General features: G+C 61.1%; 50 protein-coding genes and 4 tRNA genes (1 of these 54 running past the window's edge). 7 read left to right on the forward strand and 47 right to left on the reverse strand.

Features of this window, described 5'->3' with window-relative positions:
* The 8 genes from I2E45_RS04530 to I2E45_RS04565 form a co-directional block, all read right to left on the reverse strand.
* Window positions 1–113, reverse strand: a 113-nt coding sequence (locus I2E45_RS04530) for a sugar phosphate nucleotidyltransferase (protein WP_267472630.1), incomplete at its 3' end; no start/stop codon positions are given.
* 12 nt (window positions 114–125) lie between these two features.
* A complete protein-coding gene (locus I2E45_RS04535) occupies window positions 126–920 on the reverse strand; it encodes a glycosyltransferase (protein ID WP_195444524.1) in 795 nt (264 codons plus the stop codon).
* Window positions 917–1,630: a glycosyltransferase gene (locus I2E45_RS04540; protein WP_195444525.1), complete on the reverse strand. Its 714-nt coding sequence runs from the start codon at window positions 1,628–1,630 to the stop codon at window positions 917–919. The genes I2E45_RS04535 and I2E45_RS04540 overlap by 4 nt, the downstream gene beginning before the upstream one ends.
* A gap of 2 nt (window positions 1,631–1,632) precedes the next feature.
* Window positions 1,633–2,211 (reverse strand): DapH/DapD/GlmU-related protein, encoded by a 579-nt coding sequence (locus I2E45_RS10540; RefSeq protein WP_271742157.1) that lies wholly within the window; start codon window positions 2,209–2,211, stop codon window positions 1,633–1,635.
* A complete protein-coding gene (locus tag I2E45_RS04550; protein ID WP_195444529.1) occupies window positions 2,204–3,040 on the reverse strand; it encodes an NAD-dependent epimerase/dehydratase family protein in 837 nt (278 codons plus the stop codon). The genes I2E45_RS10540 and I2E45_RS04550 overlap by 8 nt, the downstream gene beginning before the upstream one ends.
* Complete coding sequence (locus tag I2E45_RS04555) at window positions 3,037–4,053, reverse strand: hypothetical protein (RefSeq protein WP_195444531.1); 1,017 nt, start codon at window positions 4,051–4,053, stop codon at window positions 3,037–3,039. The genes I2E45_RS04550 and I2E45_RS04555 overlap by 4 nt, the downstream gene beginning before the upstream one ends.
* The gene (locus I2E45_RS04560; RefSeq protein ID WP_271742160.1) at window positions 4,054–4,719 is read right to left on the reverse strand and encodes a sugar transferase; all 666 of its coding nucleotides are present in this window, start codon (window positions 4,717–4,719) and stop codon (window positions 4,054–4,056) included.
* A 122-nt stretch (window positions 4,720–4,841) separates the two neighbouring features.
* The gene (locus I2E45_RS04565) at window positions 4,842–5,432 is read right to left on the reverse strand and encodes a hypothetical protein (protein WP_195444533.1); all 591 of its coding nucleotides are present in this window, start codon (window positions 5,430–5,432) and stop codon (window positions 4,842–4,844) included.
* Window positions 5,433–5,470: 38 nt separating this feature from the next.
* Between I2E45_RS04565 and I2E45_RS10380 the strand changes: the two genes are divergently transcribed.
* Window positions 5,471–5,749, forward strand: coding sequence for a hypothetical protein (locus I2E45_RS10380; protein ID WP_229058828.1), 279 nt, complete (start codon window positions 5,471–5,473; stop codon window positions 5,747–5,749).
* A 10-nt stretch (window positions 5,750–5,759) separates the two neighbouring features.
* Here I2E45_RS10380 and thrS read toward each other — a convergent pair whose 3' ends face one another.
* Together thrS and I2E45_RS04575 are read right to left on the reverse strand one after the other, a co-directional pair.
* Window positions 5,760–7,523: a threonine--tRNA ligase gene (gene thrS, locus I2E45_RS04570; protein WP_195444535.1), complete on the reverse strand. Its 1,764-nt coding sequence runs from the start codon at window positions 7,521–7,523 to the stop codon at window positions 5,760–5,762.
* Window positions 7,524–7,758: 235 nt separating this feature from the next.
* Complete coding sequence (locus I2E45_RS04575; protein WP_055251579.1) at window positions 7,759–8,190, reverse strand: double zinc ribbon domain-containing protein; 432 nt, start codon at window positions 8,188–8,190, stop codon at window positions 7,759–7,761.
* A gap of 787 nt (window positions 8,191–8,977) precedes the next feature.
* Here I2E45_RS04575 and I2E45_RS04580 point away from each other — a divergent pair.
* The 4 genes from I2E45_RS04580 to I2E45_RS04595 all read left to right on the forward strand — a co-directional run bounded on the left by I2E45_RS04580 (window position 8,978) and on the right by I2E45_RS04595 (window position 13,784).
* Window positions 8,978–10,441, forward strand: a complete 1,464-nt coding sequence (locus I2E45_RS04580; protein WP_195444537.1) for an NAD(P)/FAD-dependent oxidoreductase — start codon at window positions 8,978–8,980, stop codon at window positions 10,439–10,441.
* A gap of 1 nt (window position 10,442) precedes the next feature.
* Window positions 10,443–11,810 (forward strand): NAD(P)/FAD-dependent oxidoreductase, encoded by a 1,368-nt coding sequence (locus I2E45_RS04585; protein WP_195444539.1) that lies wholly within the window; start codon window positions 10,443–10,445, stop codon window positions 11,808–11,810.
* A 4-nt stretch (window positions 11,811–11,814) separates the two neighbouring features.
* The gene (locus I2E45_RS04590) at window positions 11,815–12,213 is read left to right on the forward strand and encodes a DUF1667 domain-containing protein (protein ID WP_195444541.1); all 399 of its coding nucleotides are present in this window, start codon (window positions 11,815–11,817) and stop codon (window positions 12,211–12,213) included.
* 482 nt (window positions 12,214–12,695) lie between these two features.
* Window positions 12,696–13,784: a M24 family metallopeptidase gene (locus tag I2E45_RS04595; RefSeq protein WP_195444543.1), complete on the forward strand. Its 1,089-nt coding sequence runs from the start codon at window positions 12,696–12,698 to the stop codon at window positions 13,782–13,784.
* Window positions 13,785–14,109: 325 nt separating this feature from the next.
* Here I2E45_RS04595 and I2E45_RS04600 read toward each other — a convergent pair whose 3' ends face one another.
* The 29 genes from I2E45_RS04600 to I2E45_RS04740 all read right to left on the reverse strand — a co-directional run bounded on the left by I2E45_RS04600 (window position 14,110) and on the right by I2E45_RS04740 (window position 50,842).
* On the reverse strand, window positions 14,110–15,453 hold the full coding sequence (locus tag I2E45_RS04600; protein ID WP_195444545.1) for a bifunctional folylpolyglutamate synthase/dihydrofolate synthase: 1,344 nt from the start codon (window positions 15,451–15,453) through the stop codon (window positions 14,110–14,112).
* A 280-nt stretch (window positions 15,454–15,733) separates the two neighbouring features.
* A complete protein-coding gene (locus tag I2E45_RS04605; protein ID WP_195444555.1) occupies window positions 15,734–18,430 on the reverse strand; it encodes a valine--tRNA ligase in 2,697 nt (898 codons plus the stop codon).
* A gap of 286 nt (window positions 18,431–18,716) precedes the next feature.
* Window positions 18,717–20,129, reverse strand: coding sequence for an ATP-dependent Clp protease ATP-binding subunit ClpX (gene clpX, locus I2E45_RS04610; RefSeq protein WP_195444557.1), 1,413 nt, complete (start codon window positions 20,127–20,129; stop codon window positions 18,717–18,719).
* A gap of 1 nt (window position 20,130) precedes the next feature.
* Window positions 20,131–20,751 carry an ATP-dependent Clp protease proteolytic subunit gene (locus I2E45_RS04615; protein ID WP_022095182.1) on the reverse strand — a complete coding sequence of 207 codons (621 nt, stop codon included), beginning with the start codon at window positions 20,749–20,751 and terminating at the stop codon, window positions 20,131–20,133.
* 162 nt (window positions 20,752–20,913) lie between these two features.
* Window positions 20,914–22,215, reverse strand: coding sequence for a trigger factor (gene tig / locus I2E45_RS04620; RefSeq protein ID WP_271742167.1), 1,302 nt, complete (start codon window positions 22,213–22,215; stop codon window positions 20,914–20,916).
* Between the two features lie 88 nt (window positions 22,216–22,303).
* Window positions 22,304–22,387, reverse strand: a tRNA-Leu gene (locus I2E45_RS04625).
* A gap of 413 nt (window positions 22,388–22,800) precedes the next feature.
* Window positions 22,801–25,632: a molybdopterin-dependent oxidoreductase gene (locus I2E45_RS04630; RefSeq protein ID WP_195444561.1), complete on the reverse strand. Its 2,832-nt coding sequence runs from the start codon at window positions 25,630–25,632 to the stop codon at window positions 22,801–22,803.
* The gene (locus tag I2E45_RS04635) at window positions 25,632–26,546 is read right to left on the reverse strand and encodes an FAD binding domain-containing protein (protein ID WP_195444564.1); all 915 of its coding nucleotides are present in this window, start codon (window positions 26,544–26,546) and stop codon (window positions 25,632–25,634) included. The genes I2E45_RS04630 and I2E45_RS04635 overlap by 1 nt, the downstream gene beginning before the upstream one ends.
* A 229-nt stretch (window positions 26,547–26,775) precedes the next feature.
* Window positions 26,776–28,131: an NADP-specific glutamate dehydrogenase gene (gene gdhA / locus I2E45_RS04640; protein WP_022095186.1), complete on the reverse strand. Its 1,356-nt coding sequence runs from the start codon at window positions 28,129–28,131 to the stop codon at window positions 26,776–26,778.
* Window positions 28,132–28,388: 257 nt separating this feature from the next.
* On the reverse strand, window positions 28,389–28,784 hold the full coding sequence (locus tag I2E45_RS04645) for a DUF3343 domain-containing protein (protein ID WP_195444565.1): 396 nt from the start codon (window positions 28,782–28,784) through the stop codon (window positions 28,389–28,391).
* Window positions 28,785–28,799: 15 nt separating this feature from the next.
* Window positions 28,800–29,432 carry a molybdenum cofactor guanylyltransferase gene (gene mobA, locus I2E45_RS04650; protein ID WP_195444567.1) on the reverse strand — a complete coding sequence of 211 codons (633 nt, stop codon included), beginning with the start codon at window positions 29,430–29,432 and terminating at the stop codon, window positions 28,800–28,802.
* Window positions 29,433–29,587: 155 nt separating this feature from the next.
* Window positions 29,588–29,684 (reverse strand) — tRNA-Sec (locus tag I2E45_RS04655).
* A 36-nt stretch (window positions 29,685–29,720) separates the two neighbouring features.
* Complete coding sequence (gene selB, locus I2E45_RS04660; protein WP_195444569.1) at window positions 29,721–31,688, reverse strand: selenocysteine-specific translation elongation factor; 1,968 nt, start codon at window positions 31,686–31,688, stop codon at window positions 29,721–29,723.
* Entirely contained in the window at window positions 31,685–33,142 is a 1,458-nt protein-coding gene (selA, locus tag I2E45_RS04665; RefSeq protein WP_229058829.1) for an L-seryl-tRNA(Sec) selenium transferase, read from the reverse strand. Before selA ends, selB begins: the two co-directional genes overlap by 4 nt.
* Before the next feature lie 52 nt (window positions 33,143–33,194).
* On the reverse strand, window positions 33,195–35,312 hold the full coding sequence (locus I2E45_RS04670; protein WP_195444571.1) for a molybdopterin-containing oxidoreductase family protein: 2,118 nt from the start codon (window positions 35,310–35,312) through the stop codon (window positions 33,195–33,197).
* A gap of 122 nt (window positions 35,313–35,434) precedes the next feature.
* Window positions 35,435–36,274 (reverse strand): formate/nitrite transporter family protein, encoded by an 840-nt coding sequence (locus I2E45_RS04675; protein WP_195444574.1) that lies wholly within the window; start codon window positions 36,272–36,274, stop codon window positions 35,435–35,437.
* Between the two features lie 39 nt (window positions 36,275–36,313).
* Window positions 36,314–36,817 (reverse strand): hydrogenase maturation peptidase HycI, encoded by a 504-nt coding sequence (gene hycI, locus I2E45_RS04680; RefSeq protein WP_195444576.1) that lies wholly within the window; start codon window positions 36,815–36,817, stop codon window positions 36,314–36,316.
* Complete coding sequence (locus I2E45_RS04685; protein WP_195444578.1) at window positions 36,817–37,398, reverse strand: formate hydrogenlyase maturation HycH family protein; 582 nt, start codon at window positions 37,396–37,398, stop codon at window positions 36,817–36,819. The genes hycI and I2E45_RS04685 overlap by 1 nt, the downstream gene beginning before the upstream one ends.
* Window positions 37,399–38,181: an NADH-quinone oxidoreductase subunit B family protein gene (locus I2E45_RS04690; protein WP_022095195.1), complete on the reverse strand. Its 783-nt coding sequence runs from the start codon at window positions 38,179–38,181 to the stop codon at window positions 37,399–37,401.
* A gap of 2 nt (window positions 38,182–38,183) precedes the next feature.
* A complete protein-coding gene (locus I2E45_RS04695; RefSeq protein ID WP_195444580.1) occupies window positions 38,184–38,900 on the reverse strand; it encodes a formate hydrogenlyase complex iron-sulfur subunit in 717 nt (238 codons plus the stop codon).
* 1 nt (window position 38,901) lies between these two features.
* On the reverse strand, window positions 38,902–40,674 hold the full coding sequence (locus I2E45_RS04700; RefSeq protein ID WP_195444582.1) for a hydrogenase large subunit: 1,773 nt from the start codon (window positions 40,672–40,674) through the stop codon (window positions 38,902–38,904).
* A gap of 3 nt (window positions 40,675–40,677) precedes the next feature.
* Window positions 40,678–42,237 carry a hydrogenase 4 subunit F gene (locus I2E45_RS04705; protein WP_195444584.1) on the reverse strand — a complete coding sequence of 520 codons (1,560 nt, stop codon included), beginning with the start codon at window positions 42,235–42,237 and terminating at the stop codon, window positions 40,678–40,680.
* Window positions 42,238–42,240: 3 nt separating this feature from the next.
* A complete protein-coding gene (gene hyfE, locus I2E45_RS04710; protein ID WP_118237867.1) occupies window positions 42,241–42,894 on the reverse strand; it encodes a hydrogenase 4 membrane subunit in 654 nt (217 codons plus the stop codon).
* Between the two features lie 13 nt (window positions 42,895–42,907).
* Entirely contained in the window at window positions 42,908–44,365 is a 1,458-nt protein-coding gene (locus I2E45_RS04715) for a hydrogenase 4 subunit D (RefSeq protein ID WP_195444586.1), read from the reverse strand.
* Window positions 44,366–44,380: 15 nt separating this feature from the next.
* Window positions 44,381–45,307, reverse strand: coding sequence for a respiratory chain complex I subunit 1 family protein (locus I2E45_RS04720; protein ID WP_195444588.1), 927 nt, complete (start codon window positions 45,305–45,307; stop codon window positions 44,381–44,383).
* A 12-nt stretch (window positions 45,308–45,319) separates the two neighbouring features.
* Window positions 45,320–47,338 (reverse strand): hydrogenase 4 subunit B, encoded by a 2,019-nt coding sequence (gene hyfB / locus I2E45_RS04725; RefSeq protein WP_195444590.1) that lies wholly within the window; start codon window positions 47,336–47,338, stop codon window positions 45,320–45,322.
* A complete protein-coding gene (locus I2E45_RS04730) occupies window positions 47,331–47,948 on the reverse strand; it encodes a 4Fe-4S dicluster domain-containing protein (RefSeq protein ID WP_117746396.1) in 618 nt (205 codons plus the stop codon). The genes hyfB and I2E45_RS04730 overlap by 8 nt, the downstream gene beginning before the upstream one ends.
* A gap of 78 nt (window positions 47,949–48,026) precedes the next feature.
* Window positions 48,027–50,249 (reverse strand): formate dehydrogenase subunit alpha, encoded by a 2,223-nt coding sequence (gene fdhF, locus I2E45_RS04735; protein ID WP_195444593.1) that lies wholly within the window; start codon window positions 50,247–50,249, stop codon window positions 48,027–48,029.
* A gap of 74 nt (window positions 50,250–50,323) precedes the next feature.
* Window positions 50,324–50,842 carry a 4Fe-4S dicluster domain-containing protein gene (locus I2E45_RS04740; protein ID WP_022095206.1) on the reverse strand — a complete coding sequence of 173 codons (519 nt, stop codon included), beginning with the start codon at window positions 50,840–50,842 and terminating at the stop codon, window positions 50,324–50,326.
* A 429-nt stretch (window positions 50,843–51,271) separates the two neighbouring features.
* Between I2E45_RS04740 and I2E45_RS04745 the strand changes: the two genes are divergently transcribed.
* Both I2E45_RS04745 and I2E45_RS04750 read left to right on the forward strand, forming a co-directional pair.
* A complete protein-coding gene (locus tag I2E45_RS04745; RefSeq protein WP_195444595.1) occupies window positions 51,272–51,580 on the forward strand; it encodes a type II toxin-antitoxin system RelB/DinJ family antitoxin in 309 nt (102 codons plus the stop codon).
* Window positions 51,581–51,586: 6 nt separating this feature from the next.
* Window positions 51,587–52,084: a PIN domain-containing protein gene (locus I2E45_RS04750; RefSeq protein ID WP_195444597.1), complete on the forward strand. Its 498-nt coding sequence runs from the start codon at window positions 51,587–51,589 to the stop codon at window positions 52,082–52,084.
* 115 nt (window positions 52,085–52,199) lie between these two features.
* Here the strand turns inward: I2E45_RS04750 and I2E45_RS04755 are convergent, their stop codons facing one another.
* The 8 genes from I2E45_RS04755 to selD form a co-directional block, all read right to left on the reverse strand.
* On the reverse strand, window positions 52,200–53,219 hold the full coding sequence (locus tag I2E45_RS04755; protein WP_229058830.1) for a hypothetical protein: 1,020 nt from the start codon (window positions 53,217–53,219) through the stop codon (window positions 52,200–52,202).
* A gap of 327 nt (window positions 53,220–53,546) precedes the next feature.
* A tRNA-Gly gene (locus I2E45_RS04760) sits at window positions 53,547–53,620 on the reverse strand.
* A gap of 6 nt (window positions 53,621–53,626) precedes the next feature.
* Window positions 53,627–53,703 (reverse strand) — tRNA-Pro (locus I2E45_RS04765).
* Window positions 53,704–53,794: 91 nt separating this feature from the next.
* Window positions 53,795–55,153: a branched-chain amino acid transport system II carrier protein gene (gene brnQ / locus I2E45_RS04770; protein WP_195444602.1), complete on the reverse strand. Its 1,359-nt coding sequence runs from the start codon at window positions 55,151–55,153 to the stop codon at window positions 53,795–53,797.
* 68 nt (window positions 55,154–55,221) lie between these two features.
* Window positions 55,222–56,361 (reverse strand): aminotransferase class V-fold PLP-dependent enzyme, encoded by a 1,140-nt coding sequence (locus tag I2E45_RS04775; protein ID WP_195444605.1) that lies wholly within the window; start codon window positions 56,359–56,361, stop codon window positions 55,222–55,224.
* Window positions 56,358–56,609, reverse strand: a complete 252-nt coding sequence (locus tag I2E45_RS04780) for a DUF3343 domain-containing protein (RefSeq protein ID WP_195444607.1) — start codon at window positions 56,607–56,609, stop codon at window positions 56,358–56,360. Before I2E45_RS04780 ends, I2E45_RS04775 begins: the two co-directional genes overlap by 4 nt.
* A 19-nt stretch (window positions 56,610–56,628) precedes the next feature.
* Complete coding sequence (yedF, locus tag I2E45_RS04785; RefSeq protein WP_195444610.1) at window positions 56,629–57,255, reverse strand: sulfurtransferase-like selenium metabolism protein YedF; 627 nt, start codon at window positions 57,253–57,255, stop codon at window positions 56,629–56,631.
* A 61-nt stretch (window positions 57,256–57,316) separates the two neighbouring features.
* On the reverse strand, window positions 57,317–57,671 hold the 3' portion of the coding sequence (gene selD, locus I2E45_RS04790) for a selenide, water dikinase SelD (RefSeq protein ID WP_195444612.1). Its footprint extends 695 nt past the window's final position; only the last 355 of its 1,050 coding nucleotides appear in the window; the start codon falls outside the window, past its right edge — the gene reads right to left on this strand; it ends in the stop codon at window positions 57,317–57,319.

Below are 57,671 nucleotides of genomic sequence, written 5' to 3' on the forward strand. Positions count from 1 at the left end.
AGCGGGTAGTAGATCATGGGCTTGTCGTAGACCGGCAGCAGCTGCTTGGAGGTAACGAGCGTGAGCGGGTACAGGCGGGTGCCGGACCCGCCGGCGAGGATGATGCCTTTCATTAATTACACCTTTCAGTCGTCTTTGTTCGAGATAAGAAAACAAGTTGTTCGGTATCTAAGGCAAAGCTTGGCTTTCCTTACGGCGAGCATCCCAATGCAATAAAGGCGACTGAGGGTAGAACTGTCATAGAAATGCCGTGCATCGCGTTCAAAAATCGCTAAGCGTTTTAATGCTTTATCAACGTTATCTGACGCAAGGGAATAGCTCTGCTTCAGAAGGGGACCGCGTAAGTAAACGACCTTCATGCCAGCCTTTTTCACATCATCAATAAACTTGTGATCAACCAAATCCAAGAAGAGATCAAGGTCGTATGAAACAGCTTCGAATACGGAGCGCTTTACAATCATTCCACTGTTGATGCCACTCAGCTCAGAACAATCCGAAACAGAGTTAATGTCTGGAAAAGAATGGGCCCTAAAACCGTCAAAGGTACAAGGTGAAAGAACAGAATCGCCGCTCATAACAAGCGGAAGATCAACATCCCAGTCAGGTGAAGAAACGTCAAGGCCATCCAAAGCAGTGAAATAATCTTGATCAACCTCGGTGTCGTCATCGAACAGACAAACCAGATCACCATGGCATCTCTCGATGCCAGCTCGATATGCCGCAGGAAGACCCTTATTCCCAGCCATATCGACATAGCAAACACCAAGGGTCTCGCAGATTGCTCGGTTGCCATACTCATGAGTGCTATTATCACAGACGATGATTTCAGGTCTTACGAACGCATTTAGGGCTGCTTTAATAACAGGCACATCATCCACAGTCTGGTTGTAGACAACAACAATAAGGGAAGCAACACTCATTTAAGAGTCCTCCCCTTCTTGAAAAGCTCACAAAGGAGATTAGCTCGCTGAGCAGCAACAATCTTGAGCTTCCTTCGCGATGTCGTTACATTACCGCCGTGCAGTCTATGCTCCAAAAAGACACGATTGTCGAAGACAACCGTTCCGAATATTTCGCAGACCATACCGATCCAATGATCGTAATTGACGACACTAGAGGGCATAGGCATGATGAGTCGTTTTGAGCTTGCAGGAAAAGCCATACAGCATCCGCTGTATCGTGGTTTAGCAAAATTTCGCAATAAACCTCCCCTGATACCGTATTCCTCAAAGAGCGGCTTGGAGATAACGATACCCTCCCCATTAATATGAACCACATTGTGTATTGCTAAGTCAGCACCAGTTTCGTTCAAGAGTCGAAGCATGGCATCCTTTTTGCCGGATTTCCAAATATCATCCTGGTCGCTAATAAAAATGATGTCCTTGCAGCAGTTCTGAATTGCGTTGTTGAAGTTGCCGACCACGCCAGGCTCCGCATTACGAACAATCTTGACTCGTCCGTCAGTCTCTGCATATCTGGAAATGAGTGACAAAGTGCCATCTTGTGATTCGTCATAGGAAATAACAAGCTCATCATCCGAAGAGAGCTGCTCCAAGATAGAGTCAATCTGCTGTTCAAGGAATCGCTCCCCGTTATATACAGCCATTGCAACCGATGCAGTTTCAAGCATAGCTACACCCTCTCCCAACTTTGAGAGACATCATTCCATTTCCTGATAGCGCGTGCGGGAGACCCAGCGAGTACGGTATTGCTGGGAAACGATTTAGTTACGACGGTATTAGCGCCAACCGTACACCCATCGCCAATCGTAACGCCCGGCATAACGCATACGCCCTCGCCAATCCAGACATTGTCACCAATGACGGTAGGCTTAGTAGCAAGCTCCCTGTCGTCCGGCGCAACGTCAGGACACGCTGATGTACTGGTGAATTCACCGTGACTAGTATCAGAGATAAATATATTCGAAGCCATCAGTACGTTGTCGCCGATCGAAACGGAATCGTGCGCGACTATATGCACTCTGTCATTGAACTTGCAGTTGCTGCCGATTTTTAGGACGATACCCTCTCCACCAAGGTCAAAGCGACAGCCATAACCGAGCGTCAGGTCATGCCCATAAGAGAAGCGTTTCTTTCCACCTCGTAAGTAAAATGGCAACCTAATAAGCCTCGCCCCAGGAAAGCGAAGTTTAGTATAGGCGACGTAAATGCAGTTACCGACAAACTCCCCAAGGGAGTATTGGTTAATCAAGGCTACTCCTCGCCGCAAGAATCTTGCGAATCTTTGATGCATCGCCCCAGATAGCGGGCGAATCATACGGGCGATCGGGGTACTTGCCGTAACCGAGCTTGATCGAGAAGCCGTTATCATTAATAAAGTGCTCGATGTAATCACCAAGGCTGATTGGCTCACCGGAGCAGATGTTGATGATGCCGTTCACCTCATCCTGCTCGACGACGGCGACAACCTGTCGGCAGAACTCTTCATAAGGAAGGAAATCGTATTTGCATCGCCCACTCGTGAACGGGAACTCGTCCTTACCCTCGCGCTCAGCCGCGACAATCTTCGAGAAGATGGAGCATCCGCGTCCGTCGTTCGAAACGAGATAAAACCCGCGGAGCCACTGCATCTGGGCACCATGTTGGCGACAGAGCTCTCCAGTGAGTTGCCGGAGGGCGTTCTTCGCAACGCCGTAGGGCGTAGTGGGATTGCAGGGGGTGTTCTCGTCAACGGCACCCTCGTGGTAACCGACCTCGTGCATAGAACCCATAACGGCAATTCGCTTGACGCCCGCCTCGAGCGCCGCCTTGATAATCAGGTAGTGCTTAGAGAGGTCATCCAGGTGCGAAATATCATTATGTGAGAAGCCGTTTCGCCAGGCAAGGTGCAACAGGACATCCGGGTTCTCGTTGGACTGGAAATCGTAGGAGAACACATCGCCGACGTGCTCCTCAAGATTATCGTGGCTCAGCCCGCACGAGCAGAGCCCCATGGCCATGACCTTGTGCCCTGCATCCAGGAGTTGAGAGACGACTCCCCTTCCGATATAACCGTCGGCGCCGGTGACCATAATCCTCATAAGTTGCCTTTCTCGTAGCCTTTGTAGGCTGGCTCATTGCCCAACAGGGCATTCACAAAGGTTTCAATTGAATAACTGCGATACACTTCATCAGGAAGCTCCCGATAAGGCGTCGTAAAGAATTGAGGGGAGACGCTACCCTTCCCACGCCACACGGCGACATCACCTTTACTCGCGAAATCGTAGAAAGCCGCATCAGGATTAGCAGTGATCAGCTTTCTATGCGCTCCGATGGTCTCGAGAGTGCGCATGGTAAGGCCACGCTGTCCAGCCTGGGGAGAATCGACTATTGCTTTGGATCTCGCATAGATCTCGACTATCTTTTCGGCCGGAAGCGAGTCAAAGCTGAACTCCACGCCCCGATAGGCGGAGTTCGTAAGGCGGCGCAACAAAGCCGCCGACTTCGACGGCATAAAAAAATAACGAAACACCCGCAGGCCCTGCGATTCGAGGTTGTCGCAGATAGAGCTAACCGCCTCAAATTTGCTCGGCTGGTGCACACTCCCTATGAAGCACGCGTCATAGGTGAATCCACCGTCCGGGACAAGAGGCAGGCCATCGTATGCCCCCGAGAAAAAAAGAGGGCGAAACTTCAGACCATAACGCTCACAATCGGACGGCTCAAAAGAATAAACATCGTCAAATAGATCCCGGCAGGCACCGAAACGCTCGCAATTGTTGAAAGCATCCCAAAGGTACGAGACAAAACGAGCGTTGCTTGTAGACCTGATGGATGAAAACTGATCGCGGGTGAAACAAAAAGACATGCCACCCATGAAGATCAGCAAATCATAATCACCTGTCGCGACATTCTCCTTAAGAGATTCAGCGTACTTAGCAATCTGCCCATCGATGAGTCTATAGCTGATCTTCGCAAGGGACCTGAAGGAGACAGACTCGCTTGGACGGTCATCAACACATACAACGCTATGACCTTGGCGGGAAAGCTCGTCACGCACCTGATCACGATACCCGAAGAAAGTTGGAGCTATAAGCAAAATACGATAACCCATCTATCGCCCCGTCCTCTTCTTGCCAAACATGGCACCAAAAGTGCCAGCAAAGCATTTCCAATCCATGCGAAAGCAGCGGTTCTGAACGTAACGAAGCTCTATCTTTTGACGCAGGCCACTTTCGAAAGTCGCCTCATTACGATCAGTCGCCTGCCAAAGTCCAGTAATTCCAGGCTGGACAGAGAGCAACTCAGCCTTTTCCTCATCCGAAAAATGCTGCTCAAGCTCATCCCTTGTAATGGGGCGGGGACCAATTACGGACAGATCACCATTCAGCACATTAAGAAACTGAGGCATCTCATCGATGGAGCACTTGCGAATAAACTGACCGATCTTAGTAATGCGGGGATCGTCATCGATCTTGCGCTCGACTTCCCACTGATGCAGTTGCTCAGGACTCAAATACTTCTGCACGTCACCCGCATCGGCGACCATGCTACGAAGCTTAAAAATCTTGATTGTCTTTCCACCCTTGCCAACGCGCTCTTGCGTATACATAGGGCTGCCGGGCGATTCAAGGCTAATGAGTGCACACACAATGGCGATAGGAATGAACAGCAGCACACTCATCAAAAGACTGAACACCAGATCAAACAGCCTTTTAATAAAGCGATAACCAACCGTGCCGCTCGGTTTAATCTCTTTAATGGCCAGTGCGTCCCCCACAGATACACAGCTCTCTGTTACTTCTTTAGCAGCCAAAGTCCAACGTACGGCCCTGTCCTCCAGGACCCCCCCCCAATCGGTTAATTCAAAAATGCGAACGAACAGCTAGTGCAACGTCTCCCTTACGTTTTGATGGGAACGTCGAGCGGAAGCACTTCCCTAAAACTGGAATCGCCTTCGCCTACGTCCACCAGGCACCAGCGCTTGCGACGGTCGATCTTATGCACGCGGGCCTCTTGCCCCACCAAGGGCCCCTGCTCTATGTGCAACACGCCGTCTTCTATGCGGGCGACGCTGTTGCGCACCACGCCGTCGTCGTCCAGCACGCTGCGGTACCAATCCTGCGCATCGTCCGGCATGGGCATGTACGCCCGCTCCCTACTACCGGCGATGCGACAGCCAAAGCTCAACTGGGCCAAAGCCCTATCGAGCGCAGCGGCATCGTGCGTGGCGACGAAGAAATATTCCTTGTACATAGGTTTGGTTTGGAGCGACCATGCGCCGTCCCGCTTAGACCAGAACTCCTTTTGCATCACAAAAGCGTCCTGCATAAGGTCGTGCGGGATAATGCGGCGAACCTTTTCGCAGGTCTCGCGCTCTTTTCCAATGGGGGTGTGGACCAGATACCAGCGGACGCGGCCGTGCTGGCTGTTGGTGGTGGCGCCGTTAAAAGCGCCCGGCAGCTGCTCTTGGCGCCGTGCCGTCTGTTCCATGTTCTCGCCCCCTCTTTTTGGCTTTGCGATGCACGCAAATGCAGGGGCGTTTAGAACAGGCTTCTCGCTCGCAGCTAGGCGCAGTCGCAAAAGTACAGGTTTTTGTATCTTTCGACGATGCTCATTATACGAGTAATTTCAAGCCGTTTTCCCTGATTGCACAAATTGCGGCGCGAGCGGATATATCTCCATACCCCTCTACAAAAACCTGTACATTTTTGCACAACAAAAAAAGCCGCTCAACCAGCGGCTTTTCTTATTTTGGTAAGAAAAAAGGCGACCGCCCTTTGTGGACGGTCGCCTTTGTAAATTGTTGAGCAGCTTGCCTTAGGCGCGGGTCTTGATCTCCTCGAGCACCTTGGCAACAAACTCGTCAACGCTCATCTGAACGGTCTCGTTGGAGCGATCGCGGACGGAGATGTTGCCGGCCTCGACCTCCTTCTCGCCCAGGATGAGCATGTAGGGCACGCGGTCGATGCTGCGGGCCTCGCGGATCTTATAGCCGATCTTCTCGTCGCGGTCGTCGCAGACCACGCGAATGCCGGCCTCCTCCAGCTTGGCGCACACCTCGTGGGCGTAGTCGCGGCTCTTCTCAGAGACGGGAAGCGCCTTGACCTGCACGGGAGCCAGCCAGGTGGGGAACTTGCCCGCAAAGTGCTCAATCAGAATACCGATGAAGCGCTCGATGGAGCCAAAGCACACGCGATGCAGCATGATGGGACGCTTCTTGGTGCCGTCGGCGTCCACGTACTCCAGATCAAAGTTGAGCGGCATCTGGAAGTCGAGCTGGACGGTACCGCACTGCCAGGTACGGCCGAGCGAGTCCTCCAGGTGGAAGTCGATCTTGGGGCCGTAGAAGGCGCCGTCGCCCTCGTTGACCTCGTAGTCCATGCCCAGCTTCTCCAGAGCGGTGCGCAGGCCCTCCTCGGCGCGTGCCCAGTCCTCGTCCGAACCCATGGAGTCCTCGGGGCGGGTGGAAAGCTCAACGTGGTACTTAAAGCCAAACTTTTGGTACACGGAGTCGATGAGGTTAACCACGCCCACGATCTCGTCGGTCAGCTGGTCAGGACGCACAAACAGGTGGGCGTCGTCCTGGTTAAAGCAGCGCACGCGGAACAGGCCGTGCAGGGCGCCGCGCAGCTCGTGACGGTGCACCAGGCCAATCTCGCCGGCGCGGATGGGCAGCTCGCGGTAGGAGTGCGGCTTGGAGGCGTACACCAGCACGCCGCCCGGGCAGTTCATGGGCTTAATGCAGTACTCTTCGTCGTCAATAACGGTGGAGTACATGTTGTCCTTGTAGTGGTCCCAGTGGCCCGAGGTCTTCCACAGCTGCTTGTTCATGATGAGCGGCGTGGAGATCTCCACGTAGCCGGCCTTGTGGTGGATTTCGCGCCAGTAGTCCAGCAGCGTGTTCTTAAGGATCATGCCGTTGGGCAGGAAGAACGGGAAGCCGGGGGCCTCGTCGCGCATCATAAAGAGGTCCATCTCGCGGCCGATCTTGCGGTGGTCGCGCTTCTTGGCCTCCTCCAGCATGTGCATGTGCTCGTCGAGCTCTTCCTTGGTGGCAAAGGCGACGCCGTTGATGCGGGTAAGCATCTTGTTGTCCTTGTCGCCCTTCCAGTAGGCGCCCGAGACGCCGGTGAGCTTAAAGGCCTTGAGGGCCTTGGTGTAGCAGATATGGGGGCCGACGCACATGTCGATGTAGTCGCCCTGCTGGTAGAAGGTGATGCGGGCGTCGTCGTCCAGGTCGCCGATGTGCTCGACCTTGTACTTCTCGCCGCGCTCCTCCATAAGGGCGATGGCCTCGGCGCGGGGCTTCTCAAAGACGGTGAACTTGAGGTTCTCCTTAACGATCTTCTTCATCTCGGCCTCGATCGCGGGGAAATCGTCCTCGCTGATCTTGACGCCCTCGGGCAGGTCGACGTCGTAATAGAAGCCGTTGTCGGTCGCGGGGCCGTAGGCAAAGTCGGCCTCGGGATAGAGACGCTTGATGGCCTGCGCCATGATGTGCGCGGCGGAGTGACGGATGACGTGCGTGACCTCGTCCTGCGGGAGTTCGGCCACCGAACCGTCATTGTAGAGTGCCTTCATGGGTATGTTTTCTCCTCTCGGATGCCTGATGCAAGTGCGTGCGATGCGCTCGGCGTTTTTGACTTGCATCATTATAGGCAGGTTGCCTTGGTATACAAGCGCCCGCCGCACCTTAATGGCACGGCGGGCGATTTTCTACGCATGCTTCATCGCGTGGGCGCGGGGTGTGGGGCGCACGTGGCTTGCGCGGGACGCACGGTGCCCGTGGCTTGCGGCCAGCCCGGCGATGGATGCGTTACTGGATGCGAGTTCGGCAGTAGGGGCAGACCTTCCAGTGCGCATCGAGCGGGCGATGGCAGCTGGGGCACACGTTGCGAACCTGGGTATCGCACACCGGGCAGACGACAAAGTCCTTCTCGATGGGAGCGCCGCACTGCGGGCAGGTGCCGTACTGGGCAAGCTGGCGCTCGCGCAGGGCCATGTCCAGCTCCTGCTCCTCGCGGTCGGACGCGTAGGAGTGCGGGCGCAGGACCAGGTAGGCAATGAGGCCTACAAACGGGATGAGGGCGATGATGCCCCATGCCACGTAGGCGCTAGCGCCGCGACGGCGAGCGTCGATGAACACATAGACGACCGACAGCACATACAGGGCGATGATAAAGCCAACGAAGGCATAGACGACGCCCATGAGCTGCGGCGACATGAGCTCGGAGATGTACTTGGACATTACGGATACCTTTCGGAATATTAACAGTCCGGTCAAGTTTACCACGGGGTTTGTTTATATGGGACCACGGCCGGGTACGGGGCCGGCGCGGACACAAACATCTCAATCTGTAACAGGTGGAAGCGGAATCCGGGTCTAGATGTTACAGATCGAGACATAGGGGTCCCTCTCCGACTTCAATCTCGATCTGTAACATCTTGACTCCAAAATCAGCTCTTACTGTTACAGATCGAGACGAACGGACAGACCGCCCGATGATTATCTCGATCTGTAACATCTAGAACCCAAATCCACAGCTAACTGTTACAGATCGAGACAAAGACAACCGCCCAAACAGAATGTCTCAATCTGTAACAACTACTCGGCAAAAACAGTCCCAGATGTTACAGATTTAGACAAACCCTTCTCTCCCCGACTTAAATCTTGATCTGTAACATCTAGAACCCAAAAACAGTTCTTGCTGTTACAGATCGAGACATACACATAACCGGACGGGCTAACGCCTCGATCTGTAACACGTAGGACCACAATCCCCCTCCTACTGCTACAGATCAAGACGAACGTGCGTCTGTGGACTTAACGTCTCGATCTGTACCAGGTAACGGCGCAGAACGCGAGGTTGGGCGGGAAGAACTCGGGTCTAACGTGGCCGGCATCCGTGCCGGGCCGGCCCTCGCCTGCCGTTGGCGGATGCGACGGGGCTGTTCGCCGCATTGCCGCTGCGCTGGGGGTGTGCAGACCGTAGGATAGTCTTATTGACAGCCTGTCAACTTGTCTGGGAGGCACTGTGACGAAAACGTTTGATATCGCGATTGTGGGCGCGGGCATCACCGGGTGCGCCATCGCGCGACAACTCGCGCGCTATGACCTGTCTATTTGCGTGGTCGAGGCGGCCAACGACATCGCCCTGGGCGCGTCGAAGGCCAACGGCGGCCTGGTGCACGCCGGCTACGATCCGGCTCCGGGCACGGTAAAGGCGCAGGTCAACGCTCGTGGTTGCGAGCTGTATGGCACCTGGGCCCAGGAGCTGGGTTTTTTGTTTTGCCGAACCGGCTCGATGGTGCTGGGCTTTAGCGACGAGGACCGTGCGCACCTGGAGAAGCTACGCCAGAATGGCCTGGCCAACGGCGTGCCCGAGCTGGCGATCATTGGCCCCGACCGTATCCACGAGCTGGAACCGCGTGCCAGCGCCGACGCAACATGCGCGCTGTGGTGCCCTTCGACCGGTTACGTCGACCCGTTTGAAGTGGCCATCGCGGCGCTGGAGAACGCCGTGGCCAACGGCGTGACGTTTATGCGCTCCGCGCCGGTGGAAGCCATTGAAGTTGCTGGCGGCGAGGCTACCGACGGTGCTGCGCGCTTTACGCTGGTGACGCCCGCCGGCGATGTGCGCTGCCGCTATCTGATCAACGCCGCGGGCAACGGTGCCGCGGACATCTCGCATATGGCCGGCGCCGAAGAGTTTCAGATGGTCTGGCGCCAGGGAAACATCGTGGTGCTGGACAAGGAGCCGCGCGCGCTCATGCCGCTCTACCCAGTGCCCACGCCGGTGTCCAAGGGCGTTATCGTCACGGGCACCGTGCACGGCAACACCGTGATCACCGCAGCCGCTGCCGTGCGCGAGCCGGGCGACACACAGACTTATGTGAGCGATGTGAACGCGCTGCTGACGGGAGCGCGCAAGCTGGTTCCCGATCTGGACACGCGTCGCGTGGTGCGCGCGTTTGCCGGCGGGCGTCCGGTCATTAAGGGGACGAACGACTTCTTTATTGGGCAGTCGGCCGTGGTGCCAGGCCTGTTCCAGGCGGCGGGCATTCAATCGCCAGGCGTAGCAAGCGCGCCGGCCATTGCCGAGCGCATGGAGCACGTGATGCGCGAGGCGGGCGTTGCTTTGCGCGAGCGGGCCGATTGGGATCCGATTCGCCGCGCGCCGGACGACTTCGACCGTGCGCCGCTTGCACGCAAGGAAGAGCTCATTGAGTCCGACCCTGCATGGGGGCAGATCGTCTGCCGCTGCGAGACAGTACCCGAGGCCGAGATTGTTGCCGCGATTCGACGCCGTCCGGGTGCGGTTTCGGTCGAGGGCGTCAAACGCCGCTGCCGCGCGGGCATGGGCCGCTGCCAGAGCGGCTTTTGCCAGAGCCGCGTGGTGGCGATTCTGGCGCGCGAGCTGGGGTGTGACCCCAGCGAGGTGCTGCTGGAGGACACTGGCTCGTGGCTCGTTGAGGGACCTTTGAAGGGGGTGCGCTAGGATGGCGACGTTTGATATGCGCAACGAACGCGCGGAGGCAGGAGCTACGGAAGCGGTGCAGACGCAGGCGTTCGACGTCGTCGTTATCGGCGGCGGACCTGCCGGCATGGCGGCCGCACTTGCCGCGCACAAGGCCGGCGCGCGCGTGGCCATCGTGGAGCGCGAGCAACACTTGGGCGGCATCCTGCGCCAGTGCATTCACCCCGGCTTTGGCCTTTCGCACTTTAAGCAGGAGCTCACCGGCCCCGAGTATGCGCAGCGCTTTATCGACCAGGTGCGCGCGACCGACATTGCGCTGTTCTTGGACAGCATGGTGCTTGGGATTGATTCGGGCGAGTCCACGGAAGACGCCATACTCCGCACCGTCACGCTCATGAATCCCTCCGGTATGCTGCAGCTCACCGGGCGTGCGGTCGTCCTTGCCATGGGTTGCCGCGAGCGCACCCGCAGCGAGATCAAGATTCCCGGCAACCGACCCGCCGGCGTGTTTACGGCCGGCCTGGCGCAGCGATACATCAACATCGAGAACCTCAAACCCGGCTCGCGCGCCGTCATTTTGGGCTCGGGTGACATCGGACTGATCATGGCGCGCCGCTGCACGCTCGAGGGGATTTCGGTCGAGGGCGTGTACGAGCTCATGCCGTACGCCAACGGCCTGCGTCGCAATGTGAAGAACTGCCTGGACGACTTTGGCATTCCGCTGCACCTGTCCACCACCGTCACGCGCGTAATCGGTCACGATCGCGTGGAAGCCGTCGAGGTGAGTCAAGTCGACGAGCACCTGGCACCCATTCCGGGGACCGAGCGCGTTGTTCCGTGCGACACGCTACTGCTTTCAGTGGGCCTGATTCCCGAGAACGAGCTTTCGGTTGCCGCGGGCGTGGAGCTGGACCCACGCACGCGCGGCGCCGTGGTGGACCAGAGTCTGCAGACGGGCGTGCCGGGCATATTTGCTTGCGGCAACGTGCTGCACGTACACGATCTGGCCGACAATGTGACAACCGAGTCCGAGCGTGCCGGTGCGGCTGCGGCGGCGTGGGCGTTGGGCTGTGGTGCTGGGGCCGATGCGAGCGCTGCGGGCACGGGTTGCCAACTTACGGTCTCCCCCGCCGGCATCGCAGGCTACGCACTGCCGGGACGTATTACGGCTGTCGGGCTCACTAAGCTCAACTTCCGTGTACGCCGCCCGGTCGATGCTGCACGCGTGCGCATTCTCGCAAACGGCGAGGAACTGCTTGCAGGCAAGGTCCGCCCGTTTAAACTGAGCGTCATGGAAAGCTTCCCGCTGCCGGCAAAGGTGATTCAGCGCGCACTCGACCTGGGTGTTAGCGAGATTGTCCTGTCCGTTGACCCTATTGAGGAGGCGTAGAGTCATGAGCACAAACGCGATTGAAATGCTGCAGTTCAACTGCACCACCTGCCCATCCGAGTGCCTCCTGACCGTGGAGGTCGAGCGCAGCCCAGACGGCGCCGTGGTAGAGGTGCGCTCCGTAACCGGCAACAGCTGCCCGCGCGGTAATAAGTTCGCACATCAGGAGCTCACCTGCCCCATGCGCGTGCTCACCACCACGGTGGTCGTATCCGGTGGCGATGAGGCGCTGCTGCCCGTGCGCACGGCCGAAGCCATCCCGCTGGCACTCCACGCCCAAGCCATGAGCCTCATCCGCGGCCTGGTCGTCGACGCCCCCATCCGCATGAGCGATGTAGTCCTCCCCAACCTCCTAGACACCGGTACCGACCTCATAGCCAGCATGGACATCGGCCCTGCGTAGGTAGCTCATTTGGGACGGGGCTCTTTTAGCTACCCCGCCATCCACCCCGCCCCTCCTCAATTGCGGTGGAATAGTCCCTGATTTCCGCCAAACCCCGGCATCCAGGAACTATTCCACCACAACTATCCTTGGAATCGGTATTTAGCCTGTGCCTACTTTAGTGCCATTTTAAAACTATGCCGGATTACGGGGCTGATTCGGAAACCCCCATCCATACCGGCGATTTTCGATTTTTGATAAGCCCTCTACCTGCGCTTTTTATTTCGCGATTTTTCCCATGGTCAAGTAATACAGGTCAAGCCCCGTAATCCGCCATACTTTTGAAACCAGCCCATTTGGGACGGGCCTCTTATGACTACTTTTGCCCGAACGTTCGCTAGGCTGGCCATGCCAAGGAGTGTCCCAAAGTGCCGGCATAAAAGGAACGTCCCTAGCTGCCGGGCATGGGATACCATGGTGGCAACCTAGCGAAAGGACGATGTATGGCACATGTCGATGACCAGCGTGTGGCGCGCGTGCTCGATGCGCTCGAGGCTCAGCGCCCCGGCGCGCAGCTGCTTGTGAATGACCCGTGGTCGATCTACTATCTGACCGGCTTTTATGCCGATATGTTCGAGCGTTTTTGTGGCGTGCTGCTCGCGCGCGATGCCGAGCCAGTGATCTTGGTCAACGCGCTACATCAGCTGCCCGAGTATGACAATGCCCGCGTCGCGTATCACACCGATACCGACGTCGTGACCGACGACATCGCGCGCGAGGTCAATCCTGCCAAGCCCCTCGGCATCGATACCGTTATGCGCTCCGGCTTTTTGCTGCCCCTTATGGATCGTCACGCCGCAAGCGAGTTCTTCCTGGGCGACTTTGCCGTCAACGCCGCGCGCACCTACAAGGATGCCGCCGAGCAGGAGCTCATGCGCGTGTCCTCGGCCGCCAACGATGCCGTAATGGCCGACGCCATCAAGCTCGTTCACGAGGGCGTGACGGAGCGCGAAATTGCAGACCAGATGCTCGGTCTGTACCGCAATCACGGCTGCGAGGGCTTTAGCTTTCCGCCCATCGTAAGCTTTGGCGCCAACGCAGGAGACCCTCATCACGAGCCCGACGACACCGTACTCGAGTGCGGCGACGTGGTGTTGTTCGACATAGGCGGACGTCGCCGCAACTACTGCTCGGACATGACGCGCACGTTCTTTTGGGGCGAGCCGGACGAGGAGACAGCGCGCATCTACGACATCGTGCGTCGCGCCAACGAGGCCGCCGAGGCGCTCATCGCACCGGGCGTGCGCATGTGCGACCTGGACCGCGCCGCGCGCGACGTGATTGAGGACGCTGGCTATGGCAAGTACTTCACGCATCGCCTGGGCCACTCAATCGGTCTGCAGGACCACGAGCCAGGCGACGTTTCCCTTGTCAACGAGCAGGTCGTAGAGCCGGGCATGACATTCTCCATCGAGCCGGGCATCTACCTCCCCGGCCGCACCGGCGTCCGCATCGAAGACCTGGCCCTAGTCACCGAGTCCGGCGTCGAAATCCTCAACGCCTATCCCCACGATCCGGTCCGCCTAGACTAGCCCTTACCCAATAGCCCCTCAATTAGTTGCGGTGGAATAGTTCCCAGATTGGCCCACAGAGGCATAATCCAGGAACTATTTCACCGCAACTGCCATGGGGCCAAGTCGACCAATTTGAAAGTCTAGAGCTGCGCCACGAAAACGGCCTATCTACTACGTTTAACCCGCATGGGTCGACCATGCGGGTCTTTTTTGAAAATTGGCAAGCCTTCTACCTGCGGTTTTGATTTTGCATTTTTCCGCGTGGTCGAGGGTATCCGCTAAAACGTAGTAGATAGGCCCATTTCGTGGCGAGCAGCCCAAATTAGCTGCCCGGCAAATGGGGTTAGCGCAGCAAGCCTGCTACTTCGCCGGCTAGGGTGATGGTGCCTGCTGCTACGAAAGGCTCGCCCGCGGCATCGAAGGCGGCGAGGGCCTCGGACACGCTGGGGTATACGCCCACAAGCTTGTCGGCATCAACAAGGGCAGCGAGTTCCTCTGCCGGTAGGGCGCGGTCGGAATCGGTCTGCGTCACAACCACGCGCGGGAAGGCCGGGATCAGCACATCAACGATACCCGCCACGTCCTTGTCGGCCAGCGCGGCACATAGCAACGTGGGCCGATTCTCTACGCACGGGTCGATCTCGTCCAGTGCGCTCACAAAGTTCTCGCAGCTTTGGGGGTTATGGCAGGCATCGATCAGCTTGAGCGGATCGGTTCCCAGCACATCAAAGCGACCCGGCGTGGGGCAGCCCATAAGCGAAGCGTCGAGTGCATCGTGATCGAGCTCGCGACCCAAATAGCCCTCGCACAGCATAATCGCGCACGCGGCATTCTGCGGCTGATACGCCGGCTTGACCATACTCGACGTATAGATCGCGCGCGGCGTGGTGCAGCTAAACTCCACCGTATCGCCCACGTGTGCCGGGACCTTGGTTGTGGCATGGTTCACCACGAGCGGCACAACGCCACACTCGCGGCAACGGGCGTCCATCACGCGCTGAACGCTCAACTCATGCGTGCCTTCGCCCAGCACAACCAGACGTCTAGGCTTGATGACAGCAGCCTTCTCCCCCGCAATGGCCTCGAGCGTGTCGCCCAGGATGCGCGTGTGGTCGAGGCCGATGCCCGTAATGGCAACGGCGACGGGATCGGTCGCACTCGTAGCGTCCCAACGGCCGCCCATGCCGACCTCGAGCACAGCAACGTCCACTGCAGCCTCGGCAAACACCACCAGCGCGGCAGCCGTCAGCAGGTCAAACGGCGTGATGGTATAGGCGCGCTCCCCCGCCGCCACACGACGAGCATTCACGCGATGCCCCGCCTCGACGGCGGCAGAAACGCCGCGGGCAAACGACTCATCGCTCACGACGCGCCCATCAACCTCCATGCGCTCGGGATAGCGCACCAACTGCGGAGACGTATACAGTGCGGTCTTTAACCCCTCACCACGAAGGATGGCAGCCGAAAAACGCGTGGTCGAAGTCTTGCCATTGGTACCGGCGACCTGAATGCAATCGAAATACTCGTCCGGGCGTCCCAGCTCATCGAGCATATCGACAACCGTCTCGAGCAAAGGACCAGCATCCCCAGAAATCCGCCCCGTATCAGCAGCCAGCCCAACAGCCTCATCAAACGAAAGCAAATCAAACGAAAAAGGAACGACATACGACCCAGAACGCTTAGCCATAACCCAAAGTCCCCCATAACAGAAAAAGAGGCCCATCAAAAAGAATGAGCCCCTCGCGTTGACAATATCAGCCTTTATCCGCTTGCAGCGAGATCAAGGCCACAACCAAGTGGCCCTAACCTACCAGTTGCAAACAACCACGTAAACGAAGTAGGAGCGGCCCGATGCTTTGCTCGCCGCAAGTTCCGCACGCAAAGGACAGCACTTAATGTGCTGTCCGTCTTGCGCAGGACTGTCCGCAGCGGAGAGCAAAGCATCGGGACGCGCCCCCAAGTAAACCTTACGAGAAGTCAGCAACCTGAGCAGTCAGCGCCGCCAGGATCTCCTTGAGCTCAGCTGCACGGTCCCTCTTCTTCTGGACCACCGCGGGCGCGGCCTTGGCCACAAAGCCCTCGTTGGCGAGCGTCTTCTCGCAGCCGGCCAGCTCCTTCTGGGCCGCGGCAATCTCCTTCTCCAGGCGAGCCTTCTCGGCCGAAAGGTCAACCTTGCCCTCGAGCACCACAAAGACCTCGACGCCGCTGTCAACAACAGCGATGCTCGCAGCCGGCTTCTCAACGTCGGTACCCATAACCAGCGAGGCGGTATTCGCCAGCGGCTCAATCGTGGAGCGCAGGCTCTCGAGCTTCTCGATGTCCTCGGCACCGGCGCGCACGACCACGTCGAGCTCGGCCTTGGGGCTCAAGCGATAGCGCGAACGCGTGGCGCGGGCGGCGGAAACGACGGCGCGGCACAGCTCAAACGCGCGCTCGGCGGACTCGTCGACGTACTTGGCATAGTCGGCGGGCTCGGGCCACTTGGCGATCATGAGTGCCTCGGCGCGGTCCACGTTGCCCTCGGCGTCCAGATCGAGCACGCTCGCCGGCATGTTGTCCCAGATCTCCTCGGTGACAAACGGCATGAGCGGGTGCATCAGGCGAATGGAGGTATCGAGCACAAAGATCAGGTTGCGCTGCGCCTGCAGACGGCCCTCGCCCTTCAGGCGGGCCTTGGTGACCTCAACGTACCAGTCGCAAACCTCGTTCCAGAAGAACTGCTGAACGCCGCGGGCCATGTCGCCAAAGGTGTACTTCTCGATACCCTCGGTGACCATCTTGACGGCCTTGGCCAGACGGCTGAACATCCAGGCGTCGGCAGGCGTTTCCACGACGGGCTCACCGGGCGTGTAACCCTCCATGTTCATAAGCAGGAAGCGACTGGCGTTCCAAATCTTGGTCACAAACGACTTGGCCTGCTCGGTGCGCGGACTGTCGATGAGCTTCTTGGTCTTCTTGTCGATGTTCGCGTCGAACTTGACGTCCTGGTTGTTGGTGCACAGCGTCAGCAGGTTGAAGCGCATGGCGTCGGCGCCGTACATGCCAATGAGGTCCATGGGGTCAACGCCGTTGCCCTTGGACTTGGACATGCGGCTGCCGTCCTTGGCAAGAATCGTCGGGTAGATGACGACGTCCTTAAACGGCACCTCGTCCAGGAAGTACAGCGAGCTCATGACCATGCGGGCGACCCACAGCGCGATGATGTCGCGCGCGGTGACGAGCGCCGTCGTGGGGTGATGGCCCTCGAGCAGCTCCGGCTTTTGCGGCCAGCCCTGCGTGGCGAAGGTCCAAAGCTGCGAGCTGAACCAGGTGTCCAGCACGTTCTCGTCCTGGTGTACGTGATGGCCGCCGCACTTGGGGCACACATCGGTGTCCTCGGTAAGGGCGTCCTCCCAGCCGCAGTCCTCGCAGTAGAACACGGGGATGCGATGGCCCCACCACAGCTGACGGCTGATGCACCAGTCCTTGAGGTTTTCCATCCAGGTAGTGTAGGTCTGCGTCCAGCGCGCGGGATGGAAGGTGACCTTACCGGAGTTGACGGCGTCGAGCGCCGGCCCCTTGAGCTTGTCGACGGCCACAAACCACTGCTCGGAAAGCCACGGCTCAAGCGCGGCGTCGCAACGGTAGCAGTGCATGACGGAGTGATCGAGGCCCTCGACGTGATCGAGTAGGTCGTGCTCCTCGAACCACTTGATGACGGCCTCGCGGCACTCGTCGCGGTTCATGCCGGTGAACTCGCCGTAGCCTTCGACGACCACCGCGTGCTCGTCGAAGATGTTGATCTGCGGCAGGTCGTGAGCCTGACCCATGGCGTAGTCGTTGGGGTCGTGGGCAGGGGTGACCTTGACGAAGCCGGAACCGAAGTTGGCGTCGACATGCCAATCCTCAAAGATGGGGATCTCACGGTCGACGATGGGAAGCTTGACGGTCTTGCCCACGAAGGCGGCCTTCTCGGGGTCCTTCGGGGAAACGGCGACGCCCGTGTCGCCGAGCATAGTCTCGGGGCGCGTGGTGGCGACGACGATGTAGTCCTGGCCGTTGACCGGCTCAGTCAGCGGGTAGCGCAGGTGCCACAGGTGGCCCTTCTCGTCCTTGTACTCGGCCTCGTCGTCCGAGATGGCGGTGGTGCAGTTGGGGCACCAGTTGACGATGCGCTTGCCGCGATAGATCAGGCCGTCGTGGTACCAGTCGCAGAAGACCTTGCGCACGGCCTGGGCATAGTCCTCGTCCATGGTGAAGCGCTCGTTGTCGAAGTCGACGGAGCAGCCCATACGCTTGATCTGCTCGACGATGATGCCGCCGTACTCGTGGGTCCAATCCCAGCAGGCGTCGACAAACTTATCGCGGCCGATCTCCAGGCGACTGATGCCCTCGCTCTTGAGCTTCTTGTCGACCTTGGTCTGCGTGGCGATACCAGCGTGGTCGGTGCCGAGCACCCAGCGCGTGGACTTGCCGCGCATGCGGGCCATGCGGATGATAGCGTCCTGGATGGAGTCGTCGGTGGCGTGACCCATGTGGAGCTTGCCGGTTACATTGGGAGGCGGAATGGTGACGGTGCAGTCGCCCACGCCCTCACGGCGCTTGTAGTAGCCGCCGTCGAGCCACTTCTGCAGGATCGCCGGCTCGTTGGTCGACGGATCGTAGTTCTTGGGCATCTCTTCCATATATCTCTCCCTGTCCCGCCGGGGAGGAATGTAGGCCCGATTTTCGCTCGGTCAAGTCCTGACTCGCTCGAAGACCACATTAAGTGGTCTTCGGCTCGTGCGGAATCTACGAAAATCGGGCCTACATTCCTCCCCTTAGGTATCGATTACTTCAGTCTGATATGACTTCGCTGAGGCTTAAACAAACACACAGAATAACACAGGTAGTTGGGGTTATTGCGTATATATAAAATAGCCTCCGACCGCATGTGATCGGAGGCTATCGACAAAAACGTTTTGACAGGTTTTAGCCGTAGATGCGCTGGGGCTGTTCTTCGCCCTTTACGGAGGCTTCGGTCACGATGACCTTGGAAACACCCTCCTCGCTGGGGAGGTCGAACATCGTCTGCTGCAGCACGTCCTCGCAGATGGAGCGCAGGCCTCGGGCGCCGGTCTTGCGGGCGAGCGCCATGCGGGCGATCTCGTGCAGAGCCGCGTCCTCAAACTCAAGTTCAACGTCCTCGAGCTGGAACATCTTACGGTATTGACGCACCACGGCGTTCTTGGGCTCGGTCAGAATCGACACCAAGTCGTCCTCGTCAAGCGCCTGCGTCTGGGTGACGACGGGCGTACGTCCCACAAACTCGGGGATCATGCCAAAGGCGTTGAGGTCCTGCGGGAGCACCTGACGCAGCAGGTCGTTCTCGTCGACCGAGGTGGGGCCGGCGATCTCGGAGTTAAAGCCCACGCCCTTGTTGCCCACGCGGTCGGCGATGATCTTGTCCAGACCCACAAAGGCACCGCCGCAGATGAACAGGATGTTCGTCGTGTCGATCTGCAGCAGCTCCTGCTGGGGATGCTTGCGGCCGCCGGTGGGCGGAACGCTGGCCACCGTGCCCTCAAGAATCTTAAGCAGTGCCTGCTGAACGCCCTCGCCCGAAACATCACGGGTGATGGAGAGGTTCTCGGCCTTGCGGGCGATCTTGTCGATCTCGTCCACGTAGATGATGCCCACCTGCGCGCGCTCAATGTCGCCATCGGCAGCGTTGATGAGTTTGAGCAGGATGTTCTCCACGTCCTCGCCAACGTAGCCAGCCTCGGTGAGCGCGGTAGCGTCGGCGATGGCAAACGGCACCTCGAGGATGCGCGCGAGCGTCTGGGCCAGCAGCGTCTTACCAGTGCCGGTGGGGCCAAGCAGCAAAATATTGGACTTGGCGAGCTCCACCTCGTCCATATCGTCGTCAAACTGGCCGCCCATGCCCGATGCCTCGTCAAAGGCGGACACCGCGGCACCGCCCTCGATCACGCGACGGTAGTGGTTGTACACGGCCACCGACATGGCGCGCTTGGCGTCCTCCTGGCCCATAACATAGGCCGAAAGCTCGTCATAGATCTCGTGCGGTGTCGGCACGTGCGTGATGACCTGACGGTCGTCCTCGAGCTCAAAACCCTCGGCCTCGGGGTCAACGGCGGGCTGGGAAGCAGCCTGGCCGTGGTCGTTGAGGAAGCCCGGGAGATTGCCGTTGCGGGCGGCGTCCATAAAGTCCGAAGCCAGCGACTCCTCAAGGATCTCGGAGCAGGCGGCGACGCACTCGTCGCAGATAAAGATGTTGGTCGGACCCTTTACGAGACGACGGACCTGGCCCTGCTCTTTTCCGCAGAAGGAGCAGCGGATGGGGTTGCCGTTCTCGTCAAAGTTGTCCTGCATGTTACCTGCCATCCTAGGCGTCCTTCGCGGCAAGATCGCGCGAGGTAACGATACGGTCGATCAGGCCGTAGTCGAGGGCCTCGGCAGCGGTCAGGTAGTTGTCGCGCTCGGTGTCGGCCTGGACCTTCTCGATGGGCTGGCCCGAGGCGTCGGACAGGATCTGGTTGAGCTCGCGACGAGTCTTCTTGATCTCTTCGGCCACGATCTCGATCTCGGTCTGCTGGCCCTGGGCACCGCCACTGGGCTGGTGAATCATGACCTTGGAGTGCGGCAGGCAGAAGCGCTTGCCCTTGGCGCCGGCCGAAAGCAGCACGGCGGCCATGGACGCGGCCATACCGACGCAGATGGTGGAAACCTGCGGCTTAATGAAGTTCATGGTGTCCAGAATCGCCAGGCCGGAGTAGACCTCGCCGCCGGGCGAATTGATGTAGAGCGAGATATCCTTCTCGGCATCCTGGCTCTCAAGATGCAGCAGCTGGGCAACGACCAGGTTGGCGCTGACGGAGTTGATCTCCTCGCCCAAGAAGATGATGCGGTCGTTGAGCAGGCGCGAATAGATATCGTAGCTGCGCTCGCCGCGCGGCGTCTGCTCGATAACGTATGGCACGAGGGCGGAATCGAACTTAGCGATCATACGCATCTCCATTTCTCTTACGGACCAATAGTGGTTCTAGACAAACGTACGGTGCCCGCATGCTATGCATTGGCTGGCACCGTACGAAGCAACCGGATAACCGGCTTATAACTTTACCCCATCACAGGCGCATCCATGCGCTCGCGGGAAAGGTGGCGAGAATTACTCAGCGTCCTTGGCGGTCTCGTCGACCTCGGTCACCTTGGCGTTCTCGACCAGGTGATCGACAGCCTTGGAGCGACGGATGGACTCGCGGACGGCAGGCATGCGGCCATCGGCGATGAACTCGGCCTTGGAAGCCTCGACGTCCTTGACGCCGGCCTTCTCGAACTCGGCGTTGATGTCGTCCTCGGTGACCTCAATCTTGAGCTCACGGGCGAGGGCGTCGAGCGCCAGGGACTCACGGGCAACGTCGTTGGCCTGCTTGTGCAGGTCGCCGATGAACTGCTCCATGGTCAGGCCGGAAGCGGGCAGCCAGGTGTCCAGCGTCATGCCGCGGGCAGCGAGGTTGGACAGGAAGTTCTGGCCAAGCTCCTCAAAGACGGACTGCTCGTAGTCGGCGTCCATCTCGTCGAGCTGCAGGCGCTCAGCGAGAGCGGAGACGCAACGGTTCTCCTTCTCGGCCGGCAGGCGGGAAGCCTTGTCCTGCTCGATCTCGATCTTGATGGCGTCGCGCATAGCGTCGATGCTGTCAAAGCCAAAGTCGGACTTGACGAGCTCGTCGGTGAGCTCGGGAGTGTTGCGGACCTTGATGCCCTTGACGGTGACCTCGACGGTGTGGGTCTCGGCTTCCTCGCCCTCCTCGACCTCGTCGGTCCAGGTGACGGACTTGACGTCGTCAACGTTAGAGCCGATCAGGGCCTCGTTGAACTCCTTGGGGTTGCTGTCGCTACCGGCGATGAGCATGCGGCCCTCGGCGGCGAAGTTGTCGGCGTTCTCGACAGCCTTGAGATCGACGGTCACATAGTCGTCAGCCTCGACGGCGCGACCCTCAACGTCCTCGAAGGTGGCACGGTAGTTGAGGAGCATCTCGACCTGGTTGTTGATCTCGGACTCGGTGACCTCTGCGGGAGGCATCTCGATCTCAACGGCGTCGAAGGAGGAAAGCTCAGCGGCAGGACGCAGGGAGAACTCGACGGTGTAGGTGTAGTCCTCGTGATCCTTGGCGAGGTCGAGCTCCTTGTAGTCACCGTTCTTGGTGGGGACGATGTCCAGCTCGTTGAGGACGACGGGCTCGTTGGCGGCAATCAGGTCGTTGGTGGCCTGAGCGAGGGTAGCCTCGGCGCCAAGAGCAGAGTCGATGACCGGACGGGGAGCCTTACCGGCGCGGAAGCCCGGGAAGCGGTACTTCTTGGCGGTGTCCTTGTAGGCCTTCTTGATCGCGGCGTCGACGTCGGCGGCCGGGATGGTGACCGTAGCGGTGAGCTTGGCGTCCTTGACGTCAGAAGCGGTGATGTTCAACACGTTCCTCCTCATACTGCCCAGCTTATCTGAGGTGCTGGTACCTTTATGCAACAAAGAGTCGCGACGGCAGGAGCCGACGCAGGTGCGTTGGTGCGGGCGAAAGGACTCGAACCTTCACGGGAATCCCACCAGAACCTAAATCTGGCGCGTCTACCAATTCCGCCACGCCCGCATGAGCGCACAGACTAGGAATGATAGCAGATACGAACGGCAAGCGCACGCACACGTTTTACAGGCTCACGACCTCACCACGAGCGCAAGGCATCCCATCTCATAAGTTGCGGTGGAATAGTTCCTGTTTGGGGCTCCAGTCCTCCAAAACAGGAACTATTCCACCGCAACTTCGGTGCGACTCGGCAGTCTGGCGGTGCTGGCCATGTGCCGGAAAGCGTGTCCCGGTTTGGGGCCTCGGAATGGGACACGATTTCCGCTATAGCCATCAACCGGAAACTGCAACCCGTTTTGAGCCCCTATTCCGGGATGCACTTTCCGCCGAGGGCCTCAAACGGAAACTGCAGCCCACAATTCGGTCGAAAAGTGGGCTGCAGTTTCCCCGGGCTAGACAAAGAGCGGCGGTCTGCTCGTCTACTCCCCTAGCAGGGCCTTCTCGGGCGTGATCGGCAGCGAGCGAACCTGGTGGCCGGTGGCGTGCGCCACGGCCGAGGCAACGGCGGCGAGCGGTGTGTTGATGACGACCTCGCCGATCGACTTGGCACCAAACGGACCCGTCGGCTCGTAGCTCGGCTCAAAGGCCACGCGAATGCTGCCGATATCCAGGCGCGTGGGCAGCTTGTAGCTCATAAAGTTACCGGTGCGCAGGCGGCCGCGATCATCGTGCTCGACGATCTCGTAGAGCGCGTGGCCGATACCCTGGGCAATGCCGCCCTCGGCCTGGACGCGCGCGAGTGCCTCGTTGATCACGGTGCCGCAGTCCACGGCCGCCGCGTAGTCCACCACGGTCACCTTGCCAGTAGCCTTATCGACCTCGACCTCGGCAATGCCGGCCATAAACGGCGGGGGCGAAACGGGCAGGCAGGCAGAAGCATGCGAGGTGAGCGCGTCGCCGCCCGCGATGTTCTTGACGCACAGGTTGGCAAAGTCGCGCAACGTGAGGTAGCGGTTCTGCTCGCGCGCGGCGCGCTCGTCGGACAGGCGCACGTACTGGCCATCGAAGACCACATCGGCGGCGTCCACGTCCCACATCTGGGCGGCCTTGGCGCAAATATTCTCGCGCAGCTCGGCCGCGGCGTTCTTAGCGGCAAGGCCCGTCACGTACGTACCCGAGCTCGCGTACGAGCCGGCGTCAAACGGCGACACATCAGTGTCTACGCCGCGCACCACGATAAGTGAGCTCTCCACGCCCAGCTCCTCGGCGGCAATCTGCGCCAGGATCGTGTCGACGCCCATGCCGTTATCGGTGGCGCCAGTGCCGATGGTAATGAAGCCGTCCTCTTCAAGGCGCATGTCGATGCCGGCGATATCCACGTTGGAAATGCCCGATCCCTGCATGGTGAGCGCACAGCCCAGAGCACGCACGCGGTCGCCCAGGTCGACGGCCAGCGGCTTGTCGCGCCAGCCGATCATGTCCATCGCGCGCAGCAGGCAGCGGTCGAGCGCACAGGCGTTGAGCTTCTCGTTGTAGTACTGCGGCATGGTCTCGCCCTCGTGCACGATGTTCTTAAGGCGCAGGTCGGCGGGATCCATGTGCAGCATGTCGGCGAGTTCGTTGACAGCGCTCTCCACGGCAAACTGGCCCTGGGTGGCACCGTAGCCGCGATACGCGCCGCCGCGGTTGGTGTTGGTGTAGACGGCATCCCAGCTAAAGCGGCTCGCCTTCACGTGGTTGTAGATGGGCAGGCTCTTGTGGCCCGAGAGGCCGATCGTCGTGGTGGCATGCTCGCCATAGGCGCCGGCGTTGGACAACGTATGCAGGTCGATGGCCGTGATGGTGCCGTCGTTCATGGCGCCCAGCTTAACGGTCATCTGCATCTGATGGCGCGAGTTGCCCGCGGTGATGGTCTCCTCTCGGGTGTAGCAGCAATAGCTCGGACGGCCGGTCTGCTGGGTGACGAACGCCACGAAGATCTCGCAGCAGCCCGTCTGCTTGGAGCCAAAGCCGCCGCCGATGCGCGGCTTAATGACCTGCACCTGCGACTGTGGGATGTCGAGCGACTGCGCGACCATGCGGCGCACGTGGAAGGGTACCTGCGTCGAGGTGGTCACCGAGATGCGGCCGAACGCGTCGGTCGTCGCGAAGGCGCGGAAAGTTTCCATGGGCGCGGTCTGCGTGGACTGGCTGGTGTAGGTGCGCTCAAAGACGATGTCACTCTGGGCGAACGCCTCGTCAAGGTCGCCAAAATCGCTGGTACCGCTGCACACCAGGTTGCGGGACACGTCGCCGCCCTGCGGGAACATAAAGGTCACGTCGCCCTCGGGGTGGACCACGATGTCGTTATCGAGTGCCTGGGTAAAGTCGAGCAGGGGCTCGAGCACCTCGTAGTCGACCTTGATGAGCTTGAGCGCCTTGTTGGCAGCCTCCTCGGTCTCGGCGGCGACGATCGCCACCTCCTCGTTTTGGTAACGGACGAGGTTCTCGAGAATTAGGCGGTCGTAGGGACTCGGCTGCGGATAGCTCTGGCCAGCGATGGTAAAGCGGCGCTGGGGCACGTCCTCATAGGTGTAGACCCCCACGACGCCGGGCACCTTCAGGGCGCGCGACGTATCGATGGAGCGGATCTTGGCGCGGGCATACGGGCTGCGCTTGAGCTTGACGATCAGGGCGCCGGCGGGCACCAAGTCGCCCGTGTAGACGGGACGCCCCTCGAGCAGGGCCTTCGAGTCCTTCTTGGGCTGCTTGTGAGTGATCTGCTTGTAGGAGACACCGTCGCAGCTGGTGTCGTTGACCGGCAGCTCGGGCATCTCGAAGCCCACCTGCACGCCGAACTCGTTGAAGAAGCGCACGATGGCGCGCAGCTGGCTCTCGTAGCCGCTGCAACGGCAGAGGTTGCCAGCGAGCTGGCGCGAGAGCTCCTCGCGTGAAGCGACGAGGCTCGGGTCCTCCTTGGCGGCGCGGGCAAGCGCCAGCACGTTCATAATGAGGCCGGGGGCGCAAAAACCGCACTGCTCGGCGCCTTCGGCAGCCATCGCACGGGCAAGCGCCTCGGACTCGGCCTTGAGGCCCTCGAGCGTGGTGACGGAGCGACCCTCGACGCGCGCGGCGGGAACCGAGCAGCTCAGCACCGGGTCGCCGTCGAGCCACACCGTGCACAGACCGCAGTTGGTGGTCTCGCAGGCGCAGCGCACCGACGCACAGCCCTGCTCGCGCAGCAACGAGAAGAGCATGGTATCGGGGGCAATCTGAACCTTGACCTTGCGGCCGTTGAGCGTAAAGGAAAGATCGATGAGTTTGGCAGCCATTAGCGCACCTCGCTAGAATCGACGCCGGGCACGCGGCGGCAGGAATACTCGTCCGTGGCAAACTTAGGAATCTGCACGCCCTCGAGCTCGCGGGCAAGCGCGGCCGAAAGCTCGATGCCGGCGGCGCGGCGCACGGCCTGGACGGCGAGCGGGGCCGAGATGCGGCGGCGATAGTCAGCCGAGCCCCACATGTTGGTGCCGTAGCTCAGGGCACGCACGGATGCTGCCAGGGCGCGCAGCTCGTCCTCGGAAGGCTGCTCGTTCACCAGGCCACTTGCCTCGCCCTGCAGCAAGGTCGCGCGCAGCGGGCGGGCACCCACGGTGACATGCCAGCTGTTGTCCCACCAGGCAGCGGTGACGTTTAAGGAGGGGAAGTCGGTCGCGGCCTTGCGCACGGCCTCGTAGCTCGCACGGTAATCGTGCTTGACGACCACAACGTGCTCGATCACGTCGCGCACGTAGCCCATCCGCACGAACTCCGCGAGCGGCACGCAGCCGGCGCCCGTCAGCTCAACATAGGAATCGAGCGCGAGGAAGGCGGAGAGAACGTCCGAGAAGCCAAAGCGGCCGTAAATGCTGCCGCCCACCGTGGCGGTATTGCGCAGCTGCACACCCACGATATCGTGGACGGCGAACTCAAAGACATTGTTGACAAGCGCGTTGAGCTCGGCATGACGCTCGAGCTGGCGCAGGGTACACATGGCGCCGATGCGAAACTCGGTCTCGGTCTCCTCGATCTGATCGAGTCCGCAGGCCGAAAGGTCAATCGCCGTCGCCACGCGACGCGAACCCAGGCGCATCCAGATGCCGCCACCCACAATCTTGTTGTTGCGGTTCTTCTGTAAGAGCTCATAGGCTTCGGCCGCGTTTCCAACACGGACGTAGGTACCGAACTTGAGCACGTTCTCCCCCATCTCTCCACTTGTCCAGTACGTTTAAGTGTACCAAACGAGGGGCCGCACGCCGTTTTAGGACAAAATCCACCCACCCATACATAACTTGCGGTGATATACGGACTGATTAGCCGTTCTGGAACGCAAAACAGTCCGTATATCACCGCAAGTTATGAGGAGTCCTCCGGGATAGAAAAGGCTCCCAGCCAGATAGCTGGGAGCCTCATCACATGCTATGTCGAGCGAAGATTTAGCAGACGCCCTGGGCGAGCATGGCATCGGCGACCTTCAGGAAACCGGCGATGTTTGCGCCCATGACAAAGTTGCCCTCCTGGCCGTACTCCTTGGCGGTGTCGTCCACGTTGTGGAACATGCCGCGCATGAGCTGCTCGAGCTTGCCGTCGACCTCCTCGAAGGTCCAGGACAGGTGCTCGGCATTCTGGCTCATCTCCAGGCCGGACACGAGCACGCCGCCGGCGTTGGCAGCCTTACCGGGCATAAAGGCGACGCCGTTCTCCTGGAAGTAGGTCGTAGCCTCGATGGTCGTGGGCATGTTCGCGCCCTCGCCGACCACCTTGCAGCCGTTGGCGACGAGTGCCTGGGCGTCCTCGAGCAGCAGCGTGTTCTCGCGAGCGCAGGGCAGCGCGATATCGCAGGGCAGCTGCCACACGCCGCGGCCGTCGCCCTCGTGCCACACGGCGTTGGGCTTCTCGTCAACGTACATAGCGAGCGTAACGCCCTTGTCGTGGCCGGAGCGCTTCTTGTTGTAGACGTGCTCGAGCACGGTGTAGTCGATGCCGTCGGGATCCTCGACCCAGCCGTGGGTGTCGGAGCAGGCGAGCACCTTGCCGCCGAGCTGGGAAACCTTCTGGACGGCGTAGATGGCGACGTTACCGGAGCCGTGAACGACGACGTTCTTGCCCTCGAAGGAGTCGCCGCGGCTCTTGAGGTACTCGTCCACAAAGTAGGCCAGACCGTAGCCGGTAGCCTCGGTACGGGCGAGCGAGCCGCCAAAGGAGAGGCCCTTGCCGGTAAGGACGCCGGTCCACTCGTTGGTCAGGCGCTTGTACTGACCGAACAGGTAGGCAACCTCGCGGCCGCCAACGCCCAGGTCGCCGGCGGGAACGTCGGTGTTGGGGCCGATGTGGCGATAGAGCTCGGTCATGAAGGACTGGCAGAAGTGCATGATCTCGTTGTTGGACTTGCCCTTGGGGTCAAAGTCGGAGCCGCCCTTGCCGCCGCCCATGGGAAGGGTGGTCAGGCTGTTCTTAAGGATCTGCTCCAGACCCAGGAACTTGAGCATACCCAGAGTAACCGTCGGGTTAAAGCGCAGGCCGCCCTTGTAGGGTCCGATGGCAGAGTTGAACTCGACGCGATAGCCGCGGTTGACCTGAACCTTGCCCTGGTCGTCGACCCAGGGAACACGGAACATAACGATGCGCTCGGGCTCGACGAGGCGCTCCAGCAGGGCGGCCTCCTCGTACTCGGGATGGGCGTCGAGCGCCGGCTGGATGGTGCCGAGGATCTCGGTCGCGGCCTGGATGAACTCAGGCTGCTCGGGATAGCGGGCCTTGAGCTCTTCGAGAACTTTCTGCGTGTAGCTCATGCTTCCTCCAATGATGGGAAATGAAAAATGTTGGTCGCGGCACCCTATGTGCCGCGAATTTTATCGAGTATGGATAATATCGCACTGTTGCAGCAAAGTTTCGCATAAGCCGACGAGCGGATGTTTCGTTTTGATTACGGTGCAGGTAGAAGCGTTTTTTAGCACCCTACGTACAAATCGCGTGTTTCGAAGCTGTTTCGTCTACATGTTCCAAACCACCACATTGGGGACAGGCACCTTTGTGGTGGTGCTGGTGGTTAGAGAACGAGCTGATGGTAGTCGGCGGGGGTTATGCGGCCCTCGGTGGCGGCGCGGAAGGCGGCGAGCGCATCGCCGGAAAACGGCATGACCCAGCAAAGCGCACAGCCGGCGGTGATGGAGCCGGGCAGCGGCATGATGCGCCCGGGCACACCGGCGGCAAGGCACAGCTGTTCGCATTCCATCACATCGAAGGTGCTATCGAACGAAACGATGATCTTGCGCTCGTGGTCGAGGGCATCACCGGACGGGCCTTCGCGGTGTGCCTCACGATACGCCGCGGCGGCCGCTTCCTCTTCCGCAGTATGTCCACAGCCACCGCAGCCGCAGGTACAGGGTTCGGACCCGTCGCAAGTACAAGGTTCTCCCGTGTCGGGACAAATATCGTGAGACATCGCAACTCCAATCGTCTAGGCGAGTAACTCGGCCGCCGCAAACTCCTCGGGCGTATTGACGTTTTCGAAACAGAGCGTCGAGCCCGCGGCCTTGACGATCTGCGGCTCATCCATATAACCGGCCTGAACGCGATTGATCAGGCAGCGAATGCGCTGTCGGTCGCAGGAGAGCAGCTCTTGGGCAACCGGCGCACAAGCGTCACGGCGCCAGACGGCGCACAGCGGCTCAATCCCCCGCTCCTCGCGCGGCACGCACACGTCGAGCGCCTCGGCCTCAACACGATCGGCAAGCGCGCCGATGAGTTCCGGCGAGACAAACGGCATATCGCAGGCGACAATCGCCACGAGCGGCAATCGGGCCGCGACCAACGAGCTCGCGATGCCGCGCATGGCGCCCGCCGAGCCTTCAAGGTCCGCCACCACACGCGGCACCAGACCGCCAAACGTGCGCTCCTCAAGATAGGCAAGCTCGCTGGGGCGCGAAGTCGTCACGACCAACTCGCCGGCAACTGTCGCCAGCCGACCCAGCACGCGCTCGATGAGCGGTTCGCCGCAAAACGTCATGCGCGCCTTATCGCAGCCCATGCGCGAGGACAGCCCGCCCGCCTGGACGACACAAGAAAGATCGGCCCGTCTTACGGTAGTCATACGGCAAACCACCCCCATCGGCATGCTCAAAACCCGACACACGAAGCCAAATACCGTCGCCGATAAAGCGGGCGGCACGGCAAACCTGTGCAAAAACAAAACAGCGCCTTTGCGGCACGCAGCAAGACCGCGAGCACAAAAGCGCTGGTAGCGTATGGCGGGAACGTATGTGAATCGAACACATCCAAGACGTTTTGCACGCCTCGCAACGGTTTTGAGGACCGCGGAGCCCACCGGAGCCCATCCGTTCCCAAGTGCGGCTGTATTTTACCAAACCGAGCAGCCAATCTAGCGCAGGGACCTCAGGCCGCCGGCGTCCTTGTCGAGCACCGTAAAGCGCACGGCATCCAGGTGCTCCAAGATGCTGATGGCACGTTTGCGCGACACACCCAGGGCCTCGCGCAGTACGCTCGTGGTGGCAGCACCGCCGGCTGCCTCAATGGCGGCGGCAACAAGCTCGCGCGCATGGGCCTCGGCGGCAGCGGACAGGGCAACGTCGCGCTCGACCTTAACGATCGAGCGATTGAGCGAGAGCTCGCGCAGGGCACGCGTCATGGTGTCGCGATCGAGCTGCAACTGCTCGCCCACCTCGGGCAATATCGGTGCATCGAGGCCGGCTTCGTCCAGCAAGGCAACGATACGTTCGCAGGCCTCGCGCACCACACGCGCCGCGGCGGCAGCGGAGTGCGGGTCGAATACCTCGGCACCCTCGGCGGCACACACGCCACGCGAGCAGCCCTCGGCAATCAGAGCCGCGGCAACGCCATCATCAGCGGCAGGCCACGCAGCATGGGCAACGGCGCCGGGCGTAAAGCCCGTTTCCTTGGGGGCCGCCGCGTGCATGGCTGACAGGGTCGCCGCCAGTGCATCCATCGCAGCGTCGAGCACCACGGCGTCCGCCAAGTAGTCCGCATCACCCACAGCAAGCTTGCGAACAGAGCCCTGCGCCACCAATCCGCGCAGTGCGGCATCGGCCTCGCCGACACCAAGATCCAAAGCGTCGGCAACATCAACCGCCGTAACCGGCAGCATCTGCAGCGCCAGCCAAGCGCCCACACCGCCCGCGGTATCGCCGGACTCAAGCGCCGCAAACAGTGCGCGCTCGCCGGCAGAAAGCTCGCGCGAGCGACGGCAGCGCGAAAGCAGCACGCGCCCGCCGCCAATGAGCATGACGGGCGAATACGACAGCACCACAGCATGGTCTCCGGCTCGCAGCGGCAGCGGCTCCTCCAAGCGCACCTGCACGGTACGGGTCTCGCCCACCGCAATGGGGGCCTCACCCTCCAAAAGCATGATGCGGCCGACAACCTCGGCTGTACCCGCCATCACATGCACACGCGCGCCCGACTCGAGCACGCGCGGCTTGGTGCCCTCGCGGCCCAGGTAGGTGAACGTCATCATAAAGCGCAACGTCTGGCCAAAGCGGTCCGCCACGCCCAGCATCTCGCCACGGTCAAGCGCCGCGACACCGTCACCAACTAGGTTGAGCGCCACACGCTGACCAGGCAGCGCGCGCGGCGTATCGCCATGCACCTGAATCCCGCGCACGCGACAGACCGTACGCGACGGCAAAGCCATCAGCTCGTCGCCCACCGCAACCGGCGCATCGTGCAGCGTTCCCGTAACGACAGTGCCGACGCCCTTAATCGTAAAGCAGCGGTCAATCGGCAGGCGCGGCGCGGCATCGGTGCGCTCGGCACGGTCGCGGCAGGCATCCCAGCAGGCACTTACCTGCTCGTCGAGCACCGCAAGCAGCCCGTCGATTCCCGCGCCGGTCTTGGACGACACGGGCACAATCGGCGCACCCGCAAACACGGTACCCGACAAAAAGTCATCGACATCGAGCTCGGCAAGCTCGAACATCTCGGCATCGGCCAGGTCGCACATGGTCAGCGCGACCACCATATGCGTAACGCCCAGCAGCTCCAGCACATGCACGTGCTCGCGAGTCTGCGGCATCACGCCCTCAACGGCCGAAACCACCAGCACGGCAACGTCGATGCCTGTCGCACCCTGTACCATAGCGCGCAGGTAATGCGCGTGGCCCGGCACGTCGACAAGGCCAACGATCTTGCCGCTCGGCAGTGCCAGTTCGCCAAAGCCCAGCTCCACCGTCATGCCCCGGCGACGCTCGACCTCCAGGCGATCGGGATTCTTGCCGGTCAGCGCCTCGATCAGTGCCGACTTACCGTGGTCGACGTGACCCGCCGTGCCAACGATAACGGGACACTCCACCAGCGCCTGAACCTCACTCATCGAGCAATCGCCTTCTTAACGCACGCAATGAGCGTCGATGCCGCTGTCTCGATATCGCGGTCGCCCACGAGCGTACGGACGTCAAACAAAATGCGATCGTGCGAGGTTCGTGTGACGACCGGAGTGTCGAAATCTTGGACGAGCGAGCGCTTGAGTGCGTCAACGGAAAGACGCTCATCGACAAGACGCACGGCAACGCACATGGTGGGCAACTCGACGGTAGGCAGCGAGCCGCCGCCGGGAGTCGACGACTCCTCGACGATTTCCACCTGCACGGCACACGGGCAGCCAGCCTTATCGAAGCCCGCCACCATCAGCTCGCGCAGCTTGCGTGCGCGACGCTCCAGATGAGCCTGCGGAAGCGTGAGCATGTTGAGCACCGGCACCTCACGATGGGCCACATCCGCCCCATCCATGTAAATGCGCAGTGTAGCCTCGAGCGCCGCGAGTGCGAGCTTGCCCGGGCGCAGGGCACGCATAAGCGGATGCGACCCGCAGGCCTGGACCAGATCGCGACGGCCCATGATAATGCCCGCCTGCGCGGCGCCTAGCAGCTTATCACCCGAGCACGACACGATATCGAGCCCTGCCGAAACCGAAGCCGGCGTGGTTTCTTCGCCGCCGCGCACCAAGATGTCGTCGGGCAACAGCGCGCCCGAGCCCTGGTCCTCGTAGAACAGCAGGCCATGCTTGTGGGCCAGGGCGGCAAGCTCCCGAGAGCCCACCTCTTCGTGAAAACCCTCGATGCGATAGTTGGAAGGATGGACCTTAAGGATCATCGCCGTATCGGGCGTGATGGCTTGCTCATAATCAGCCAGGTGCGTGCGGTTGGTGGCGCCGACCTCGACGAGTTTGGCGCCCGAAGCCGCCATGACATCGGGGATGCGGAAGCTGCCGCCGATCTCGACAAGCTCGCCGCGGCTGACGATGACCTCTTTGCCTGCGGCATGGGTCGCCAGCACCAGCAGCACAGCGGCGGCATTGTTGTTGACCACGAGCGCGTCCTCGGCACCGGTGAGTGAGCGGATCGGCTGCGCGGCGTGCTCCTTGCGCGACCCGCGCGAACAGGTGTCGACGCTGTACTCGAGCGTGCTATACCCGCGCGCGACCTCGGCCACGGCTTTGGCAGCTGATTCCGCGAGCGGGGCGCGACCCAAGTTGGTATGGATAACCACACCCGTGGCGTTGACGGCGGGACGCAGGCTCGGCAGCGCAGAGCGGTGCGCACGCCACTCGATGGCCGAGGCCAGCTCGCGCTTGGAACGCGGGGCGGCACCGGCGCGAATGGCGGCGCGCTCCTCGTCGAGCTCGGCCGTAACGGCGGCATGGACTACCGCGTCGCACGTCTCCCCCGCCGCCTTCACGACCGGCCACTCGGCAAGCAGCTCGTTGACGGAGGGAATGGCACGCAGGCGGGCGCGCACCTCATCGGACATGTTCTGGCTATCGCTCATGTGCGACCTTTCAAAAAATACGTGGATCAATCAAATACATCAGCTGAGTCAATTACTCGTCATTATCCCCGTGCGTGGCAATCTTTTCCACGCGAACTGCGTTTTCCTGGGTAAGCGCGGCGCCCGTAATGGGGTCCCAGCGCAGCGGCGTGTGGTCGAGCGGACCGACGCCAAGTGCCTGGGCTCCATCCGCGCCGGCGCCAAACGAACGCCCGCCCGGAGCCGCCGACGTAAAGATGCACGCCGGATGTAGATAGGGTGTGGTCTCCACGCGTACGCGGTCGCGGCCCATGTCGCTTACCAGCTCGACGACCTCGCCATTGGCGATACCCATGCGCGCAGCGGCATCGGCATTCATCTGCACGGCATCCAGATCCGAGCCCGCCTCGGCGGCACCCGCCGCAGCAAGTCTGCGCGAAGTGTGCGACTCAAAGGGTCGGTTGCCGCTAATGAGGCGAAACATCCCCGGCCCTGGCTCCACCATCGGGGCAATCCAGCCGGGCACACGACCCAGGCCGGCGCGCTCCCATACATCGCTTACCAGCGCAATCTTGCCGCCGTCGAGCGGAATCACAGGCTCGCCCGTACGCGGCGGCAGTTGCACGCCCGTGTCAGCCCAACCGCGCTCCTTGAGCGCAGTGAGGTCGATCCCAAACGGAGCCACCTGGGCAGCCGCCAGATCGTCAGACGTAAACTGGAAGTACTCGCCCACGCCGCAGGCCGCAGCCAACCCGGCAAAGATCTCCCGACCGGGACGCGTGTCGCCATGCAACACGGGCAGCACGGCGTTGCGGTAGAACACGCGCGCGTCGTTGCGGCCCACGACCGTTCCCACACCGCGGTCGGCCTCCAGATACGTCACGTCGGGCAGCACGAAATCAGAAGCACGCGCCGTCTCGGACCAGCGAATATCAATCGTCACGAGCAAGTCGAGCTGCTGCAAAATACTCAACCAAGCCTGTGCATTGCCATAGCCCGCACCGGGGTTACTGGCATAGACGATGAGCCCACGCAAATCGCCGGCAAGAATCGACTGACCGATAGTCGTGCACAGGCCGCGCACCGGATCGACCAGTGGATAGCGCTCGGACCCCAGCTTGGGTCCGCGAGGCACCGGCGGCGTCGCAAAGCGTGCGGGATCGAGGTCGCCCAACACAAGCGGCGTGGGCGGATTGAGGGCGCCGCCCGCGTGTCCGATGCAGCCCAGCAGCACATCGACCAAGCAGATAGCGCGCGCGGTCTGGGTGCTATTGGCATACGCGATACCGATGCCACCATGAAAACCCGCATCCACCACGGCGGCAGGCGCGGCGGCAGCGAGATCGCGCGCCGTGGCGACAATCTCTGCGGCCGGCACGTCGCACATCGACTCGGCCCACTCGGGCGTCCAAGCACTGGCCGCCTGTGCCAGCTCGTCAAAGCCTGTGGTGTAGCGGTCCACGAACTCGTGATCGTACAGGTCCTCGGCAATCAAGACGTGGACAATGCCCAACAGCAGCGCCAAGTCGCAGCCCGGACGCACGCGGAGCCAGCGATCGGCAAGCGCGGCCGAACCGCTGCGCCGGGGGTCAACCACGATGATCTTCGCCCCGCGCCGGCGCGCATCGTTGAGCGCATCGACGGCCCCCATCGTCGATGAATCGACGATGGAACGCCCCAGGTACATGATGCAGTCGGTATGCGCCAGGTCGGAGGCGGGGCTGTAGCCCAGGCTATGCTCCCATCCGGTGAGACGACTTACCTCGCAGGCACCATCGGCACCGTACACGTTGGGCGAACCCAGCGCATGCATAAAGCGATAGACCCAGTAGCGGTCGAACGAGGGAACGCCGAGCGTCATGCCCAGTGCACGAGGCCCGCACTCGTCAACAATCCCCAAAAGACGCTCGGCAATCTGCGCGAACGCCTCGTCCCAGGTAATCGCATCGAACCCCGAGCCATCCCGGCGGCGTCGCATGGGGTGCACAATGCGGTCACGCTCGTCAAACGGCATTGCCAGGCGATGCCGTCCGCGGGCGCACAGGGCACGCGCCGCGCACGGGTGCCCCGGCACCGGCAACTCGGCCACCACACGCCCATCCTCAACATGGGCTTCAAAGGCGCAATCGGCATAGCATCCCCCGCATGTGGTCACCACGGCGCGACCGTCACGCTTCACAGCAGATGCCATCTCGATTACCCCTTTCACAGGCCAAACACAACAGGTCAAAAGCCCGGCAACGAGCCCCAGACCCAAAAAGCCTCCCGCACGGCAACGCCCCGCGGGAGGCCCAACGTCAAACAGACGGCACCTTACGCCTCGGACTTCTTGGCGTAGATAAACCAGTAGCCGAGCGCAATCAGAACTGCGCCGCCCACGATGTTGCCCAGCGTGGCGGCGGATAGGTTAAACGCAATGCCCGCGGCGTTGAGGGCATCGGCCCCGGCAACATCGGCGCCATAGCCGCACGCGTGCATCACGGCGCCCATGGGCAAAAAGTACATGTTGGCAACGCAGTGCTCAAAACCGCAGGCCACAAAGGCGGCGATGGGCAGCAGAATGCCCACGACCTTATCGACCACGGTCTTGCCGGCGGTACCGATCCACACGGCCAGGCACACAAAGATGTTGCACAAGATGCCGCGGAAGAAGATCGTCACCCAGTCGATCGTCACCTTGCCGGCGGCGACGCTCACCATGGAATTGGCGACCGCCTCGCCGTTGAGCTTGTAAATGCCGGCCATGTACACCAAAAAGACGATGAACAGGGCACCGACAAAATTGCCGACCCACACGACGACCCAGGCCTTAAGCATCTGGACAAGGGTGATCTTTTTGCTCTTGAGTGCGCAGACCATAAGCGAATTACCGGTAAACAGCTCGGCGCCGCACACCAGCACAAGCACCAGGCCCAGGCAAAAGCACAAGCCGCCCACGACACGCTGGGCGCCCCAGCCCAGCGTGCTATCGCTCAAGAACACGGTAAAGAACAGGCCGCCGAAGGCAATGAACGCGCCGGCGAACATTGCCAACAGAAAGGCCTTTGCGACCGGCAGGTTGGCCTTGGTCACGCCGGCGGCCTCGGTCTTGGCCTCGATCGCGGCGGGCGCCAGGCAATCGGGAGCGGGATATTCTGCCTTGGAATCTGCCATGTCAATCACTTCTTTCCTAATCAGCAGGGACAAGCGCTCCTATTGCTCTTGTCCCAAGCGGACAAAGTGGGAAAAGTCGTTGGCGGCCACGGCGTCGTACACGGCGTCGACGGCGTCAAAGACCTCCGGGGACATAGGGTTGTAAAACTCCGTATCGCCCGGCTGAATCCCTATGAAGACGATATCTTCGCACGATTGCTCGATTTCCTCGATCAGAATCGACAAAGGGAGCGAATGCGTGGTGAACATCGACTTGCGGGCCACATCGCGCTTATCGAGCAGGCGGATAGACCCGACGGGCAGCGCCATGTCGGCGGCATCGACCAAGACCAGACGAGGCGGACGCTCGCGCTTGACCTCGATGATGTCGTCCTCGGGCGTTTGGCCACCGTCGATGGTGTACCAACCGGCAATGGGCGCGTCCTCCATCTTTTTGGAGAGCACGGGGCCGGCGGCATCGTCGGCACGCAGCACGCTTCCTGCCGTGAGCACGATACCCGCAAACGGGGCGCCGTTCACACGTCCATCCACAACGTGACCCATTACTGCAACCTTCCCGTCAGATACACACCCGACACATCGCGCACGCGCTCCACCAAATCGTGGAACTTCATTAAGAACGCGACCTGCTGGGCATGCAGGCCAAAGTCGTCATCGAACACCGAGATGCCGGCCTTGGCCGACCCGCGAAAACCGCGCTCGTCGAGTAGTGTGTCGCAGGCCTCGAGCAGCGACGACACCGCTGCCTTGTCGAGCTGGCACTCGCCAAAGGAGCGGATGGCCTCGAACTTGGTCTTGGCCTCCCCCTCCGGCAGCGCGTCGACGAGCGAATAGAACACATCCACCGGCACCGACAGGCGCGGCTCAAAGCAGTCGAGCACGCCGGTGTGGTGGCCCACGGCGAGCGTGTAGTACAGCACGTCGCAGGCCTCCTGGGGAACGTCTTCCTCGGTCTCCACAAACTTACGCGTGAGCTCGTAAAAGACCACCTGGTCGGGAGCATGGCCCAGGCAGGGGTCGGCGACGCCCTCGGCGGCCTCGTCGCTTGCGCGCGAGGCATCGCCAAAGGAGCCGCCGAGCATGCCGGGGCCCGCAAAGTAACCAGAGCGGTCCGTGAGCTCCATCTAGCGACCTCCGGCCAGCACCAGATCCTGCAGCGCCGAGTACACCTCGACGCGGCGCGGATCGTCCTGCTTGTCGATGAGCAGCGCCATGGCACCGCGGATATCGCCCTTGGGCGCACCCTCGAGCGTGTCCATAAACTCGTTGGCCAGGTCGCGGCCGTAACGGTAGCCGCTCATGGCGCGAGCCTCGCGCTCAATGGCAACGCGCAGCTTGTACGGCACGCCGGGGTGCAGGATATCGGCCTGCTCGCCGGCGGCCTCCACCGTGGTCTCGGCATGGAGCTTTTGGTCCAGCAGACCGAGCGCCATGGCAAAGCCGTAGATGGTCTGCGCGGGGCTGGGAGGGCAGCCGGGGATGTAGACATCGACCGGCAGAATCTTGTCCGTGCCGCCCCAGACGCAATAGTTGTCGTAGAAGATGCCACCGGTGCAGCCGCACGCGCCATAGGACACCACGATCTTGGGATCAGGCGCGGCCTCAAAGGCGCGCAGGGCCGGCATGCGCATGGCACGCGTCACGGCACCGGTGTACAGCAGCACATCGGCGTGACGGGGCGAGGGCACGACCTTGATGCCAAAGCGCTCGACGTCAAAGACGGGCGTGATGGAACCGAAGATCTCGATCTCGCAGCCGTTGCAGCCGCCGCAGTCGACACGGTAGACGTACACCGAGCGCTTGATCTTCTTAAGAAGGGTCGCCTTGGCCTTCTCGATGCTCTCGTCGAGCTCGATCTTGGTCGGGCGGTACTGAAGCCGCTCGGGCAAAAGCGTGGGTTCGGCCATGGTTACTCCTCCTTCGTATCAAAATCCATGATGATGCCCTCGACCGGCGCAGGACCGGCGGGAATCTCGGGCGCATCGGGGTTGAGCTCGCGGTCGACATACTCCGGGTTCACGCCGTGGCCGCCCAGATACTCCATGCCGGGGCCCTGGGGCTCACCGGACGCAAGCGTCTCGTTGGCAGCCATGCCGCGCGCGTTGCCGGTCTTTACGGCCGAGGCGGCGCGCAGGGCGTCGAGCTCGCGCTTGCACTCCTGGCACATACCGACGGTACGGACGGCCTGGATGGCCTCCATGCCGCCGGTCTTTTGCAACAGGCGCTTGGCGTAGTCGATCTCCTTATGCGGGGCAAACGGCTTGCCGCAGCGCGAGCAGTGCTCGAGCGTGTAGACGCTCTTGCTAGTGAGGTCGTCCTTGCTCATGACGGCCAGCTCAAACTCCTCGGTGAGCTTGATGGCCTCCATGGGGCAGGCTTCCTCGCAGCGACCGCAAAAGATGCAGCGACCGTAGTCGATCGACCAGGTGATGGTATCGGCCGCAAGGTCGGTGTCCATGCGAATGGCATCGGCCGGGCACGCCACGCCGCAGGCACCGCAAGCGATGCAGAGCTCAGCATTGTGCTCGGGCTTGCCGCGCATGTCCTTATTGGTGGGGAACGGCGCAAACGGGTACTTGACCGTCGCGTCGCCGGCCTTGGCGTTAACCTTCCAAAGCTTCAGCATATTAGAGCGCCTCCTCATCGAGCGGAGCGGCCATGGTGCCCTCGCCCGCAAGCGGCGACTTGTCGCGCCAGACGTTCTCGAACTGCTCCTTGTCGAGCACGTGGTCGCGCTTGGCGGCGACATCGGTCACCGTCACGCGGTCGGTGCAGGAGTAGCACGGGTCGAGCGAGCCGACGATCAGCGCCGCGTCGCCCACGGTGTTACCGCGGAACATGTAACGCAGGACCGGCCAGTTGCTGTACGTAGCTGCCTTGGCGCGCCAGCGGTAGCACTTCTGGTTGTTGCCGAGCATGGCCCAGTGCACGTCCTCGCCGCGCGGCGCCTCGGTGGCGCCGATGGCGTACTTGTGCGGGGTGTACTCCCAATCCGTGGTGAGGATGGGGCCCGACGGGCAGTTCTCGAGCATGGTCTCGATCATGTCGATCGAATCGTAGACCTCCTGGATGCGAACGGCGGTACGGCCGAAGGCATCGCAGGTGTCGGCGGTGGCAGCATGCATCTTCTGAACATCCGGATCGGCGTAGCCGTCGAAGGGATGGTCAAAACGCACGTCGCGGGCATAGCCCGAGCCACGCATGAGCGGACCGACCGGCGAGAAGTCACGTGCGATCTTGCGGTCCAAGATGCCGATACCGCTCGTACGCTCAATAAAGTTGGGCGTGGAGAGCAAGACGTCGACGAGTTCCTGAACCTCGGAGCGCAGCTGGTGGATGGTCGTGAGCGTGGAAAGCTTCTGCTCGGCCAAAATGTCGCGACGCACGCCGCCGATCACGTTGAGGCCGTAGGTCTTGCGGTGACCGGAGAGCTTCTCGGCCAGATCCATGGACTTCTCGCGGACGCGGAAGAACTGCTGGAAGCCGGAGTCGAAGCCCGTGTAGTGCGACGCCAGGCCAATGTTGAGCAGATGCGAGTGCAGGCGCTCGACCTCGAGCATGATGGCGCGGATGTACTGGGCGCGCGGCGGGACATGGATGCCCTGGGCGCGCTCGACGGCCTCGGCATAGGCCACCGAGTGGGCGCAGCCGCAGATGCCGCAGATGCGGTCGGCGATGAACGTCACGGCGTCATAGTTCAGGCGCGTCTCGGCGACCTTCTCCATACCGCGGTGCACGTAGAACAGACGGTAGTCGGCGTCGACGATCGTCTCGCCCTCGACGAACAGGCGGAAGTGGCCGGGCTCGTCGGAGGTAATGTGCAACGGGCCCATGGGGACGAGCGTCGTCTCCTTGCCCTTGGTATCGGCCAAGAACTCGTAGTTTTCCATGTCGCTCGCGGGAGCGGGACGGAAGCGGTAGTCCATGGAGTCCTTGCGCAGCGGGTACAGGCCGCTGGGCCAATCGTCGGGCAGCACCAGGCGACGACGATCGGGCAGTCCCTCGGGGATCAGGCCGAACATGTCGCGAAGCTCGCGCTCGCCCCACACGCAGGCGGGGACGAACGGCGTCACGGACGGGAACGTCATCTTGGCGGGATCGACCTCGGTGCGCACGGTCACCCAGCCGGGGTCCTCCCCCTCCATGGAGATGACGTAGTACACGGCGTAGCGACCGCACAGACTGCGCTCGTCGTTGCCGATGATCACGGGAATCCAGCCGTAGCGCTCGTAATACAGGTAGTGGACGGCCTCGGGCAGCTTGTCCTGCTTGACGGTGATCGTCAGCTGGTCCTCGCACTGCCACTCGACCTTCTCGATGCAGCCCGGAACGGCGCGGCGCAGGGCCTCGACATGGCTCTCGCAGCGACGGGCATACACCTTGTTCTCAGTTTCAATCATTCGTTACTCCACCTCGCTCTGAGCGGTCTCGGTACCGAACACAGCGCGGTACATCGGCGTCGCGTGAAGTTCCTCGGTGCTCTGCTCGAGCACAATGCCGGTCGCGGTCTCCACACCGTGCACGAGAGGCAGCGGGGTGGCGATGCCAAACCACAAGATCATGACAGCCAGGATGATTTCGGGGATAAGCATGAGCGCCGGGGCCTCATGCTTATCCATGCCCTGGGGCGCATGGCCGAATACCGACTTGAGTGCGATGCGGGTGAGCGCGGAGATGGCCACGGTAAGACCGAGGGCGACCACGACGACCAGCCACATGGGACCGGCGGTAACACCGGCGACAAAAGTCAGGAACTCGGAGATAAACATGCCAAAGGGCGGGAAGGCACCAAGACCGAGCAGCGCCAGGACGGCGAGCGCGGCGGTTGCGGGGGCAACCTCGACGACACCCTGGATCTTAGCCAGGCTACGCGTACCAAAGGCGTGCTGGATGTTGCCGGACACGCAGAAGGCAAGCGTCTTGGTAAAGCCGTGGAACACGCAGTGCAGCAGGGCCGCGGCGATACCCAGAGGGCCACCGATACCCAGGCACAGGGCGATAACGCCCACGTTCTCCACAGACGAGTACGCAAAGCGGCGCTTGAGGTCGTCCTGGCGAAACATCGAAAGTGCCGCCACCAAAATGGACAGCGTGCCGACGATCAGCAGCAAAAGCTGCGGATACTCGGCGCCCACGGCCTGGATGGTAAAGCCGTAGAAGCGCATGATCACAAGCATGGCGCACTTAAGCAGCACGCCCGAGAGCAGGGCCGAGACAGGGCTCGGGGCCTGGGAGTGGGCATCGGGCAGCCAAGTGTGCATGGGGAACAGGCCGGCCTTGGTGCCAAAGCCGATCACGATAAACGCAAAGGCGAGGCGCATGAGCGTCGGGTCGAACTGGTCGGCATACGGCAGCACGCATGACAGGAATGCGGCCTCGTGGGCGTTGGGAATCACGTCGGCGGCGTTGGCGTAGATCAGCAGCGTACCGAACAGGCCAAAGGCCACGCCGGCGGTGCAGACCATCGCATACTTCCAAGAAGCCTCGAGGGCCGTCTTGTTCTTGTAGATACCCACGAGGAACACGGTGGAAAGCGTGGTTGCCTCCACGGCGGCCCACGTGAGGATCATGTTGTTGGACAGGCACGCGAGCAGCATGGTGAACACGAACAGGCTAAACAGCGCAAAATACTGCTTGGCGCGCTCGGCGGGCATGGAGCCCTCCTCGATATCGGCCTTTACATAGGGCAGCGAGAACAGCCCCGTAAGAAAACCGATAAAGCCGATGAGCAGCACAAAGATGGCGCCCAGCGAATCGAGGTGAAACCACAGGCCAAGAGCGCTCGCGGTGTCGCCGCTCATAAGGACGTCGCCGGCCGTCATAATCGACAGCACCAGGACGGCTGCGACGGAGGCCAGGTTGAGACCGGCAAACACGTTATAGGACGTGTTCTTGGGCAAAAATGCCATGACCAGCGAGAACACCAAAGGAGTCGCGAGCAGGGCGAGAATCAACGTTTCCATGGACTACCCCCTCAGCTCGGACAGGTCGCGCGCATCGAGCGAGTGGGAGTCGTCCCAAATGCGACGCACGACGATGGACATGATGATGACGGCAAAGATGGCGTCGGTGGCGATACCGATCTCGATGATCTCGGGAGCGGTGGGGGCCAAAAGCGCGAGCGTCACATGGCTGCCGTTTTCCATAAGGCAGTATCCAAAGATCTGCTTCATGATGTTGCGCTGCGAAATGATGCAGGTGAGGCCCACAAAGAAGTGAGCGAAGCTAATAGCGAGCGCAGGCGTTGCGACCTCGGCCGTGGGCAGGCTGATCTGCGTCACGACGGCAAAGCAAATCGCGACCTCGACGGCAATGATGCAAATGGCCCACGCGGGCTTAAGGCCGGCCTTGAGCGATGCGTCGCTCGGCTCGCCCATCTTCTTGTATGCGCGGTTGAGGATATAAGGGACCAGGACGACCTTGGTGATAAAGGCAGATCCAGCCCACATAAGCAGCTCCTGCGCACCAGTGGTGACACCGAGCGTGGCGAGAAGCCCCACGAGCACCAGCGACTGCACCGCATACCAGTGGATGGAATGTTTGATGTTCTTGGAGACAACCACCATGGTGGACGTGACGATCAGAAGGCCGCCAAGGATGTTGACGATCGAATAACCCATGTCGTTCTACCTCCTAACCGATCCAGCTGGCCGAAAGCGGGCCGCTGACGATGACCATGATGATGAGCACGATAAACACAAACGCCATCGCGTGGGGAAGCGGGGCTCCCGCAGCGACCTCTTCGCTCGGCTCGCCGGGCAGGCAATAGCCCATCCACTTGAGGAACCAGGCGAAGGTGGCGACGGTCTCGGCGACCATGATGCACACGAGCACCAGGATCGCGACGTTGCCGGCACCCACAGAGAAGCCACCGGCGATGATCTGGAACTTCGAGAAGAACGTGTTCATGGGCGGCACGCCGGCAATGGCGAGCGCCGCGACACCAAAGCCCACGCCCGAGATCGGGTACTTCTTTACGATGCCGCGAAGCTTGGGCAGCATACGCGTGCCGAGCGTAAAGGAGAACGAACCGGCGATCAGGAAGAAAAGCGTCTTGGCGAAGGCGTGGTTAAAGATGTGGCACACGGCGCCATCAAAGGCCAGCTGGCTGCCAAAGACCGAAAGGCCCAGACCAAAGAACACATAGGAGAGCTGGGCGATCGTGGAGAAGGCCAGCAGGCGCTTCATGTCCTTTTGCGGCAGGTACATAAGGAAACCAAAGAGCATGGTGACCATGGCGTCGATAATGGCAACCCAGCCAACGATCTCGGGAATCTCGCCGGCAGAGACGAGTACACGCGCGAACACGCACACGCCGACCTTAACCATCGAGGCGCCATGCAGGTAAGCCGAAACAGGCGTCGGCGCCTCCATGGCCGAAGGCAGCCACATGTACATGGGAACCTGTGCGGACTTGGCCCAGGCCGCAAACAGCACGAGCAAGAGGACGATAGCCTTGAGCTTGGCGTCGAGGCCGGCAATCGCGGTGATGGCGAAGGTGCCGGTGTGGGCAAACACGATGGCGGCGCCCAGATACAGGCCGAGCGCACCGATATGCGTGATGATCAGGGCCTTCATGCCGGCCTTCTTGGCCGTAGGCGACATGTAGTAGCTAATGAGGCCCCAAGAGCACGCACCCGTGATCTCAAAGAACACGAGCTGGCCCAAAAGGGTCGAGCTGTACACAAGGCCGGCCATGGCGCCGATGAAGGTCGCGAGGTACGCGTAGAAGCGACGACGCGGTGCGTCGGGATGCTCACGGTTATTCTCGCTCATATAGGGAATCGAATAGATCACGACAAGCAGGCCGATACCCACAAAGGCGGGCGCGAGCAGCGTGCTCATGCGATCGAAGGTGAATCCCATGACGAGGGTCTGCCCAAACGAGATCAGGGGGACCTGCGTGTCGGGCATGCCGGCGCCAGCGAAATTCGCGGCGAGGGCGATGGTGCAGACCGTCGAGACGGCGGCACCCAAAACGCTGAACCACTTGGCGTACGGACGGGGGAACAGGGCGACGAGCACCGAGGCCACCATCGGGGCCGCGATAGCGACCAAGCCGAGAAGGGACAGACTGACTGCAAATGACATTGTTTCTCCCTTCTCCTACACGCCGACGACCACGAAGACAAACGCCAGAACGGCGATGCCCACGACGGCCCAGGTCTGATTGCCAAGCACCTTAAAACGCGAGCGCGAGCAGGAGTTCTCGATCACGCCGCATATGACAAAGTCGATCAGGCACTTAACAAGGAAGATGACCGCGCCCAGAACGGCCGCGATACCCACGGCCGCGGGCTCGCCCCAGGGGACGAAGATCGCGCAGAACCAGGCGACGACCAGGACCTGCTTCATGGACATGGCGAGCTTGGCCATCGCAAGCGACGGGCCGGAAAGCTCGGCGAGCGGACCTTCCTGGAGCTCCTGCTCGGCCTCGGCCTGATCAAACGGCAGCTTGCCGAGCTCCATGTAGCAGGCGATCGCAAAGGCGATGCCGGCGAGGATCACGGCGACCGGCGCGTCGATGGCGCCCGTCATGACGTGCTGACCCATGGTGGCGATGTCGGTGGAACCGCACACCAGGGCGGCGGCAAACAGCGCCAGCAGCATGGACGGCTCGATGAGCACGCTCATGAGCAGCTCGCGGACGCCGCCGATACCGGCGTAGGCGTTGGACGAATCCACACCGCAGAGGGCGAAGAAGAAGCGGGCGAGCGCCAGGCTGTACATGATGGTGATGGCGTCACCAAAGACCGGGATGGGGCTTTGTGCCGTAAAGAGCGGCAGACCCATCGCGAGCATAAAGGCGACGGCGAAGAACAGCGGCGGCATGATGCGCAGCGCAAAGCTCGCATCCTCGCTCTGGGACTCGGGGCGCGCAAAGAGCTTGGCCAGGTCACGGTAGTCCTGCATGATGCTGGGGCCGCGACGGTTGTGCATCTTGGCGCGGATCACGCGGCCGAGACCGGAGAAGAACGGTGCGACGGCCATAACGACCACGCCCTGCAGAACGGCAAGTACGATGTTGTTCATGCTCTCCCCTCCTTAACCCATTTGCACGGCGAGCACGAGGAACACCACGAGTGCCGCGACGATGTAGCAGATATAGATGCTGTAGTTGCCGCCCTCGAGCTTAGTCGCGAGGTCGGCAAGCTTCTCGACACCCTTATGCGGGGCATCGACGAGAACCTTGTCGGGTACGGGCTCCACAGCCTCGGCCACACCGGTGAGCTTCTGGAAGAAGTGCGCGATGGACCAGCAGACGGCCGTGCAGCGGTCGCGCAGCGTGTAGAGCGGCTGCATAAACCAGGACACCTCGGAGGCAAAGGTCGTGGCCACGACGGGCATATGCTCGTTGGGAGCATAGCCGCATGCCCACGGCTGGGACTTCTGCACCTTACCGACGGTCTTGAGCTTGCGATAGCCGCAGGCAAGGCCGACGAGCACCACGAGCGCAATAGCGATCGCGGGCGTGGAGGTGGCAGCGCCGGAGTACTGGTTCATGAGCTCCATGCCCTCGGCGGCAAACACGCCACCGTACGGATGCAGCACGGACGCGGCGACATCGACCAGCACGGGCGCGATCACGGGAGCGCCAATGCCCAGCACGACGCAGATGGCCGCGAGCAGGCCCTGCGCAAACACCATGGGGGCGGGAACCTCCTTGGCATTGGCCGCGGCCTCGGAGCGGGGCGCGGAGGCAAAGGAGACGCCATAGGCCTTGACGAAGCACGTGACAGCCAGCGCGCCGGTAATGGCAAGTGCGACGGCAGCGAACACGGCCACGATCATAACGGCCTTGTCGCCCTGCATGGCGGCGTTGAACAGCGACTGGTAGGTAAACCACTCGGACACAAAGCCGTTGAAGGGCGGGATGGCCGAGATGGCCAGCGCACCAATGAGGAAGCAGATGGCCGTTGCCGGCATACGACGGAACAGGCCGCCCATCTTCTCCATATTGCGCGTACCCGTGGAGTACAGCAGTGCACCGGCGCCCAAGAACAGCTCGCCCTTAAACATCGCGTGGTTAAACGTGTGGTAGAGGGCGGCCATCAGAGCCAGGACGGCGATGCCGACCGAGTTGAGCGCCATGGCGGCCATGGAGGCGCCGACGCCGAGCAGAATGATGCCGATGTTCTCGACGGAGTGATAGGCCAGCAGGCGCTTGATGTCATGCTCCTGCAGGGCGAAGGCCACGCCGAGGACCGACGAGATCGCACCGAAGACCATGACCATAAGGCCCCACCAGACCTGAACGCCCGAGGCGGAGAGCAGGTCGAGGCCCACCTTGAGGATGCCGAAGATACCGATCTTGATCATGCCGCCGGACATGAGGGCCGACACGTTGGACGGCGCCTCGGGATGTGCCTTGGGCAGCCAGCCGTGCAGCGGGATGATACCGGCCTTGGCGCCAAAGCCAAAGAAGGCGAGCACGAAGCACACGGATGCGACCGCGGGGCTAAACTGCGTAGCGCGGAAATCCGCAAAGGCAAACGAGCCGCCGGCGAAGTTGGTCATGGTGAGGAAGCTCGCCATAATGAGCACAAAGCCCACGTGCGCGATCACAAAGTAGAGCCAACCGCCATGGATGGAGTTCTCGTTCTCCTCGATCACGACCAGGAAGTACGAGGTCAGCGACATGAGCTCAAAGGCGACCAGGAACCAAAACACGTTGTCGGCGGTAATGACGAGCATCATGGACGCCACGAAGGTGTTAAAGAAGAAGCCGGCGCGGCCCTTTTTGCCCGGGTACTCATCAAAGTAGTTGAGACCGTAGATCGAGCCGGCAAACGCGAGCACCGAGATGAGCGCCACGAACAGGCCGGACAGCTGATTGAGCAGCAGCTGGAAATGGGCAAACGGGAAGAACACGATGGTGTCGACCGACGTGACATCGCCCAGCACGGCCTGGATACCGGCCACAAACGAAAGCACCGCGGCGACGGCGCCGATAAGGCAACCGGCGGTCTTGGCGGCGTTATCGGCCTTGATCAGCAGAACCGAGGCGAGCGCACCGATGCACGAGACGGCAATCGATGCGATAAACAGCGTCATGCTATCCATTGTTTACGCTCCCTTCTGCTTTCTCGGACAGGCCCTGGGCCACAGCGGTAACGTCGACGGACGGACCGTTTTCGATCGAGCGCAGACGCTTGGCCTCGTCGAGCTCGCGATCGGCCGCGCCGCCCATGACGGTCAGCGCCTTGGTGGGGCACGCCGCCACACAATGCGGGCCGTCCGGATCGAAGGCGCACAGGTCGCACTTGACAGCGCAGGTGTACTGGCCGGGAGCCCACGTAAGCAGGCTGCTCAGGGACTTAGGATACGAAGGCGTCGGGTCGCACATGCCTGCGACACCGGCGATAGACGTGCCATCGGGATGGATGGCTCCGAAGGGGCACGCGATGGCGCACAGTCTGCACCCGATGCACTCCTGCTCCTTGACGTGGATGCGATCGCCATCGTGCTCGATGGCATTCACCGGGCAAACCTCGGCGCAGGGGGCACCCTCGCAATGGTGGCAGGCAAGGGCGGCCGAAATACCGCCGGTCTTCACGAGCGCCAGGCGCGGCGTATCCTGAAGACCCTGCATCCGGTGGGCGTCGGCACAGGCGGACTGGCATGTTCCGCAGCCGATGCACCTCTCCGGGTTGATGTCGATGAAGCGGTTCATCCCCACTTCCTTTCAAAATAACGGGCCGGGCTCCCGAACGTACGGGACGCCCGGCCCAAAAAGCCAACGAGAACGGGACTACACGATTTGATTCACGTGCGTCTCGTCGTCGAACTTGGCGGCGCCGGGCTCAACGTCCTGGGGAGCGGCGGCGTCCACCAGAGCCTGCTTGAGCTCGGTGTACTGACGCTCCACTTCGCCCTCGGCCCAGACCTGGTCGGCGATAGCGTCGACCTGGCAGGCGGAGAACTTGTCCTCGGGCGTATGCGAGACCGGGTCGACCTTGTGAATGGTCAGCTCGTTGCACTTGCCGATCCACCACTGGTAGGTCATGTAGACCGTGCCCTTGTTGATGCGATCGCTCACGTCTGCGCGGCTGTATACCTGGCCGCGGCGGCTGTGAATCGAGACGATGTCGCCATTCTTGATGCCGCGCGCCTGGGCGTCCGCGGGATTCATACGGACAAAGCCGGGCTCGTCGGCGAGCAGCGCCAGCGTCTTGCAGTTGCCGGTCATCGAGCGGCAGCTGTAGTGGCCGACCTCGCGGACGGTGCACAGGATGAGCGGGTACTCATCGTCGGGAAGCTCGGAGGGTGCCTCCCAGTCGTGCGCCATCAGGTTGGCGCGGCCGTCCTTGGTGGTGAACTTGCCACCAGCGAACATGTCGGGCGTACCGTGGTCGTTCACATCGGTGCTCTTGACGGGCCACTGGGCGTAACCGCCCTCGGGAGCCATCTTCTCGTAGGTCGCGCCCACAAAGTTGGGGCACAGGCTAATGCACTCGTTCCAGATCTGCTCGGTGTTGTCGTAGTGCATGGGATAGCCCATGCGCGTGGACAGGTCCGCGAAGATCTCCCAGTCGTGACGGCACTCGCCCTTGGGCGGAACAGCCGCGTCAAAGTGCTGGAAGCTACGATCGGATGCGGTAAAGACACCCTCGTGCTCACCCCAAGAGGTGGCAGGCAGGATGACGTCGGCGAGCATGGTCGTCTGCGTCATAAAGATGTCCTGGCAAATGAACAGATCCAGCTCGGAGAGCGTCTTGCGCATACCGGCCGAATCGGGCTCGGTCTGCACCGGGTCCTCGCCGTAGTTGTAGAAGCAGTGCACCTTGCCCTCGTCGACCAGATGGCCCAGGTCGGTGAGCTTGTAGCCCTCCTCGAGCGGGAGCTTTTCCTCAGGCACGCCCCAAGCCTTGGCAAACTTGGCACGCACTGCCGGGTCGGTGACCTTCTGATAGCCAGGGTACAGGTTGGGCAGCATGCCCATATCGCAGGAGCCCTGGACGTTATTCTGGCCACGCACGGGCGCGAGGCCGGAATTGGGTTTGCCGATCTGGCCGGCAACGCAGGCGATGGAGGCGATGGTGTGCACCGTCTTCAGGTTCTGCTTCTGCTGGCATACGCCCATGCCCCAGCCAATGATGGCAGAGGGCTTCGCCGTGGCGTACATCTCGGCAGCTTGGTGGATCAACGCGGGCTCGACACCCGTGATGTCCTGTACGGATTCGGGAGTGTAGTTCTTGATGGTCTCCCACCACTCGTCAAAGCCGTTCGTATGCTCGGCGACGAATTCCTTGTCGTAGAGGCCATCGTTGACCAAGCAGTTGGCAAAGGCGTTGAGGAACGCGACGTTGCAACCGTTCTTGATCGGAAGGTAGAGATCGGCGATACGCGCGGTTTCGATATGGCGCGGATCGGCGACGATGATCTTGCAACCCTTTTCTTTGGCTCGCACGATACGCCTTGCGACGATGGGGTGCGAATCGGCAGGGTTATAGCCGAAGAGGAAAATGCAGCCCGCATCCTCCATACCGGGGATGGAGCATGACATGCAACCTGAACCAACCGTGTCCATCAGACCGAGGACAGTAGGGCCGTGTCAAGTACGGGCGCAGTTGTCTACGCTGTGGGTGCCGATGCACGCACGCGTAAACTTCTGCATGACGTAATTCGCCTCATTGCCGCCGCCTCGCGAGGAGCCGGTGGTCATGACAGCGTTAGGACCATATTCGTCAATTATGGCCTGCATCTTAGATGCGGTGAAATCCAGTGCCTCGTCCCAGCTTACGCGCTCAAGATCCGCGCCCTTGGTGCGGCGGATCATCGGGTGCAGTACGCGAGGAGTCAAGATCTTGGTGTCGTTGATGAAGTCGTAGCCGCTCATGCCCTTAAGGCACAGCTCGCCCTGATTGGTGATGCCGTTGAGCGGTTCGGTACCCACAACCTGGCCGTTTTGGACCAAGAGGTTAAACTGGCAACCGGCGCCGCAGTACGGGCAGATCACTTTATGCTTCTCCATGACACCCTCCTTCCTTTCTCTGCTACCGAATACTCGGTACTTATTTGACAATCATTGGGCCTGTCGCCCGACGCTTACGCCTCGTTTTCGATGGTGGCGCGGGCACGCTCGGCAGTCAGTTCTGCCAGACGCTCCTCGTCTACCAGGGTGAGGCCCTTGGTCGGACACGCCTCGGCACACGCCGGACCGCCGGGACGGTCCACGCACAGGTCGCACTTGAGCACGAAGCTCTTAGTCTGCGAACCCACGCGCACGTCGCCCATCAAGACGGGGACCTGCGTGGTCGCCACGCTCACGGCGCCAAAGGGGCATGCCATGACGCAGCTCTTGCAACCGATGCAGTTGTCCTCGTTGACGCCGATGCGATGGTTCTTTGGATCAAAGAACAAGGCGCCCGTAGGGCAGGCCTTGGCGCACGGAGCGTCCTCGCAGTGGTGACATGCCACCGGCGCGGAAATCTCGTAGGTGCGCGTTACGCGCAAGCGAGGTGCGGCGATGTTGCCGGGAATATCGTGTGCCTCGATGCACGCCGCCATACAGGTTTGGCACCCAATGCAGCGTGAAGAATCAGCCACGACTCGTTTATTGCCCATGTTGTTCACTCCCTCCTGAATCCCATGCCGGAGAGACCCTGTCGACGTTGCCCCGGACCGCCCGTGGTCCGGCATCGGCGTATCGAAGCGCATGCGGCGAAACAGGCGCTTCGATAGAGTTCCTCCAACGATATACAGGCTAAATATACGCAGTTGCAGGTGGCAAACTTGAGCATAGGCCCTGCAATACGGGTGTATTGCAGGGGTTTTGGCAGGTTGGAATTATTCTCTAGAAGCTATAAAGGTGAGTGTATTACATGCGTACACCTCTGAGATTTTTACGCGCTCTCATTTTGGATGTACTACGCTTGTATTCAAGTTAATGGTTATTTACTTGAGCGAAATAAAGTAAATAGTTATAAGATGCTCAGGTATCGGCACGTGCCGCATTTGACCGACTATATTGCACGCTCATTAAGGGGGCCAGTGATGTCATCGACTCAAAAAAGAGCCATCCTGCAGGTGCGCATTCGCGAGGAAGACAAGCAGCATGCCGAGCATCTCTACGACGCCATGGGCACATCGCTTGCCGAGGCCGTTCGCCTTTTTGTCGCGCAGAGCATTTTGATGCGCAAGCTTCCCTTTCAGCCGGTCGCCGTGCGCTCAAAGGACGGCACCGCCGCCTATGGATCGCTCAAAGCATATGGGACCCCAATCGCCGCTCCGAGGAGCGCAATGCCTGGATTGAGTACCTTGCTACAGAAAGCGACGATTCGATTTTGGGTCCCGAGGAAGTAGATATCCATGAGTAGCACCATCATCGACGAGACCGTCATCCTGCGCTACCTGCTTAACGACGACGAAGTTCTGTCACCGCGCGCCGCCAAGGTCATCGCCACGCGCACCGCTCGCGTCTACCCCGAAATCATCACACGCGTCGTGGTCACGCTGCGCGACGTCTATAAGGTTCCCCGCGTTGAGATTGCTGCGGCCTTGAAAAGGCTGCTCGATGACGTCATGGTCGACGAGCCCACCGTTGTCGCCCTTGCCGTCAAACTCTTTGGCAAGACCCATATGGACTTTACCGACTGCCTCCTCGCAGCCCGAACCGCCATCTACAACGATGATGTCGTGAGCTTTGGCAAGCCCATCATCCAAGGCATGATTGACTACCGTCGCAAGCGCCAAACCGCAGCCGATGCTCGCGACCGTGCCGCCGAAGCCCGCGACCGCGGCGCCGAAGCCCGCAGCCGAAGCACCGACTCCACCATCGACAAGCTCCGCCACCAATCCCGCCACTAACCCCATCCCCTCCTAAGTTGCGGTGAAATACGGACTGTTTTATGTCTCTGAGTAGCCTTTAGTCCGTATTTCACCGCAACTTATTGTTGGGCGGCGGAGTCGGTTGTCTCTGCTATCAGGAATCCGCAAAAGGCTTTGTAGTTGGGATACCGTAGCCGCGCATCATAGCGCCAAACTCTTCGACATCATATGTGTCCGATAGCTTGAAATGAATGACGTTATGACCCATGGCACGTAAGTTCGCATCGCGCAATAAGGCGGCTCGATAGGTTTTTGCCGCAGCATGTTCCAAATCTTTTTGAGTTTCGTCATCAAACTTACCCAAACCATGAAGCTCTGCCAACATCCATGACCCATCTGGCATCCGCCAACCATAATCTGCCAGATAATAGCCGGCATTTCCTGGTCGAGCAATCTCAACCTGAAGCTCAGGCGCAACGACTCCAGCAAGGATCATTGCCGCTCGCGCCTCGGACTCTCCCCCGTTATCCGACCTCCCGTCCATATGCTCGAACACGCCAAACGCACGGGCGATGCCATGCAAACCGCGACAATTGGCCTGTGCATACGCACGCAGCTCCTCGCGGTCGACATCATACTCACGAGCCAATCCATCGGCGTAGCCAAGCGCATACCGAAATGCACTCGCGCGGGCAATATCGACCACCGTCCGACAGGGGTCCGTCAGCGTAAACGGGCCGAGCCGCCATAACTCACCTGGGCGCCATCGACGATACTCAACGAACTCATATGTATCGCGCCTGGTAGATCTCGGCAACAACATCTGAACGGCATTAAGCAGCGAGTAAGCAGAGCCGATACCGTACAGCAATGCCGCCGTTGAACCGCAGAAAATGGCATCCGGTTCGACGGCCGCAATAGCAGATGCAAGCTGGAAAATGCGGGCTTCCACGTCAAGGTGGCTCCAATAAACAGGATCGGCGTACACATGGTTATAGAGTCGAATTAAAAGCTCTTCCTGCATAAGCTCACGCGCGCGCCGCTCATCCCAAGGATCAGTCGTTATCAATAGCTGCTCGTCATGATGAATCCCGAGAGCGGAAAACAGCATCTTGGCATATGACTTCGGAAAATGTTTAGCTTTATTGGACATGACCCGCACCATAACAGTCAAGAACGAGTGAACGCCTTTACGCTATCGCAGAACGGCATTTAAATACCTTGCCAAAATCTGACCAAAAACTTGACGTCGCAGGTCAGAGTTTTAAAAATTATTTCCACTCTCGGTAGACGGTCGCTACTACCCTCCCAACGACATCAAATTCCAACCTTACAAATAGTTGCGGTGAAATACGGACTACATGGACCATAAAAGCCGAAAAACAGTCCGTATTTCACCGCAACTTAGGTGGGGCGTGGAGCGGCATCAGTTCCCGTCACACCGCGCACTTACGAAAATGGCTCTGGTCCCAAAAGGAATCAGAGCCATTCATCTATCTTATGGAGCGGGCGACGGGAATCGAACCCGCGTCATCAGCTTGGAAGGCTGGGGTTCTACCATTGAACTACGCCCGCAAGATATGGTCGGGACGACAGGATTTGAACCTGCGACATCCTGCTCCCAAAGCAGGCGCGCTACCAAACTGCGCCACGTCCCGAAGGTGTTGAGCAGCTAAGGTCTAAACCTTGCGTGTCCCAAAGCGAAGGAAATTATAGGGGAGACTCCCCGCCTATGCAAGCGACGATACCCTAGTTCCTCGAATGTGCGACAAACTGGCTATGGGCCAGGCCTATCACAAAGGCCACCACGGCGACCGGCGCCCACGCGGCTCCAATGTCCGCCAACGGCAGCGCATCGAACGGCAGCCACACGCCCGCAAAGAACGCGTCGCGGACCGAGGTGATCACACTCTGCACCGCGACCACGCCGCCGACCCAAACCCACACCTGCGGATGGGCGTCGCAAAAACCGTGCACCAGGCCCATCAGCACCAGCACGATGGCAACGGGATACAAGGCGTTGAGCATGGGCACCGAGAACATGAGGATCACGTCGAGGCCCACGTTGGAAAGCACGCACGAAAACGCCGCGAACACAAAGGCGAGAACCGCAAAGGGACGGCGCATGGCCTCCTCGGAGGCCTCCGCTCCCCCTTCGACCACATACGTCTCGCAGAAGTAGCGCGAGCAGCAGCTGATGAGGCCGATGCACACGTTCATGCAGGCGAGGAAGAAAATCGCAAAGACCACGACCGTGCCGACAAGACCAAAGTGCATAGAGGCCGAACGGGCGAGGATGGCGGCGCCGTTGGTAGCGTCGGGCATCACGGTGCCGAGCTGCATACCGGCAAGGCCCAAGCCGCAGTAGATGATGGCCATGAGCACGCCGGCAATCACACCGGAACGCGAAATCTCGAAGGCCACGCGCTTGTCATCGGTCACGCCCAGCTCATGGATGGTCTCGGCGATGATGATGCCGAAGGCGAGCGACGCGAGCAGGTCCATGGTCTGATAGCCAGTCAGAAAGCCCTGCACGGCGGCGCCTGCATCGTAAGGAGCCTGAGGCGCGGCAGCCGGTCCCAGCGGCGAAATCACGGCAGCACCCACGACCAGCACAATGAGCGCAATGAGCGCGGGGCCCGTAATGCGGCCGAGCACGCGTGTGATGACACCCGGGCGCAGCGTGAGCGCAAACGCGACGACAAAGAAGCTAACGGCAAACACCAGGCGAGCCGTACCGAGCGAGACGCCCTCGGGCAGCAGCGGCACCAGCATCTCGAAGGCCGTGGAGCTCGTGCGCGGAATAGCCAGGCACGGGCCGATGGCCAGATACACCGCCGCGACAAAGAACTCACCGAACTTGGGGTGCACGCGGCCGGCAAGCTCGCGCGCCGTTCCGGCGAGCGCGACGGCGATAAAGCCCATGACGGGCAAGCCGATGGCTGCAATCAGAAAACCGAACATGGCGACCGGCGTGGCAGAACCTGCCTGCAGCGCCAGCAGCGGCGGAATAATGAGGTTGCCGGCGCCAAAGAGCATCGAGAACAGGGCGATGCCGACGGTGACGACATGGTCGGGGCGCAGACCGCGCGGGGCGGATGAGGCCATAGGCACACCTTTCGGGTCGAAACAAAAACGGGACGGGCAAAAACACCCGTCCCGCAAGTATATACGCTCTAGCAGGCTAAATCGCGCAAAGCGTCAATCGCGGTGTCGACTTCCTCGTCCGTGTTGAAATACCCAAACGAGAAGCGAACGACACCCTGACGCTCGGTCCCCAGCGCACGGTGCATGAGCGGGGCGCAATGGGCGCCGGGGCGCGTCGCAATCCCCCACCCTTGCATGAGTGCATCCGAGATCTCGGCAGAGTCGATATCGCCCACGTTGAGCGAGACGATCGCCGAGCGCGTCGGTTGGCCAAAGGCACCATAGAGCTTAATCCCCGGAATCTCGCGCACACCGGCAAGGAAGCGATCCGCCAGTGCTCGCTCGTGTGCCGCAATCGCCTCGACCCCGCCTTGCGCCTCGATAAAGTCGAGACCTGCGGAAAGGCCCGCGATGCCGTGACCGTTGAGCGTACCCGCCTCAAGGCGCGTGGGCCACTCAAGCGGCTGCAGCGCATCGAAGCTGTGCACGCCCGTGCCGCCCATGGCCCACGGAGCCACGTCAATGCCCTCCGCCACGGCCAGGCCGCCGGTCCCCTGCGGACCCATGAGCCCCTTGTGACCGGTAAAGCACACGACGTCGAGCCCCATGGCCTGCATATCGATATGCGCCGTGCCGGCAGACTGCGAGGCATCGACAATCACAAGCGCGCCGGCCGCATGGGCCATGGCGGCCACGCGCGCAATGTCGACCTCATTGCCGGTCACATTGGAGGCGTGCGTCACCACCACAGCACGCGTGGCCGGCGTGACCAACCGCTCGAGCTCGTCATAGTCGAGCACGCCGTTCGCGTCGCAGCCCGTATGCTCAACGGTAACACCCTGCTCTGCCGCCAGGCGGTTGAGCGGACGTAGCACCGAGTTGTGCTCGAGCACCGTCGTGACCACGCGGTCGCCGGGGCGCACCACCCCGTTGATGGCGGTGTTGAGCGCCGCCGTAGAGTTGGGCGTAAAACACACATGGTCCGCCCTCGGGCAACCCAAAAGGCGCGCGAGCTTGGCACGGCAAGCGTGAATCGTACGAGCGGCATCGAGGGCACCCGACGTGGCGCCGCGCCCGGCATTGCCGAGCGAGCACATCGCCTGCGTCACGGCATCGATGACCGTCTGCGGCTTGTGCATGGTCGTCGCCGCGTTATCCAGATAGATCATCGCACGACCTCCCACATATCAATCACGGTATAGCCCTCGGTGGGAACACCCGCCTCGGCGAGTTCGCCGCGCAGCAGTTCCTCATCGGCAGGCAACGCCTTCCACGCCAGACCGCAGCCGGCAGCGACCTCCCCGGGCACGGGAATCGTTCGCCCGGGAAGGCCGCGCTCAATGCACAGGGACTCGCAACCTATGGCGGCCGCCGTGGTGGGAAACGTGATGACAAGCGCCGGGCGCTTCTCCCTCATGGCAACTCCAACCAATACGCTACGGGCGCACGACGCGCACGGCCTGCTCCATCTTCTCCACGATCACGTACATGTTGGTGACCTCGCCCACCGCAAGCTGGTCTTTAATGCCATAATGGTCCAGGCAGGTACCGCAGGTGAGAATCTCGACGCCCTGCTCGGCCAGCCCCTTCAGGTCATCGAGCACCGGCGAGCCCTCGACGGTGAGCTTGGCGCCGCCGTTGTAGAACAGCATGGTCGAGGGCAGCTCCTCCTGTTGCGTCACGGCAAAGATAAAGGCCTTCATGAGCTTGTGGCCCAGCTCGTCGTCGCCGCGGCCCATGCAATCGGTGTAGACGGAAATGACGAGTTTGCCCTTGCCGGCGCTGGCGTCGCAGAAGGCAGCGCCATCCTGCTCAGGATCGGCCACGGCAACGGCGCCAGAGGTCGCCACGGTCACGTGCCACTCGGCGTCAGAAACCTTCTCGACTGAGGCCGTGCAGCCCTTCTCCTGCGCCATCTTGGAGATGTTCTTGACGGCGGTCTCGTTATCGACCGAGGTCACGACTGTGCCCTCGCCATCAAGCTGCTTCAGGGCTTTGAGCGTCTTGACGACGGGCAGCGGGCAGGCATCGCCCATGGCATTGACTTCAATCTTGGTAGACATAGCAAATTCCTTTCGAAAGAACCGTTCTAGAGAACGGCAAACAGTTACATAAACGTGCGGGCTAGCGAACAACGTGGACGGCAGGACCGCCTGGCACCGGCTCGCACACGCGCCCGACAACGGCGGCAACGCGCCCTTCGGCATGTAAACGACGCGCAAGCTCATCCACATCGGCAGCAGGTGCCGCGATGAGCAGGCCACCAGACGTCTGCGGATCGTACAGCGCATCCAACATGCCCGGCTCCAGGTCTTCGTCGGCAGCCACGCGCGGGCCAAAGAAGTCCTGGTTGCGGTAGGAGCCCGCGGGGATAATGCCCAGACGCGCCATGTCGAGCACCTGGTCAAAGAGTGGCACCGCCCCCGACGCAAGCTCAACCTGCACGCCCGAGCCCTCGGCCATCTCGCACGCATGCCCG

Source organism: Collinsella aerofaciens (assembly GCF_015555045.1).
Classification (GTDB): domain Bacteria; phylum Actinomycetota; class Coriobacteriia; order Coriobacteriales; family Coriobacteriaceae; genus Collinsella; species Collinsella aerofaciens_W.

Bases quoted from the DNA above. Each gene is read 5' to 3' on its own strand.
- I2E45_RS04535 (WP_195444524.1), bottom strand. From the start codon at position 920: ATGAGTGTTGCTTCCCTTATTGTTGTTGTCTACAACCAGACTGTGGAT.
- I2E45_RS04540 (WP_195444525.1), bottom strand. From the start codon at position 1,630: ATGCTTGAAACTGCATCGGTTGCAATGGCTGTATATAACGGGGAGCGA.
- I2E45_RS04550 (WP_195444529.1), bottom strand. From the start codon at position 3,040: ATGAGGATTATGGTCACCGGCGCCGACGGTTATATCGGAAGGGGAGTC.
- I2E45_RS04555 (WP_195444531.1), bottom strand. From the start codon at position 4,053: ATGGGTTATCGTATTTTGCTTATAGCTCCAACTTTCTTCGGGTATCGT.
- I2E45_RS04565 (WP_195444533.1), bottom strand. From the start codon at position 5,432: ATGGAACAGACGGCACGGCGCCAAGAGCAGCTGCCGGGCGCTTTTAAC.
- I2E45_RS10380 (WP_229058828.1), top strand. From the start codon at position 5,471: ATGCAGGGGCGTTTAGAACAGGCTTCTCGCTCGCAGCTAGGCGCAGTC.
- thrS (WP_195444535.1), bottom strand. From the start codon at position 7,523: ATGAAGGCACTCTACAATGACGGTTCGGTGGCCGAACTCCCGCAGGAC.
- I2E45_RS04575 (WP_055251579.1), bottom strand. From the start codon at position 8,190: ATGTCCAAGTACATCTCCGAGCTCATGTCGCCGCAGCTCATGGGCGTC.
- I2E45_RS04585 (WP_195444539.1), top strand. From the start codon at position 10,443: ATGGCGACGTTTGATATGCGCAACGAACGCGCGGAGGCAGGAGCTACG.
- I2E45_RS04590 (WP_195444541.1), top strand. From the start codon at position 11,815: ATGAGCACAAACGCGATTGAAATGCTGCAGTTCAACTGCACCACCTGC.
- I2E45_RS04595 (WP_195444543.1), top strand. From the start codon at position 12,696: ATGGCACATGTCGATGACCAGCGTGTGGCGCGCGTGCTCGATGCGCTC.
- I2E45_RS04600 (WP_195444545.1), bottom strand. From the start codon at position 15,453: ATGGCTAAGCGTTCTGGGTCGTATGTCGTTCCTTTTTCGTTTGATTTG.
- I2E45_RS04605 (WP_195444555.1), bottom strand. From the start codon at position 18,430: ATGGAAGAGATGCCCAAGAACTACGATCCGTCGACCAACGAGCCGGCG.
- clpX (WP_195444557.1), bottom strand. From the start codon at position 20,129: ATGGCAGGTAACATGCAGGACAACTTTGACGAGAACGGCAACCCCATC.
- I2E45_RS04615 (WP_022095182.1), bottom strand. From the start codon at position 20,751: ATGATCGCTAAGTTCGATTCCGCCCTCGTGCCATACGTTATCGAGCAG.
- I2E45_RS04630 (WP_195444561.1), bottom strand. From the start codon at position 25,632: ATGGCTGCCAAACTCATCGATCTTTCCTTTACGCTCAACGGCCGCAAG.
- I2E45_RS04635 (WP_195444564.1), bottom strand. From the start codon at position 26,546: ATGGGGGAGAACGTGCTCAAGTTCGGTACCTACGTCCGTGTTGGAAAC.
- gdhA (WP_022095186.1), bottom strand. From the start codon at position 28,131: ATGAGCTACACGCAGAAAGTTCTCGAAGAGCTCAAGGCCCGCTATCCC.
- I2E45_RS04645 (WP_195444565.1), bottom strand. From the start codon at position 28,784: ATGTCTCACGATATTTGTCCCGACACGGGAGAACCTTGTACTTGCGAC.
- mobA (WP_195444567.1), bottom strand. From the start codon at position 29,432: ATGACTACCGTAAGACGGGCCGATCTTTCTTGTGTCGTCCAGGCGGGC.
- selB (WP_195444569.1), bottom strand. From the start codon at position 31,688: ATGAGTGAGGTTCAGGCGCTGGTGGAGTGTCCCGTTATCGTTGGCACG.
- selA (WP_229058829.1), bottom strand. From the start codon at position 33,142: ATGAGCGATAGCCAGAACATGTCCGATGAGGTGCGCGCCCGCCTGCGT.
- I2E45_RS04670 (WP_195444571.1), bottom strand. From the start codon at position 35,312: ATGGCATCTGCTGTGAAGCGTGACGGTCGCGCCGTGGTGACCACATGC.
- I2E45_RS04675 (WP_195444574.1), bottom strand. From the start codon at position 36,274: ATGGCAGATTCCAAGGCAGAATATCCCGCTCCCGATTGCCTGGCGCCC.
- hycI (WP_195444576.1), bottom strand. From the start codon at position 36,817: ATGGGTCACGTTGTGGATGGACGTGTGAACGGCGCCCCGTTTGCGGGT.
- I2E45_RS04685 (WP_195444578.1), bottom strand. From the start codon at position 37,398: ATGGAGCTCACGGACCGCTCTGGTTACTTTGCGGGCCCCGGCATGCTC.
- I2E45_RS04690 (WP_022095195.1), bottom strand. From the start codon at position 38,181: ATGGCCGAACCCACGCTTTTGCCCGAGCGGCTTCAGTACCGCCCGACC.
- I2E45_RS04695 (WP_195444580.1), bottom strand. From the start codon at position 38,900: ATGCTGAAGCTTTGGAAGGTTAACGCCAAGGCCGGCGACGCGACGGTC.
- I2E45_RS04700 (WP_195444582.1), bottom strand. From the start codon at position 40,674: ATGATTGAAACTGAGAACAAGGTGTATGCCCGTCGCTGCGAGAGCCAT.
- I2E45_RS04705 (WP_195444584.1), bottom strand. From the start codon at position 42,237: ATGGAAACGTTGATTCTCGCCCTGCTCGCGACTCCTTTGGTGTTCTCG.
- hyfE (WP_118237867.1), bottom strand. From the start codon at position 42,894: ATGGGTTATTCGATCGTCAACATCCTTGGCGGCCTTCTGATCGTCACG.
- I2E45_RS04715 (WP_195444586.1), bottom strand. From the start codon at position 44,365: ATGTCATTTGCAGTCAGTCTGTCCCTTCTCGGCTTGGTCGCTATCGCG.
- I2E45_RS04720 (WP_195444588.1), bottom strand. From the start codon at position 45,307: ATGAACAACATCGTACTTGCCGTTCTGCAGGGCGTGGTCGTTATGGCC.
- hyfB (WP_195444590.1), bottom strand. From the start codon at position 47,338: ATGGATAGCATGACGCTGTTTATCGCATCGATTGCCGTCTCGTGCATC.
- I2E45_RS04730 (WP_117746396.1), bottom strand. From the start codon at position 47,948: ATGAACCGCTTCATCGACATCAACCCGGAGAGGTGCATCGGCTGCGGA.
- I2E45_RS04740 (WP_022095206.1), bottom strand. From the start codon at position 50,842: ATGGGCAATAAACGAGTCGTGGCTGATTCTTCACGCTGCATTGGGTGC.
- I2E45_RS04745 (WP_195444595.1), top strand. From the start codon at position 51,272: ATGTCATCGACTCAAAAAAGAGCCATCCTGCAGGTGCGCATTCGCGAG.
- I2E45_RS04750 (WP_195444597.1), top strand. From the start codon at position 51,587: ATGAGTAGCACCATCATCGACGAGACCGTCATCCTGCGCTACCTGCTT.
- brnQ (WP_195444602.1), bottom strand. From the start codon at position 55,153: ATGGCCTCATCCGCCCCGCGCGGTCTGCGCCCCGACCATGTCGTCACC.
- I2E45_RS04775 (WP_195444605.1), bottom strand. From the start codon at position 56,361: ATGATCTATCTGGATAACGCGGCGACGACCATGCACAAGCCGCAGACG.
- I2E45_RS04780 (WP_195444607.1), bottom strand. From the start codon at position 56,609: ATGAGGGAGAAGCGCCCGGCGCTTGTCATCACGTTTCCCACCACGGCG.
- yedF (WP_195444610.1), bottom strand. From the start codon at position 57,255: ATGTCTACCAAGATTGAAGTCAATGCCATGGGCGATGCCTGCCCGCTG.